This is a genomic window from Nocardia jiangxiensis NBRC 101359 (assembly GCF_000308615.1).
Lineage (GTDB): Bacteria > Actinomycetota > Actinomycetes > Mycobacteriales > Mycobacteriaceae > Nocardia > Nocardia jiangxiensis.
On the sequence record NZ_BAGB01000043.1, the window covers coordinates 1 to 57,671 of the forward strand.

Genomic DNA, 57,671 nt, shown 5'->3' on the forward strand with positions numbered 1-57,671 from the left:
TATCCCCTGTGTGCCTTGTTCGCACGAACTCACCGCGCGATTCCGCACGGACACGTACTATGCCGCCCGGCCGCGCGCGCGGAGTTCGCCTGCGGTTCGACCGGGCGTTCCATGCCCGGACCGGCCCGGCCGGTACTCTGGCTCGGTGCTGAGCAGACTCCGCAATCCGCGCGTCATCGCGCTGCTGGTGCTCTGCGGCGTGCTGGTCGCGGTGGCCCTGCTGGCTCCGCATCCCGCGCCGCAGCAGATCCGCGAGTGGGCGCATTCGGTCGGGCCGCTGTTCCCGATCGTGTTCTTCCTGGTGCATGCGATCGTGACGACCGCGCCGTTCCCCCGCACGGTGTTCACGCTCAGCGCGGGGCTGCTGTTCGGTCCGGTGCTCGGTGTCGGCATCGCGGCCGGGGCGACGACCATCAGTGCCATCCTGGCCCTGCTGCTGGTGCGCGCGCTCGATCGCGACCAGGTGGCCAAGCGGCTGCACCATCCCGCGGTGCGCGCGGTCGATCGCCGGCTGGCCCGACGCGGCTGGCTGGCCGTCGGCTCGCTGCGGTTGATCGCGCCGGTGCCGTTCTCGGTGATCAACTATTGCGCCGGATTGTCATCGGTGCGCATGCTGCCATATCTGCTGGCCACGGTGATCGGCATCATGCCGGGCACGGTGGGCGTGGTGGTCCTGGGCGATGCGCTGACCGGTCGCACCGATCCGGCGATGCTGGTGCTGTCCGGGGTCTGCATCGCCATCGGCGTCATCGGACTCGTCGTCGATGCCCGCTGGGGCGCAAGCCAATTCACCGATCAGGCCGCATCCGCCGAGGCATCGGTCGCGGAGCCCGCGGACGCCTGAACCCGCCCATCGCACCGGCACCGAACCCGACAATTCGCCGAACCTCGCCCGTCCGGCCGCGGACCGGGCATACTCTTGCGTCGCAAACAGGAGACCGGAGAGGGACAGCATGCCGGACGGCGACGCCGATGGCCGCCTACCGACCACGATCGACACCACCGTCGCACACGAAGCGCGCGTCTACGACTACTGGCTCGGCGGTGTGGACAACTACCCCGCCGACCGCACGCTGGGCAACGCGATCGCCGCGCACATTCCCGGCATCCGCAGTATGGCGCGGGCCAATCGGGTCTTCCTCGGCCGCAGTGTGCGCTACGCGATCACCGAGTTGGGCATCACCCAATTCCTCGACATCGGCACCGGACTGCCGACCGCACGCAACACCCACCAGGTGGCCCAGGAGGTGGATCGCACCGCGCGAATCGTCTACGTGGACAAGGATCCGCTGGTCCTGGCACACGCGCGAGCTCTGATGAAGGGCTCGCCAGTGGGCCGGACCGCCTTCATCCACGCCGATCTGCTCGATTCGGAAGCGATACTGCGCGATCCGCGACTCACCGACACCCTGGACCTGGAACGCCCGATCGCGATCATGCTGATCTCGGTGCTGATGTACTTCCACGACGCGGACGGCATACACGATGTCGTCTCCCGGCTGCTCAATGGCGTAGCACCCGGAAGCTCCCTGGCCATCAGTCATTTCACCGGCGACTTCAACGCCTCCGGCGCCGCGCAGGCCGCGGACGCCGCCGCACGGGGCGGGCTCACCCTGGTCGCGCGAAATCAGTCCGAGGTCGAAAACCTGTTCGCCGGAACCGATCTCGTGCCGCCATGGGTCAGCACGCTGGAGGACTGGCACCCCGAACTCGGCGAGGACCTCCCGTACGACGCCGAACCACACGTAGGCCCTGCCTGGGCATGGGCCGGAATGGGGCGCAAACCCTGAGCGACCATCACCGCGAAATCGGGCACCGTCGGTTCTAAGCTGTGGCCGTGTTGTTCAGCGCAGGAGACAGGTTCGCGGAGTTCGTCATTCGAACGCCGTTGGGGCTCGGCGGCAGCAGTGAGGTGTATCTGGCCGACGACGGGCAGGGACCGCTCGCGCTGAAGATCATGAATACCGCCGCGAGCCGTTCGAGCGCGGCGCGGGCGCGATTCGTGCACGAATTCGAGGTCGCGGTGAAACTGCACCATCCCAATATCGTGCAGATGTTCGCGCACGGTGAATTCGATGGACGCCTGTGGTCCTCGCACGAATACATCGATGGGGCCGCCGCTCGCGGACCCGCACCGCGCGCCGATCCGGACCCCGCACTGGTGGTCGCGATCCTCACCGCCATCGCCCACGCGCTGGACTACGCGCACGTCCAGGGAGTGCTGCATCTGGACGTCAAACCGGCGAACATGTTGCTGAGCCGAATCGAACCGGCGACCGCGGCCGACGCCAGAGCATTGAGCGAAGGCGGTGCGTTCGCACCCGATCCGGACATGATGGCGCGGGTGAAACTATCCGATTTCGGCACCGCCCGCCGGATCGATGGATCCGGTCCGCAGCTCACGCCCGAGGGTTTCGTGGTGGGCTCACTGCCTTATGCCGCACCGGAATTGCTGTGCGGCGGAGCGATGACACCGGCGACCGACCAGTACGCGCTGGCCTGTTCGGCCGCCGAGTTGCTCACCGGCCAGGTGCCATTCCCGCTGATGAACCGTTTCCGGTTGGCCGATGCGCAGATATCTGCCGAACCGCCCGATATCTCCCGCCGCCGCCCGTGGATTCCGACCGCGGTCGGCTCGATTCTCCGCAAATGCCTGGCGAAGGATCCCGCCCGGCGGTACGGCACCTGCGCCGAGCCGATTCGGATGATCGCCCGCGCGCTGCGCGATATCGATCCGGCCGACTGCTGAGCGGCGAGACGGTAAGAGACTGGAAGCCTATGTGTCTCATAGCCTAACGTGCTAGACATGTCGCCAACGGCAAGGAGACCTCTGGTGGCGCGTCGGCATCGACTGATCATCTGGGCCCCGGCGATATGGGCGGGCGAGCATTGCGCACGGCGCTCGAGTCGCCTCGGTTCGACGTCGTCGGGGTCAAGGTGTTCAGCCCGCACAAACACGGCCGAGATATCGGCGAGCTGGCCGGACTGGGGCCGGTGGGCGTCACCGCGACCACCTCGAAAGCGGAAATCCTTGCGCTGGAGGCGGATTGCGTAGTGCATACGCCCACCACGCCCGCGCTGGTGCAGGGCGCGGACGCCGATGTGCTGGATCTGCTGGAGTCGGGCAAGAACGTGGTGTCGGCGGCGTCGTACCACAGCCCGGCCATGCCGACGTGGCTGTCCGAAACGCGTGCACCGCTGGAGGTTTTGCGCACGGTGGCGCAGATGCGAGTGACCGGCCTCGGCTTCGGCATGCCGCTGAGCGCGGTCGATTCCAACCACGCCATCGCGCTGATGCAGCACTTCTATTTCGACGCGGTGCTCGCCAACGTCGGGCACGCGCTGTTCGGTGTGGGTGCGGATCAGGTTCGGGTGGAGCGACACGTCTACCCCGTGCCCGCGCGAGTGCGGATGGAGGCGGGCGGCAGCGTTATCGAGCCCGGTTCGGTCGGCGCGATCCACATGAGCTACCGCGGCTATATCGGGGACCGGTTGTTCATGACCAATGCGGAGTGCTGGCACGTCGGGATGGGCAATGCCCATCTCGGACCGGACCATCCGCGCAGTCTGGCCGGTGGACATGTGATCACGCTGGACGGCAGCCGGGCGCGGATCGAGATGCGCAACGAGTTGGACGACGAGACCAACAGCGGTGACTGGTCAGCGGTCACCGACATCTCGGTCAAGGCCATGCTCGATGTCATCCCGGAACTGTGCCTGGCGCCGCCCGGTGTCGCGACGCCCGATCTGAGCCCTCGATTCCGTCTGGAGACAGCATGAGTTCCCCGCTTCCGGTCGCGGTACTGGGCGGTGGCCCGCTCGCCGAGCGGATCGCCGAACGCCCGGATGTCGTCGTCGTGGAACAGTCTTCGGCCGTGGTAGTGGTGCACTTGTCCGCGGACTTCGACGAAATTCCCGACCATCTGCGCGCGGGCCGCGACGTCGTCACCGCTCTACCTCTCGAGGCATTGCCGCTGAACGAGGTTCGCGATGCGTGCCGCGCCGGGTCGTCCACCCTGCACGCCGCCGGCGGCTTCCAGTCGGCGGTCGCGGCCCGGCTGACGCGTTCGCTCGCCGCCGCGACCCGGGAGATAACCCGGATCGAATTGATCGAGGAGATCGACCTGCCCGAGGACGGCGTGTATCCGTGGAACACGGTGCCGGACAACGCACTTCCCGGCTACTACTTCGCCGGTCTGCGGGTACTCGAGACCGCCGCCTTTCCCGACGTGAGTTCCGAAACCCCGGTCGTCCACGCCGAGGGTTCCGTTGCGGTGCACACCCTCGGTGACCGGATCCGCTATCGCTCGATCCGCACCCGCGGCGTCGGCGGCGTCCCGTTGCGCTACCGCCTGGCCACCACCACTGCGGCCGGAACTGCCACGGCCACAGTCGATTTCCATCCCACCGACGGAATCCATCCGGCAGATCACCTGACCCTGGTGGAACTACTGAAGGCGGTCCGGCCGATCCATTCGAGCGAGCCCGGTATCGTGCAGCGAGATCTCTCCATCACCCATCTGACACCGGACGAGCGGCTACCCCGGTAGCACACTGTGGGCGCGCCGTCGTGGTCGACGAAACCTGCTGCCGCTCAGTCTTTTTGCACGGACGAACAGCGAATATCCGATAACGAGTAGAAGGGCGAGGTATCAATGCCGAAGATCGTCTTGTTCGGGGCGACCGGGTACACCGGGCGCCTGACCGCCGAAGTCCTCACCGCACGCGGCACATCCCCCGTGCTGGCCGGTCGCAACGCGGCCGCCCTGGAGAAACTGGCCACCGACCTGGGCGGCGCACCGACCGCAGTTGCCGACGTCACCGACCCCGCGTCGGTGCGCGCTCTGCTCCGTCGCAGCGATGTCCTGGTGACCACCGTCGGGCCGTTTCTGCGCCACGGCCGTCCGGCATTGGATGCGGCGATCTCCGCCGGTGCCCACTACATCGATTCCACCGGCGAAGGGCCGTTCATCCGCAGCGTGTTCGAGCACGACGACCAGGCCCGTACCGCCGGGTCTGCGCTGCTGACCGCGTTCGGGTTCGACTACGTGCCGGGCAACCTGGCCGCCGCGTTGGCGTTGCGTGCGGCGCCCGCCGCTACCCGTGCCGACATCGGCTATTTCATGGATCACCCCGGCACCAGCGGCGGCACCCGTGCCTCCATGGCCGGGATGCTGTTCGAACCCGGCTTCGCGCTGCGCGGCGGCCGGGTCGTCCCGCAGGTTTCCGGCGCACATCTGCGCTCGTTCGACGTCGCCGGAGCCGACCGCACGGGTGTGTCGATCCCCGGGTCGGAACATTTCGCGCTGACTCGCTCCTACCCGCAACTGCGTCGGATCGACGTCTTCCTGGGCCTGCCGCTGCTCGCGGCGCATGGGCTGCGGGCCGGATCACAGCTGGCCGCGATCGCTGCGAAGTCGGGTGCGTTGAAGCAGGTGCTCGACGGCGCGCTGGGCCGAATCGTCAAGGGCTCCACCGGTGGCCCTGGAGCCGGATCCCTCGGCCGCACCCGGTCCCGGGTAGTCGCGGAAGCTCGCGATGACGCCGGGAAGATCCTGTCGAGCGTCACGCTCGAGGGCGGCGATCCCTACACGTTCACCGCGGCGATGCTGGCCTGGGCAGCCGATACAGCACTGGGCGGCGGCCTGCTCGACACCGGCGCTCTGGGCCCGGTCGACGCCTTCGGCCTCGACGCACTGCAGACCGCCGCCCTCGACGCCGGCTGGACTCGCCACACAGCTACCCCTCCGACGAGCTCGTAGCACGTTCCCGGCGCACTCGGCCGCTGTGTGCCGCGGTCTCCGAATCGCGTTGTGCCGGAACGGGGTCGGCGAGAGTGTCGATGGCGCGGGTGAGTTCGGTGAGCGCGGGCATGGCCGCGGCCAGCAGATGCTGCCAGCCGGGGTGCAGGTCGTCCAGCGCGGTGCGCAGGATGTCGGTATTGGTCGACTGCCAGGCGCGCACCGCGGCACGGCCCTCGTCGGTGAGCGTCAGGGTGACCGCGCGCCGGTCCTCCCCCGGAGCGCGGGTGATCATGTTGTGCGTCTGCAATCCGTTGACCAGTGTGGTCACCGAATTGGGCGCCAAGCGCAACAGGCGCGCCAGCTGACCGGGCCGGACGCCCGGATGCTCGGACACACTCGACAGCAGCTCGAGCTGGGCGACCGAGAGAGTATTGCCCGGATCCGCCGCCCGCGCCGCGCGGCGCATCGCGCGGCGCAGGCAGGCGATGATCTCGGCGATGGCGTTCTCGTCGGGCCGCACGGTGGTGACCGGCGAGCCCTCGACGGCGGATGTGGTCATCGGCGACTCCTCACGCTGAGATGATCTTCCGGATTCTGCCCGACGTGCGGTCAACGTCGTGGCGACGGCCAGGATCGCGAACAGCAGCAGCCCGCCCAGCGCCGTCCGTGATCCCGAGCCCGCGCCATCGGAACTGCCGTCCAGATGCAGCGCGAGAGTCACCACCGCGACGCCACCGGCGGTGCCCAGACCGCGCGCCATATTGACCAGTCCCCCGCTGGTGCCGGATCGGCCTGCCGGGACCGCGCTCATGATGGCGGTGTTGTTGCCGGGAATGAACACGCCCAGACCGAGCCCGAGCAGACCCAGCCAGCCGAACGCCCACCACGCCGAGGCAGGGTCGGCCAGCAGTGCGGCCAGCGCGATAGTGGCCATCGCCGCACCGAGACGTTCGCGGCGCCGCCCGTCCCAGTGCGACGGAAGCACCTGGCCGCCGGTCACGGCCGCCAGCGCGAATCCGGCGGGCAGCGCGGTCAGGATCAGCCCGGTTCCGGCGACGCTCGCACCGTGCAGCTGCGGGAACAGCGCCAGCGGTCCGAACAGCACCAGATACGCCGCGAACGCTCCGACCAGTCCCACGCTCACCACCGTGGGGCGCAGCATCGTCAGATCGATGAGCGGATCCGCAGCGCGCCGCGACCACCACCAGAGCCCCGCCCCGGCCGCGGCCGACAGCACCCCCAGCGCGACCGGTGCCCACGCCGGGACCGCCAGCCCCGACACCGAGGACACCGCCAGCAGCAGCGAACTGGTGCACAGGATCAGCAACAGCAGCCCACGCCAATCGAATTCGTGCAGGACCGAGCGCTGCCGGGTGCGGGGCAGCAGATACCGTCCCGCGATCAGCGCGATGACGCCGACCAGCACGTTGACCCCGTAGACCCACCGCCAGCCGACCGAATCGACGAGCATCCCGCCGATCGCCGGTCCCAGCGCCAGCCCGAGCGCCTGGGCCCCGGCCTGCACACCGAGCGCGGCGCGCATCCGTTTCGCCGGCACACTGGTGACCACCAGCGCGACGCTGTTGGCCTGCAACATGGCCGCACCGACGGCCTGCAGCACCCGAAAGCCGATCAGCCAGCCGAGTCCGGGTGCCAGGGCGCAGGCCGCCGAAGCGGCGGTGAACACGACGAATCCTTGGAGATATACAGCCTTGCGCCCGATCGAATCGGCGATCCGCCCCGCGGCGACGACCAGCCCGACGACGGTCAGCAGATAGGCCAGCGACACCCACTCCACCCCGGCCAGCGAGGCCCGGAACTCGTGCTGCACGGCCGGAAACGTCAAGGTGACGATGCTGGCGTCGAGCTGACCCATGAACGCCCCGAGGCACACCGCACCCACCGCGAGCCATCCGGCGCGGGAATGCTGACGCACGAACCGGGGACGAGCCGACTCGACGAACAGCATCACAGACCTTCCGCAGATACAACATGATTATTCTAGAACAGAACATCATTGAGGTATCGGGAGCGTGACTCGAACTCGACCGGAGTACACAATCCCCGCAACAGCTCGGCGAACTACGTCGAATTCGGCTGATGCTGCTGCCGAGCAGGCAGGTAGTCTTCGCGTCCTCTCGACCAGATAGCTCTGTTAAAGAAGTAGTTGCGCTCACCTGCGTGAAAGGCGCGAACCCGCGGGAGGCGTCGAGACGTACCGAACAACGACCACGGCCCTGCCATCCGGACGTACCGGATGACAGGGCCGTGATGAATCTGTTCCCTCGCGGGTAGGCTGCTTACAGGTAGCGGCCACACACCGGCCAGGCGCCGGGGCCCTGGCCCGCGAGCACGTTCTCGCCGACGCGAATCTGCTCGGCGCGGCTGGCGTTGGCCGCGTTGCCACTGCCGCCGTAGGAGTTCCAGGTGCTCTGGGTGAACTGCAGGCCGCCGTAGAAACCGTTACCGGTGTTGGCAGCCCAGTTGCCGCTCGCCTCACACTGCGCGACGGCATCCCAGTTGTGCCCGCCCGCCGCGGAAGCGTTCGCGGTCAGGCCGAACGGGACGGCGATGAGGGCGCCTGCGACGGCGGTGAGTCCGAGCGTGCTGATCTTGCGGTTGCGAAGCATAGGTTTTTCCTGCCTGCGCCCAGCCGTCCGGAAGTTCGTTCGTTACCGGATCTCGTCCCCAGGGATGTCGGGTGCGAACTCGAATCACGGGACGAGGCTTCCGGTGTTCGGCGATTCGAGTCTCAGCTCTGTTTCGAGCTGTCGACGACGGTAACGGAGAATTCGCCGCAGATCACGTTGAGGTAACAAGTCGATACCGTCAACATATACATGAGGTTAGAGACGCTTTTTGACGGATGACATCGAAAAGATAACGGATTACACAAATGTCATTAACGGTTCGTTACGTGTTCGAGATCACAACAAAAATGTGATCCAGGTCTCGGAAACTTTCTTCCCGAAGACCCTTACGAGGGCGATCCGGCGTCTTCGGAAACCGGGAGCGGCCAGCGATCGACGCCTTCGAGCAGCAGTTCGTCGGGCGGGAGCAGCTCGGGGTCGAACAAACCCGGCTCCTGCGCCAGTCGTTCGCGCACCTTCTCGAGTGCCCGGTTGGCCGGCAATTCCGCAGGTCGGCGTCCGATGTCCGCATCGGGGCCGATGGCCTCGCGCATGCGCACGGCCTGGGCCAGCCAGCCACCGGCCTGCCGCAACACCTCACCCCGCCACGGTTCCCCGCCCACCAGCAGTCCGCCGTATTCGGGGAACTCCGCGATCGCCGATCCCAGGTGTTGCAGGCAGCGCGCGGTCCCGAGGTCGTGATTCAGATCCCGGAAGCGGCTCAACGCCCGCTGCCAGTCGTGCAGGGCCCGCCGCGGTTCGCCGCGAATCCACCGCAGCACGCCCAGGATTTCGTAGACGTGCGCCAACCCGGCCGGGTCACGATCGTCACCGGCCAGCGACTGCGCCACCGCGAGGCAGTTCCGCGCGGCCTCGAGCCTGCCCTCGTGCAACCGCACGATCGCCAGGTCGACCAGCAGGCAGACCGATCCGGCGCCGTCCCGGGCGGGCAGTCGCCGCCACGCCCGCTCGAGCAGTGCGCCCGCCTGCTTCACCTCGTCCGGGCCGCACTGTCCGGTCAGGAGTTTCCACGCCTCGCGCTCATCACGCCGCGCCAGCAGCGGAGCCTTGTACCGATGCAGCCAGGACACGGATGATTCGATCGTCGGATCGTCGGTGTCGGTTCTCCGGTCGGCGTCGGCTCGCCGGAGCTGCGTCAGCTCGTATTCCACCGGCTGCGCGTCGGGTGTGAGGAGTTGGGAGACCTGTTCCGCCAGGCCGTTTTTCGCCGCGCTCCAGCCGTTGCGGGCATACCAGCGATCCAGGGCGTCCGCGATGCGCAGGAGATCCGGGACGGCCGCATCGCGCACGGCTTGCTCGCGCATCCCGCGGCACACCCTGATCAACCCGAGCAGATGCTCGGCCTCCTGACCGAACCAGCGCTGCGCACCCTCGCCCAATCGGCGGGTATTCAATGCGGCCGCCCATCGGGTCGCCAGATCCGCGTGGTGACGTACCAGCGCGGGCAGTCCGGCGTCCCATTCGGGCTCCTCGTCGATCCTGGAACATATTCCGTCGGGCAGTATCCGCCACATGACCACCGAACGCACCGGGCCCAATTGCCGCACGTCCTGCTGAATCAGCATCCGCTGCACCAGCACCCACAGCATCAGCACCGGGGGCACGACCCCACGCCGCACCACGATCCGGTCGCCGGCGGCGCTGGTCAGCACGCCGGCCCGGGTCATTCGGTCGATCTCCGCCGTCGCGGAAATCGGTTGCGGCGCCTCGTCCAGCGGAAGCCGTCGCCGGGCGGTCAGGACGGCCGAGACCAGGTCGTACAGTGCGGCAGCCTCGTATTCTTCGAAGGGCAGCGCGTCGAGCACCCGCACGACTTGGGCCTTCCACAACTGCTGACAATCCGACAGAGTCGGATTTTCCCGGCGCGCAGGCAGTCTCGTCTCGCGGTCCGGTGGCGGCACCGACGATTTCACCACCGGGCCCGGCGAGATCAGATCGGCGGTCAGCCGCATTTCCCGCCGCACACGCAGCCGGTCCTGCATCGTGGTCAATCGGCGCAGAATCAGGTATCCCGCCGCGATCAGGACCACCAGAATGGCGATCCGGCTGAGCCACGACGACGCCGACGCAAGCGTCGGACTCTGCCCGACGCGATTCTCCAGAAGTTTGCTGATCAATTCCAATAGCAACGAGGTACTCAGTACCGACGCGGACCGCAGGAATCCCTGCCACAGCGAGGATTTCGCGACGATCTGTACCGGTGAGTCGACCGCGAATTCGTCCGGGCCGAAATCGACGGAATCCTCTGCCGATGTCATCGCAGCGCTCCCCCGGTCAATCCCGGCACCAGGAATCGTCGCCAGGTCGCCAACAGCAGCACGACCGGCGGCACCGCGGACAGCAGCGCCCCCGCGGCCAGATGCGCTGTGCTCTCGTGGAATTGGCGCGCGTCACTCCACAGCAGCAGCGACCAGGGGCTCGCGTCCGCGCCGCGCACCTGCAACCCGATGAAGAAGTCGTTCCACACCTGGACCAGTTGCAGAACCGCGACCGCGACGAGGGCCGGTCCGGCGCTGTGCAATACGCTGCGCACCATGATCGAGGTGCTCGCCGGTTCCCGGCGGGTGTCCGACAGCGGACCGTCGGCCGGGGCCAGAAGTGCACCGCGCAGGATCATGATCGCGATCGGCAGCCCGATCGCCGCATGCATCAGAATCAGCGGAATCGATGTCCCGGCCAGGTCGTATCGGTTGATGATCGCCCGGATCGGCCCGAGGTAGACCTGGGCCGGCAGCACCGCGAAGACGACCAGGAACGTCATCAGCACACGGGAGGGCACTTTGTCCGGTCGCAGCGTCGCCGCATAGTAGGCCGGTGGCAGCGCCGCGCTCACGGTCAGGAACGTGGCCACCACCGCGACCACGCCGGTGTCCATCAGGCCGCGCCAGAGTTCGGTATCGCTCCAGATCGAGGTCGTCCCGACCAGCGCCGGGCCGTCGAATCCCGCCCACGTCATCACGAACAACACCACCAGCGGGGCCAGCGCCGTCAACGGCACCACCCCGATGCGCACACACAGGCGGCCCGCTCGCACCACGGCTATCAGCAGTCGCTCGGCCGGGCCCGCAACGACCGGCAGATCCTGCCGATTCCCAGGTTCTTTCGCGGCCGACCGGGAACCGCCCGTCACCGCCCGTACACACTCGAGGATCCACCTCTCGTGTGCGGCCAGGCGTGACCCGGACCCGGTCGCGCCCGAGACCGGAATGCGCAGTCGAACCGGCACCGCGACCGCGCCCGCCGCGGGCCACCGGGCGTGGTGCCGCCGGATGCCAACCTGCAGGAACCAGGCGACCACCCCCACCACGAGTGCCAGCGGCATCGAGAATGCCGCTGCGGCAACATGATCGGCCGCGGTGTCGGACGGCAGATGCCACCAGTGCACGGTCACGCTGTCCAGCGTGTACTGCAAGGGTCCGGGTACACCGACGAGAATGATGTCGAAAACACGCGCCGCGGCCACGGTCACGACCAGGCCGACGATCATGATAACCGGGTTCAGCATCACCACGAGCCGCCAGTAGCGACGGAACCCGGTCCTGCGCTCCAGATACGCGCGGCGAACCGGATCGGATTCGATGCTGGCCGCCGCGGCCCGCAACAGGATGAACAACGCGCCGAACCAGATCCAGGCGAAGGCCGCGCCCAGCATCAACGCGTACAGGAACGCCTGGTACCGCACATCGGTGACCGGGTCCACGATCGGCTCGAAGATCAACCGCCAGGCCAGACCCGCCACGAATGCCGAGACCCCGAACGGCACGATCAGCGGCCACCACGGCCACCAGGTGCGGCGCAGCAACCAGGCCATCCACACCGTGAACACGAGCAGCCCGAAGGTCGCGGCAACCCACACCAGCGTCATCCAGTACGCCTCGCTCCCCGCGGTGGCCACGATCGCGGCGATGATGCCCGCGACCGCCACCACGGCGGGCAGTAACGCCCCCCAATACCAGCGCCCCGGCCACCGGCGCCCGAGCCACCACCAGACACCGATCAGGACCGCACCCGCACCGGCGACCTGGGACCAGCCCCAATTTCCTCGCGACCCGAAATAGACAGCCGCACATACGGCGCCGACGAGCCAGGCCAGCCACACACACAGCTCGGGCCAGCGCGGGACCCATCGGGCCTTCGGTGTCTTGCGCTTCGGCGAACTTGCCTGCGGCGACTTGGGCTTGCGCCACCAGCGCTTGGGCGAACTGGACGGACTCTCCAGCCGCCGCCAGGTCCACACCGCGCAGATCACCGCGGCGGAGCATAGGGTGACGAACCGAAACCGGGGCGAGAACACCACGACCGCCACCGACCATCCAGTCGGCACCAGTACCAACGCCCCCAGCGCCAGAGCCGGGAGCTGCACCACGAGTGCGACAACGCCGCGCAGATACCATCCGCCGATCAACCGCCCCGACAAGCGGCGCGGCGCGAGCTCCATCGTGAGGCCGTTGGCTTGGATCCGGTCGACGGTCATTCCCACGTCCGTTCGAGATCTCCGATGGCCCGTTCGGTCGCCGGTCCCACCGCTTGCTCACCGCGATCGCCGACGTCGATGAGAAAGCGAGTCAAGATGCGCCACAACCCGTCTCGCCGCCCGCGCGGCCCGACCAGATCGGCGAAGTCGAACACATCCCATCTGCTCATCCGATCGGCGACGCCGTTGAACAGACCGGAGTACGACGCGGGCGTCGCGGTGTTCAGATTCGGCGGTACGAAACCCCCGTAGTGCGCGATCCACGGTTGGGAGGCATTCGCCGCCGCGAGCGCGGCGACCAGATCCTCGGCCCGGGGCGAGGCATCCGCGGTGATGACCATGACGTCGCCGCCACCGATATTCGGCGGATGGTCGTTCCACGCCTGGTACCCCGGAAAGCCCATCACGCCGACACTGCAGTCGGGACGCCCGGTGCGCCGCAAGCAGTCCCGCACGATCGGTTCCGCATAATCGGGGGCGACCACCATGGCCGCCCGACGATGCTGGAATACGTCGCGGATCGCATCGGGGAACTGCCGCCGCAGCGGCTGGGCGACACCGCCCGCGAATCCCCCTGGGACACACCAGATCTTGCCGAGCATCGTAAGCGCGGCCCGCACATGATGATGATTCCAGCTCGGCGACGGCAGCCCGGATCGCTTGGGCGGCCAGCACTCTCCCGCCGACACGTCCGGCCCGGACAGCGCCTCGTAGGCCCTCGGGGCGACCGCCCGCAGCACATTCGCGAAGTGGTAGGCCAGTACCCAACCGTCCGCCGCACCGAGCGCGAACAGATGCCGGCCGCTGCGCGCGAACTTTTCGATATAGGCGCCCCAGTCCGTCAGCGACCACCGCTCGGGCCCATCGGTTCCGGTCGAGGTGCAGGATCGGGAGTCGTATCCCGGAAAGGCGGAGCGATCGAACCAGATCAGCGACATGTTCGCCGCCTTGAACGGAACGCCGTAGAGTTGTGGGCTGCGACCGCAATCCGCGTGCCACAACAGGTTGTACCAGGACTCGGAATAGACCTGACGGCCGTCGGGCTGCCAGATCGACTCGGCGCGCAACTCGGGCAGCGCCCGCAATACCGTGCGGGCCGAGGTCTGGATCGCGCCCGGATCGGGCAGCATGACGATATCCGGCGCATCACGGCCGCCCGCACTCAGCGCGGTATTGATGTCATCGCCGAGCGGTACCACCTCCACCCGGCCGGTGAACGCGCCCGTCGAGGCCAGCCCCGCCAACACCGCACGAAAGGCGGTGAGCTCGTTTCCGCTCCAGGACACCGCGATCCGCACCGCGCCGGAGTCGCCGCCCAGGACTTCCGGCGTGCACGCGGCCGCCAGCGGCAGGACGAGCCCGCCCTGCAGAATCGCTCGTCGTGCGATCATCCCCCTGATACCGCTCTCCTGGCAGTACGCGAACCGCCTTGTCCCGGCCCGTCATTCGAGTATCGACGGACCGGGACGACGCGTTACCGCGCGGGTGGCTCCGGCGGGCGCCAGCCCTGGGACTCACCCTGCCCCGAGCGCGGCTGCTGGGGCTGCTGATACTGGGCCGGCGGCGGCTGGTACTGCGCCGACGGCGGTTGCGGTTGGAACTGTGCGGGATTCGGCTGTTGACCGATCGCGCTCTGCGAGGGCGTGCCGCGCTGGCCGATCGAGGGCGCCTCCACCGGTGCGGCCGCGGCCGCCTCGGCGGCACGCACCGCGCGTTCGGCGGCCGGGTCGGTCTTCACGTCGAACCAGTCGGCGACCTCATCCGAATCGTCCTCGCCGCCAGCGGTTTCCGCGCCCTCGGCACTCGGCTCGTAGCGGAACACGCCGTCCTCGCCCTGGGTGCCGAAGTTGCGGGCGAACCCCTCCAGCGCCTTGCCGAAGTCGCTGGGCACCATCCACACCTTGTTGGCGTCGCCCTTGGCCACCTCCGGCAACGTCTGCATGTACTGGTACGCAAGCAGTTCCGGGGTCGGCTTACCGGATTTGATTGCGGCGAAGACCTTTTCGATAGCCTTGGCCTGGCCTTGGGCCTGCAGGTAGGCCGCAGCGCGTTCACCCTGGGCGCGCAGGATCCGGCTCTGGCGTTCACCCTCCGCCGACAGGATCGCCGACTGCTTGGAACCCTCGGCGGAGAGGATCTGTGCCTGCTTGGCGCCCTCGGCCGTGCGGATCTGTGCTTCGCGATTACCCTCCGCGGTGAGGATCATCGCGCGCTTCTCCCGGTCGGCCTTCATCTGCTTCTCCATCGACTCCTGGATCGACGGCGGCGGATCGATGGCCTTGAGCTCGACGCGCGCCACGCGCAGTCCCCAGCGGCCGGTGGCCTCGTCCAGGACACCGCGCAGCTGCGAGTTGATCTGGTCGCGGGAGGTCAGCGTCTCCTCCAGGGTCATCCCGCCGACCACGTTGCGCAGGGTGGTGATGGTCAACTGCTCGACCGCGGCGATGTAGTTGCTGATCTCGTACACCGCGGCCTGCGGGCTGGTGACCTGGAAGTACACCACCGAGTCGATCTGCACGGTCAGGTTGTCCTGGGTGATCACCGGCTGCGGCGGGAACGACACCACCCGCTCGCGCAGATCCACCTTCGCGCGCACCCGGTCGGCGAACGGGACCAGGAAGGTCAGCTGACCCGACACGGTGCGCGAATACCGGCCCAGCCGCTCGATCACCGCGGCCTCGGCCTGCGGCACCAGCGCGATCGACTTGAACACCACCACCGCGACCAATAGGACCAGGACTACGGCGACGATCAGTGCAACCATTTACGGCCCCTTCCACACGACGGCATGCGCACCGTCGATCTTCATCACGTACACGGTTTCCCCTTCGGCATATTCCTCGGACGGGTCAAGAGGTCTGGCGCTCCACACCTCTCCATCGATCTTGACCCGGCCCGTTTCGTCGTTGACGGTCTCGAGCACCTTGGCCGTCTTGCCCGGCAGGGCGTGCACATTCGTCGGCGTCGGCGGCGGAACGGAGAAGCGCCGCAACATGATCGGACGCACCAGGAACAACAGCGCCAGTGCGCTGACCCCGAAGACGATGGCGTCGGTGACCACCGCGGTATCCGCGATTCCGGCCACACCGGCAGTCACGAGTGCGGCGCCGCCCAGCATGAGCAGCGTGAAGTCACCGGTGAGCATTTCGGCGGCGGCGAGCGCGATGCCCGCGACCAGCCACACGATAGCGGCCACGCTCTCAACAGTAACCGTCCCGGACGTCCGCAACCGGGCAAGGACGCGCAAAACGTTGCCGAGACTGTATTTTCGAGCGGGTGAACGAGTACGGCGATATCTACTCCGGCCATTCCCGCACCCGCAAGCGCGCGGTGCCCGAGGTCAGCGCCGAACGCGATCTGGTCGCCGAGGACGCCGCCACCGGATTCTGCGGCGCCGTCGTGGGTTTCGAGCGCACCTACGACGGCGAGTTCGTCAAACTCGAGGACCGGCACGGGCTGGTGCGCCTGTTCGCGATGCGCGAAGCGGCGTTCCTCATCGATGGACAGCCGGTGACCCTGGTGCGCCCGAAGGCCGCCGCACCGCAACGCCCCACTCGCTCGGCATCCGGGTCAACCCGGGTGGAGGGATTGCGCGCCCGGGTCGCGCGCGGCAGCCGCATCTGGGTCGAGGGTGTGCACGACGCCGCGCTGGTGGAGCGGGTCTGGGGCCACGATCTGCGGGTCGAGGGCGTGGTCGTCGAACATCTCGAGGGCCTGGACAATCTGGCCGCGTGGCTGACCGAATTCGAACCCGGACCGCAGCATCGCGTGGGCGTCCTGGTCGACCACCTGGTCGCCGGATCGAAGGAGACCACGCTCACCACGGGCCTGGGCCCGCACGTCCTGGTGACCGGACATCCCTACATCGACGTCTGGCAGGCGGTGCGACCGCAGGCGCTGGGGATCGCGGAGTGGCCGCGGGTGCCGCGCGGGGAGGACTGGAAGACCGGCGTATGCCGCCGACTGGGCTGGGGCACACCGCAGGAGGGCTGGCGGCGGGTCTACGACGCGGTGGACTCCTTTCGCGATCTGGAGGCGCCGCTGCTCGGCGCGGTGGAGCGGCTCATCGATTTCGTGACCGAAACCGATTGAGCCGCATCCTCACTCGTCGGTCGACACATTCAGCCAGCGGCCGATGCAGGCCAGCAGATCCTCCGCGTGGACCGGTTTGGTGATGTAGTCGCTGGCCCCCGAGGCCAGACTCTTGTCGCGATCACCCGACATGGCCTTGGCGGTGACCATGATGATCGGCAGCCGGTCGAATCGCGGCATCTTGCGGATCGCGGCGGTGGTGGCGTAGCCGTCCATCTCCGGCATCATCACATCCATCAGGATCACGTCGACGTCCGGATTCGCCTGCAACGCCTCGATTCCCTTGCGGCCGTTGGGCGCGTGGTTCACGCTCATGCCGTTCAGCTCCAGCATGCCCGCGATGGCCAGGACGTTGCGCGTATCGTCGTCCACGAGCAGCACCTTGCGACCACGCAGCCCCGAATACTGCCGGGGACTGCCCTGCTGTTCGAGTTCGGTCGGATGCGGATGGGTGAGCATCAGAATGAACCGCTCGCGGAATTCGTCGGCCGTGCCGACCAGTTCCACCTCATAGGTCCGCGCGGCCGCCTCCACGATCAGCTGACGCTCCCGATTCAGCTCACCGACCGGATAGGCAAGCACCGCCGCACCTTTCGCCGACAGCTGGGAACACAGACCGTCCAGGAACTCCGCGGTGCCCGCGCCCGGCAGGTTCACATCCACCAGGACGCACTGGCAGGCCGCAACGGCGGTGAGCGCCTGCTCGCAACTGCCGACCGATTCGAGTTGGACCGGGCCGTCGTTGTCGGCGAGTTCGGCGACCACACCGGAGATCAGGCGGGTCAGGGTGCGATCGACCGGATCCTCCACGACGAGTACTGTGCGAACGGATGATTCGGGCCGGGTTCCGGACTCGGCGACGATCTCCGGCGGCGGATTCAGCGGCAGCGTCAGCGTGAACGTACTGCCCACCCCGATCCGGCTCTCCGCGCTGATCTGCCCGCCCAGCAGATTCGCCACCTGCCGGCTGATCGACAGACCCAGGCCGGTGCCGCCGTAGCGGCGGCTGGTGGTGCCGTCCGCCTGCTGGAACGCCGCGAAAATGGTCTCCAGATTCTGCTCGGCGATACCGATTCCGGTGTCACTCACCGAGAATGCGAGGTGCTGGCCGGTCCGGCACACCCGGAGCGAGACCGTCCCCGTCTCGGTGAACTTGACCGCGTTGGACAGCAGGTTGCGCAGCACCTGACGCAACCGCTGCTCGTCGGTCTCCAGCTGCGGCGGCACATCGGGCGCGACCTCGACCTCGAAGTCCAGCCCCTTCTGGCTGGTCAGCGGACGGAATGTGGTCTGCACGTAATCCAGCAGCTCCGGCAGCGAGACCGGCTCGGTGCGGATGTCCATCTTCCCGGCCTCGACCTTGGACAGATCGAGGATGTCGTCGATCAGCTGCTGCAGATCCTTGCCCGCGGACTGGATCACCTTGGCGAATTCCACCTGCTTGTCCGTCAGGTTCCGCGAGGCGTTCTGCGCGAGCACCCCGGCCAGAATCAACAGGCTGGTCAGGGGTGTGCGCAGCTCGTGCGACATATTCGCCAGGAATTCCGACTTGTACTTCGAGGCGAGGGCGATCTGCTGGGCGCGCTCCTCGATCTCCTGCCGGGCCTGTTCGATCTCGAAGTTCTTCATCTCGATATCGCGGTTCTGGCGGACCAGCAGTTCGGCCTTCTCCTCGAGATCGGCGTTGGACTGCTGCAACTGCCCGGCCAGCCGCTGGGACTCCACGAGCAGGGAGTCGGTGCGGGAATTGGCCATGATCGTATTCAGGTTCACCCCGATGCTCTCCATGAGCTGTTCGAGGAAATCGCGCTGGACCACGGTGAACCGGGTGAACGCGGCCAGTTCGATGACGCCGAGCACCTGATCCTCGAAAACGATCGGCAGCACGATCAGGCTCGCGGGGCGTCCGGCGCCCAGCCCGGAGGATATCTGCAGATAATCCGGCGGCGTGTGGTCGATCATGATCGTCTGCTTGGACAGGGCGACCTGCCCGACCAGCGATTGTCCGAGGTCGAAGACCGTACCGTCCTCGATGCGCCCGTATCCGGCGATCAGCCGCAGCACCGCGCGCTCGCGCTCGGATGCCATGGAGAAGAACGTGCCGTATTGAGCGCCGACCAGCGGAGTCACCTGATTCATGATCAGCTGGGCGACCGCCGACAGGTCGCGATGGCCCTGCAGGCGACCGGAGATCCGGGCCAGATTCGTATTGAGCCAGGCCTGCTCCTCGTTGGCGCGGGTGGTCTCGCGCAGGGACTGCACCATCGCGTTGATGTTGTTCTTGAGTTCGGCGACCTCGCCCTTCGCCTCGACCGCGATCGACCGGGTCAGATCCCCGGTGGCCACCGCACTGGTGACCTCGGCGATCGCGCGCACCTGACGGGTCAGGTTTCCGGCGAGTTCGTTGACGTTCTCGGTCAACCGCTTCCAGGTTCCCGAGACACCCTCGACCTCGGCCTGGCCACCCAGCTGCCCCTCCTTGCCGACCTCCCGGGCCACGCGGGTGACCTCGGCGGCGAAGGCGGACAGGGTATCGACCATGGTGTTGATCGTCGTCTTGAGTTCGAGGATCTCCCCGCGCGCGTCGACGTCGATCTTCTGCGACAGCTCGCCGCGGGCCACCGCCGTGGTGACCTGCGCGATCGAGCGGACCTGGCTGGTCAGATTGCCCGCCATCGAATTCACGTTGTCGGTCAGGCTCTTCCAGGTGCCCGCCACGTTCGGCACTCGCGCCTGACCGCCGAGAATGCCCTCGGTGCCGACCTCTCGCGCGACACGGGTGACCTCGTCGGCGAAGGCGGACAGCGTGTCGACCATGGTGTTGATGGTCTGTGCCAGGGCCGCGACCTCGCCCTTCGCCTCGACGGTGACCTTCTGGGACAGATCGCCCTTGGCGACGGCGGTGGCGACCTGCGCGATGGAGCGCACCTGGTCGGTGAGGTTGTCGGCCATGACGTTCACCGACTCGGTCAGGCCCTTCCAGGTACCCGACACCCCCTTCACATCCGCCTGCCCGCCGAGGCGGCCCTGGGTGCCGACGTCGCGGGCCACGCGGGTGACCTCGTCGGCGAACGAGGACAACGTATCGACCATCGTATTGATGGTGTCCTTCAGTTCGAGGATCTCACCGCGCGCATCCACCCGAATCTTCTGCGACAGATCACCGCGGGCGACCGCGGTGGTCACCTCGGCGATCGAGCGCACCTGCGCAGTGAGATTGTCGGCCATCACGTTCACCGACTCGGTCAGGCCCTTCCAGGTACCCGACACCCCCTTCACATCCGCCTGCCCACCCAGACGGCCCTCGGTGCCGACCTCTCGCGCCACGCGGGTGACCTCGTCGGCGAACGAGGACAACGTATCGACCATCGTATTGATGGTGTCCTTCAGTTCGAGGATCTCACCGCGCGCATCCACCCGAATCTTCTGCGACAGATCACCTTTCGCCACCGCGGTGGCCACCTCGGCGATCGAACGCACCTGATCGGTCAGATTGTCGGCCATGAAATTCACCGATTCGGTCAGGCTCTTCCAGGTGCCCGACACACCGAACACCTGCGCCTGCCCGCCGAGGCGGCCCTCGGTACCGACCTCCCGCGCCACGCGCGTCACCTCGTCGGCGAACGAGGACAACGTATCGACCATGGTGTTGATGGTGTTCTTGAGTTCGAGGATCTCACCGCGCGCGTCGACCGTGATCTTCTGGGACAGATCGCCCTTCGCCACCGCGGTGGTGACCTCGGCGATCGAACGCACCTGGGCGGTGAGGTTCCCGGCCATGATGTTCACCGATTCGGTGAGGTCACGCCAGGTGCCCGAGACCTCCGGCACCTTGGCCTGCCCGCCGAGCCGCCCCTCACTGCCGACCTCGCGCGCCATACGCGTCACCTCATCGGCGAAGGAGGAGAGCTGATCGACCATCGTGTTGATGGTGTTCTTCAACTCCAACAGCTCACCCTTGACGTCCACGGTGATCTTCTGGGACAGGTCGCCCTTGGCCACGGCGGTCGCGACACCCGCGATATCGCGGACCTGGGAGGTCAGGTTGTCGGCCATCGCGTTGACCGAGTCGGTCAGGTCCTTCCAACTGCCCGACACACCCGGAACAGCGGCCTGACCACCGAGTTTGCCCTCCGTGCCGACCTCGCGCGACACTCGGGTGACCTCGGTGGTGAACAGGGCCAGCTGATCGACCATCCCGTTGAACACGAGCGATATCTCATCCAATACCGGATCACCGACCTCGGGTAGGTACCGCCGGAAATTCCCGTCGCGTACCGCCTTGAGGCCGTCCAGCAATGGCTGGAGGCGCTCGTCGTTGCTGTTGACACGATCCGCCGCGGCGGTGTCGGTGGTCATCGCTGTCCCCGCTTCCCCTGGGGCCGTCGGAATCTACAGATCCACGTCGAAACACTTCTCACCTGCGGCGACCCGACGCACGGTCTCGAGCAGGTCGTCGAACAGGCCGGTCTTGAGCACCAGCCCCGCGCCGCCGGCCGCGATCACCCGGTCGCGCATGGCTCGGTCCGCGTCCCCGGTGAAGACCAGCACCCTGGCCGCCGGGGACACCTCGTGCAATCGCTCGATGGCGTCGATGCCGTTACCGTCGGGCAGCCGCCGGTCGAGCAGAATGACATCGGGGCGCATCCGGGCGGCCGCGGACAGGGTGGCCGCGACGGAGCCGGTCGTCTCGACCAGGTCGATGTCCTGGACGAGTTCGAACGCCGACTCGAGCGCCATCACCACCATCGGATGGTCCTCCGCCAGCAGCAGCCTCTTGGGACCGCCCGAGATGTCAGCCGACATGAGCGTTAGTCTATGCCGCTCCGTTACCATCTCGGACCCGGTACGGCCAGGTGAGAGGCTCCCCTGCCGCGGGTGGTCCGGCTCGCACCGCTGCGGCGCGGGTATGAATACGACGAATCCTTTACCATCGGCGGCCGGCGGATGTGCGGATACCAGCCCACCGCCGGGCGGTCTGTGCGGGTTGCAGGACCTCGCCGACCACTCGCATCGCGCGCGTGGATTCGTACGCGATATCGGCCACCTGAACCCACCGGGCGGCGTGTCCGACATCCCCGGCGCCCCTACACCGCACATCGGCAGCAGCACCCCCACCACGCACACGCTCACCGCATCGAATCGGTCGATCCGGGACATCGCGAGCACGCGCTCTCGGCGCACCACATGCCGCACGACACGCCGCCTGCACAACCGCCGGTGGTACGGCGATCGGTTCGATCACCCGCACCCGGGCCGCGAGATCGCGTGCGGCACCGGCCGATTCGTCCGTCATGTCCGCCATGTTCTTTCCCGGCGCACCGGAGGTCTCGAACGGCATACCGCACAAGCGTCGCGGTGTCGCCCCGATCACGATCACCTCGGCCAGCGAGAAGTTGAACGGCGGCAACGGCATTCGCCGATCCGGCGTACAGCCGCCGGTGCGCCCGACAGGAGCCGGGATCCGCGCCTCGGTCTGCGGCAGGGCCGGGACATCACGTTCCATGGTACGAACCCCCGCACAACGCGCAGCCGGCTCGCGCGTGGTCCGGCGACGCCACGCCGCCCCGCGCAGGTCCTCGACGAGTGTGTACAACCGATCGGTGCGATCCATGGTTTCCCCCTGACAATCGGATGTCACGCACAATAGCGGGACGGACCGACAGGCACGGGCGGCTCACAAGCAACGGCGCAGTTATGCTCGAAACATGTGTTCTCCCAGTGCCACGTTGACGGCGTGGGCCGGCGCGTGGCTGGCCGGTCGCAGCGCGCCCGACGACGTGCTGGACTCCTTGCACGCCTGGGCGCCCCGCCAGCTGGTCGCCGCCGGAGATCCGGTCACCGGCGGCCACACCGGGCTGCCGTGGCCCGGCGGCGAGTCCCTGGAGGGCGGCGGCGCCGGAATAATGTTGCTGCTCAAGCTGATTCGTGAGGAGTCCGGAGATCCGCGGGCTCGGCTGCGGCTGATGCTGCCGGTCCCCGGGGATGTCCGAGGACTGCCGACCGGCAGTGAATTCGCCCCGGCGGCTCTCGAGGCGGAGGAAGGGATCCTGGTCGGCGTGCCCGGCGACGACGGGATGGGACTGGTGCCGGAGTGGGTGGACGAGGACACCCTGCAGTGGACCGTCTACCGCACGCCGGTTCCGCAGATCGTGGAGCAGGACATGCCCCTCGGTGAGGCCGAATACGCGATCCGCCAAGCCGTCCGCGACGCCGCGGACGCGCTGGCGCGTCTGCAGACCACCGAGGTGAACTCCGGCGGCCCCGATCCACGCGAACTCATCGAGGACGAACTCGCCGAATACTCCCGCCACGAATATCCGGATTCGATCCCGCTACGCGCCCGCCGCATCCTCGACACCGCCGACCACGTGGCGGCCATCCTGACCGTGGCGCAGCACGAACCGGCCTCGGCGCCCAGTTCGGCCAGTGCGATGGCCGCCCAGGAGACCCTGCTGCGCCCGCTGTGGAACGCCATCCGCGCCGCGCGCCTGGCCGCTATCCACGCGACCGCGTGAGGTCGGCGCCGGGTCTCAGTGTTTGACCACGGCCCGCTCGGGCTCGCCGGGTTTCCAGATCACCACCTCCATATGTCCGTCGCCGACCAGTACGGCCGAGGCGCCGGTGATGTCGGCGGCGAAGAACGGTTCGAGCTTCTCACCGCGTAGATCGAATCCCGTGTCCTCGTACAGCGATTCGGCCCAGCGGCGCTGTAGCTCGGCATCGGGCACCTCGCGTACGGTGCCGAAGAGTTTCGCGTCGCCGTCGCCGACCTGCGGGTCGACGGTGGCCGTGTGCAGACAGAACCGCGGGTCGCGCCGCAGGTCCTGGAATTTCGTGGTGCCCGGCATGCCCACCAGCCACAACTCCCCCTCGAAGATCCGCGGTTCCAAGGGGCTGATCCGCGGATATCCGTCCGAGCGGGTGGTCGCCAAGAGGCACAGATTCCCGGCCGCGGCGTGGCGGCGCCGGAACACCTCCGAGATGCGCGGAGATGCCTCGGTGAACTCGGTCCAGATGCTCATGGCGCCAACGGTAGCTCCGCCCACCGACACATCCGCCGCATCCGGACCCGCCCGGCACTCGGAGCATTCTGATTGAATGGGCCAGGTTCCTTTTTCGGCAGATATCGAGGTCGCGTCCATGCATTTCCTCCGCAACGCCGCCATGGCCCTGGCGATCGCGGCAGCCGGTACCGCCGTCTGCGCGACGCCACCGGCCTCCGCCGTGGTCGGCGGCACGGAGGTGTCCGCCACCGCCTACCCCTGGCTCGGTGCGATCGGATCCCCCGCCTTTCCCCTGCGCCCCGGCGGCCAGTTCTGCGCCGGTGCGCTCATCGCCCCGGACAAGGTCCTCACCGCGGCGCACTGCGTGATCTTCGCCGAGCCGGTCCCGCACGCGCTGACCGTCACCTTCGGACGCGCCGACCTGACCCGCCGGGACGGAACCTCCGTGGGCGTCACGGCGATCGGCGTCGATCCCGGGTTCCGCATCTCGACCTTCGACGGCGACCTGAGTTACCACCACGACGTCGCCGTCCTGACCTTGCAGACCAAACTCACGCTCCCGACGGTCCGGGTCGCGACGCCGCGCGGAAGCACCGGCACGGTCGTGGGCTGGGGTGCGACCTCCGGCGCCGACGATTCGAACGTGCGTCTGCGCACGGTCACCGTGCCGTTGGCCCCCGCCGCCTCCTGCACGGCCGCCTACGGTGCCGAATTCGACTCGGCCCACGACTTCTGCGCCGGATCGACCACCGCCGATACCGCCGAATTCGACTCCGGCGGACCACTTCTCGTCGACGGCGCGGTCGCGGGGGTCACTTCCTGGGGTAAGGGTGTCACACAAGCCGGTTTCCCGGGCATCTACGCGGGGATACCGTCGATCGGCAGGTGAATCCCGCTGCTAGAGCGCGAATTTCACGGCCATGGCGATACCGCAGGTCGCCGCGATCACTCGTAGGGCGTTACTGGGCAGTCGTCGCGCGAAGGCCGGGCCGACCCAGCCGCCGATCAGGAAGCCCAGCCCCAGCGGTACCACCGCGGCCCAGTGCACCGGACCGAAAATCGCGAATCCCACTGCCGCGGTACCGTTCGCGCACATACTGACGGTGTTCTTCACCGCGTTGACCTGCTGTGGCGTCCATCCCGGGAACATGGCGGTGAGAATCGCCAGGATCAGGATTCCCCCGGCCGCGCCGAAGTACCCGGCGTAGATCGCCGCGCCGAACAACAGGACCCGCAGTCCACACTCGCGCCACCGCCGATCCGCGCCGTCGTAGGCCGCCCGCAGGCGCGCCAGCCGCGGTTGGGCGAGCAGGAACACCGACGCACCGCCGATCAGGAACGGCACCACGACCTGAAACGAGGACGCCGGCGCGAGCAGCAGCGTGATCGCGCCCACGGTTCCGCCCGCCGCGGCCAGCAGACCCAGTCGCAACACCACTGCGCCCCGGCCCGCGAGCTCCGAGCGCGAACCCGCGGTCGAGCCGAGGCCGGTGAACACCAGCGCGACGGTGTTGGTGACGTTCGCCGCGACCGGCGGCAGCCCCAATGCCAGCAGCGCCGGGAACGACACGAGCGAGGCCAGACTCACCAGGACGCTGACCAGGCCCGCGGCGAAACCGACACCCAGCAGCTCGAGCGCCTGCCATGGACCCACCGGCGCCCACCATCCTCTTCCACTCCGGACCACCGTTCACCGATCACCGGCGCGGCCCGAATCGCCAGGATGACGCACCCATTCAAACATCCCATGAATACCGGCGCACAGGGAATATCGACGGACGGACGGACGGACCCGCCCGCGCCTGCGAGTACCACGAGGAGCGATCGAGCCCGTGGCGCAACGGTATTCGAGTAGTGACCTACTCGGGTCCGCGGCCCCGGACCCGACATACGCTTTCAGCAACATCAGAGTTCGACAGCAGCACAACAGAGTTCACCAAGGTTCGACTGCACTGTCGAGAAAGTCCATACCGACGATGTCGGCATGGACAAGGTCAACGTGAACAACAAGGTCAAGGTAAGCAACGTCAAGTTCGCGATTCGACGCGGAAGCGCCGGCGAAGTAACGACGTCACCGAATCGACCTCGGACGGGATGATCCGGTACGCGGCGGGCACAACGCCCGCGCAGCGTCCCGGTGGGTGAGAACCGAATCCCATCCGCGGCGGCGGTGCGGCTCGACTTCCGGCCGGGTGACCTGTCGAGTACGCGCACGGCCGGGCCGAGCGCCCGACCCGCGCGCTATCGCGTACGGCGCGGCGGCTCGCAGCAGCCGACGGCGCACGGCGCACCGTTCACGGTGCAGCCGTAACCCGGAACCGTGCCCAGACGACGTGGGGCCACGTCGGTGAGGTGTTCCTCGACGAGTTCGGCGATCAGCCGGGCGAAGCGTGGATCCGTTCCCGGAGTAGCCGCGCGCGCGAAGGCCATGTCGAGTTCACCGGCCTTCTGGTGCGCCTCGTTGTCCAGGTCCCAGACCACCTCCAGGTGGTCCGAGACGAACCCGGCCGGACACAGGACGACCGCGTCGACGCCGGTGGCCGAGAGTTCGCCCAAGTGGTCGACGATGTCGGGTTCGAGCCACGGTACCTGCGGCGGGCCCGAGCGGGACTGCCACACCACGTCGTACTCGGCGAATCCTGTTGCCGCCGCGCACAACCGGGCCGCCTCGGCGACCTGGCGACTGTAGAGTTTCCCGCCCTCGTCCGGCGGTCCGGCCGAGACGTCCGCGGACACGGGAATCGAATGTGCGGTGAACACCAGCCGGGCGCGATCGCGCCGGTCCGCCGGAATGTCCTGCAGCGCAGCACGAATCGCATCCGCGAAGGATTCGATCAGTAGCGGGTGATCGAAGTACTGGCGCAACTTCACCAGTTCCGGCGCGTCCGCGACCGCTTCGCGGGCGCGCAGAATGTCCTCGTCGTACTGGCGGCATCCCGAGTAGCCACCCCACGCCGACGTCGGGAAGACCAGTGCACTGCGCACACCGTCCGCCCGCATCCGCTCCACCGTGTCCTGCGCCATCGGATGCCAGTTCCGATTGCCGAAGTACACCGGCAGATCGATACCGCGCGTGGCGAATTCGGCCTCGAGCGCCACGATGATGTCACGGTTGAGCGCGTTGATCGGCGAGACGCCGCCGAAATGCAGATAGTGCTGCGCGACCTCCTCGAGCCGTTCGCGCGGCACGCCCCGGCCCCGAGTGACGTTCTCCAGGAACGGCATCACGTCCTCGGGACGTTCGGGGCCGCCGAAGGACAGCAGCAGGACCGCATCGAATCCCATAGCGGCGACGGGACTCAGTTCCCCGAGAAGTTCTCGGGGAACCAGGTGTTGTGGCTCGCGCCGCCGTCGACATAGATGATCGAGCCGGTGGTGCCGGGCAGCCAGTCAGACAGCAGGGTCACGATCGAGCGGGCCACCACGGTCGGGTCGTCCACGTTCCAGCCGATCGGTGACGCACCGTCCCAGTAGGTGTTCAGCATGTTGAGCTGTTTGGCGTCGTCGGTCGCGGTACCGGCGATGGCCTTGGCCGCGAGGGTTTTGATCGGACCCGCGGCGATCAGGTTCGAGCGGACCCGCTTGGCCTCGCCCACCTCACGCGCGACGTACCGGTTCACCGACTCGAGGGCGGCCTTGGCCACGCCCATCCAGTTGTAGAACGGCATGGCGGTGCGCGGATCGAAGTCCATGCCCACGATCGAGCCGCCCTCGTTCATCGCGGGCAGCACCGCGCGCGCCAGCGAGGCATAGCTCCACGCCGAGATCTCGAACGCCTTGGCCGCATCCGAGCCGGGACCGTCCAGGAACGGCAGCGCCTCCGGGCCCATCAGGGTGCGCGGGGCGAAGGCGATCGAGTGCAGCACGCCGTCCACGCCTTCGGGCGCGTGCTCACGGATCCGGTCGGCCAGACCCGCGAGATCCTCCTCGCTGGTCACATCCAGCCCGATGGCCGGGGGGACCTCCTGCGGCAGCCGCTTGGCGATCCGGTCGATCAGCCGCAGCCGCTCCGGAATGCCCGTGATGATCACTTTCGCGCCCTGCTCCTGCGCGACCGCGGCCGCGTGGAACGCGATCGACGAATCGGTGATGATCCCGGTGATCAGTACGGTCTTGCCGTCGAGCAATCCGCCCATGAGTTGTCGGTTCTCCTCGTTGAAAGTCTGCGTGGGTATGACGGTGTAGCGGGTTCGGGCGAGTTCAGTGGCCCATGCCCAGGCCGCCGTCGACCGGGATGATCGCGCCGGAGATGTAGGAGGCGTCGTCGGAGGCCAGGAAGCTTATCGTCGCGGCGACCTCCTTGGGGTCACCGATGCGTCCGGCCGGGATCGCCTTGAGGGCGATTTCCTTCATGTCGTCGGTCATGTCCTCGCGGGTCATATCGGTGTCGATGAAACCGGGCGCGACGACGTTGGCGGTGATGTTGCGCGAGCCGATCTCGCGGGTGATCGCGCGGGCCATGCCGACCAGGCCGGACTTCGCGGCGGCGTAGTTCACCTGTCCGGCCATGCCCATCTGGCCCACCACCGAGCCGAGGAACACGATCCGGCCCCAGCGCGCCCGCAGCATCGCGCGGTTGGCCCGCTTGGCCACCCGCCACGCACCGGTCAGGTTCGCGTCGATGACGCGGGAGAACTGCTCCTCGCTCATCCGCATCAGCAGCGTGTTGTCCACGATGCCCGCGTTGGCGACCAGCACCTCCACCGCACCCTGATGCGCCTCGACCTCGCCGAATGCGCGATCGATCGATTCCGCGTCCGTCACATCGCATTTCACGCCGAACAGCCCGTCCGGCACTCCCGAACCACGATGGGTGACCGCGACCTTGTGTCCGTCCGCAGCGAGCCGCTGCGCGACCGCGAGTCCGATGCCGCGATTGCCACCGGTGACGAGTACCGACCTGGAAGTTGTAGGCATAGAGCCAAACTTAACGCGTCGGTACCGAAACGCCCACCGCGGGGGCGCGGTAGGCCCCGGCCGATGGACCGCCGACCGGACGACGAACGCCGCCCACATCGCTCGATGCGATGGGACGGCGTCCGGCACAACGCTTTTCGTCGAGGTCAGGGCAGGCGCTGACGGTACAGCAGACCCGTCACGACACCGGCCGCGCTGATCAGCAGACCCAGCAGCAGCCACGGCCGGCTGGCATCGCCGACGACCGTTTCGTATCCGATCTGACTCTGCAGCTTGTCGTACGCATTGTTGAGTTCCTGCAGCGAGGTCGCGGTGAAGAACTGTCCGGCGGACAGGTCGGCGACCTTGTGCAGCGCGTCGTCGTCGACGGGCACCGGCTGGCCCTTCGAACCGCCCGAGCCGTCCGGAATGTCGACCACGCCCCACTGGGTGCCGAACGAGATCGTCGAGATCGGCACACCCTTCTGCTTGGCCAGTCGCGCGGCCACGAACTCGTGCCGCGGATTGTCGATATCGTCCGCATCCGGCACCGTCTGCTTACCGTCGGACATCAGCACGATGCGCGCGGGCGGCGGTGAGGACGCGCCGCCGAGCACCGTGGCCAGGGTGTCGATCGCGCTGAGGCTGGTGAAGATGCCCTCGCCGGTCGCGGTCCGCTCGGCGAGCTGCAGATTGTTCACCGCCGCCTTGACCGTGTCGTGGTTGGTGGTGGGATTGACCAGCAGCGAGGCGGTACCGGCGAAACTGACCAGCCCGAGATTGATGCCGCGCGGCATCGAATCGATGAACCGGCCCGCGGCCTCCTTCGCCGCCTGGATGCGGCTGGGCTTGACGTCGGTGGCCTCCATCGACAGCGAGACGTCGATGGCCAGCACCACGGTGGCGCGGTTGCGCGGCACCTTCTTGGCCATGGTCGGACCGGCCGCCGCGACCGTCAGCAGGACGAGCCCGGCGAGCATGAGCGCCACCGGGGCGTGCCGCCAGGCGCTGGGCCCCTTCGGGCTCACGCCCTCCAGCAGCTCCATGTTCGCGAACCGGAGCATATGCCGCTTGCGGCGGCGCTGGACGGCCACGTACAGCAGCGCGATCAGCGCGATGACGATCAGGAACAGCAGCCAGATCGACGCGGTGAAGTGCGAAATACTCACTGAAGAGGTACCTGCCCGGTCGGGGCGCCGAAGGTGTGGCGCCGGGTGGACACGAACCGGACGACGTCCGAGATCCAGTCACGGTCGGTGCGTAAGTGCATCACCGGCGCGCCGCATCCGCGTAACTCGGACTCCACCTGCTGGCGGTGCAGCTGCGCGGCTCGCGTGAAATCGGCTCGCAGCGTGGGGGTTACGGTGAACTCGCGGGTGTGGCCGGTCTCCGGATCGTGCAGCACGACATCGCCGACGTCGGGCAGATCCAGATCCAGCGGATCGAGCACCTCCACCGCCAGTAGATCGTGCCGGCCCGAGACCGCGCGCAGCGACCGCTGCCAGTCCAGGTCCCCGAGGAAGTCCGAGATCACCACGGCCAGACCGCGTTTGCGCTGCGGGCGGCGCAGCGATTCGATCGCGCCACGCAGATCTCCGCGCACGCCGTCCGCGGCGCGCGGAGTGGTGGCGATCTTGCGCAACATCGCCTGCGCGTGCATCCGTCCGCTGCGGGCGGGCAGCCGCACGAGGCGATCGCCGGTGGCCACGACCGCACCGATCCGATTACCGCCACCGCTGGTCAGATGGGTGATCGCGGCGGCGGCCGCGATCACCAGATCACGCTTCTGGCAGCCCGCGGTGCCGAAATCGAGACTGGCGGACAGGTCGATCACCAGCCAGGTCTCGAGTTCGCGGTCCGCGATCATCTGCCGCACGTGCGGGTGGGTGGTGCGAGCGGTCACCGACCAATCCATCTGACGCACATCGTCACCCGGCTGATACAGCCGGGCATCGCCGGGCTCCGAGCCGGGACCCGGAATCAGGCCGAGGTGGTCACCGTGCAGCACGCCGTCCAGGCGACGCCGCACGGTCAGTTCGAGCGTTTTCAATGCCGCGGCCAACCGCGGATCACGCAGGTCCCCGCCCCGGAACGAGGGCGGGGCGTGCGAGGGAGTGTTCGACGAAATAGTCACCGGCGCAACCGAATCCTGCACCCCGCGCCTCACTGACGGTGCGACTGGCCGTTCGGCACCGACGGAGCGGGCGGCTGCGGAACCGCCTGCTGCGGTCCGGGAGCACCTCCGTGCGGAGCCGACGGCGGCATCGGCGCGGCCGGAGCTGCGGCCGGGGCCGGGGCGGGCGCGTTGGCCTGGGCCGCGACCTGCGGCAGGCCGACGGTCTGCAGCACCCGGCGGATCACGTCGTCGGGGCTGACCTCATCGGCGAGCGCGTCGTAGGACAGCACCAGGCGGTGCCGCAGTACGTCCGGGATCACCTCGACGACGTCCTGCGGCACGACGTAGTCGCGGCCGCGGATCAGCGCGACCGCGCGCGCCGCGGCGATGATGCCCAGGCTGGCGCGCGGCGAGGCGCCGTAGGCGACCCAGCCCGCGACGTCGTCGAGCCCGAACTCGGCCGGGTTGCGGGTCGCGGCGATCACCCGCACGACGTAGTCGACCAGCGCGTGGTGCACGAAGGTGGTGGCGGCCAGCTTCTGCAGCCGGATCAGCTCCTCCGGCTGCAGGACGTTCTTCGGCTCGGGCGGGGTGACGCCCATCCGGTAGATGATCTCGCGCTCCTCCTCCACCGAGGGGTAGTCGACGATCACCTTGAACAGGAACCGGTCTCGCTGGGCCTCGGGCAGCGGGTACACGCCCTCGCTCTCGATCGGGTTCTGCGTGGCCATGACCAGGAACGGGTCGGGCATCGGGTAGGTCTTGCCGCCGATGGACACGTGTCGCTCGGCCATCACCTCGAGCAGTGCGGACTGCACCTTGGCGGGGGCGCGGTTGATCTCGTCCGCGAGCACGAAATTCGCGACGACGGGGCCCAGTTCGGTATCGAACTCCTCCCGGCCCTGCCGGTAGATGCGGGTTCCGACCAGGTCGGTGGGCACCAGGTCGGGGGTGAACTGCACGCGCGAGAAGCTACCGCCGACGACCTTGGCGAAGGTCTCCACCGCCAGCGTCTTCGCGATACCGGGAACGCCTTCCAGCAGCACGTGACCACGAGCCAGCACGCCGACGAGCAGCCGCTCCACCAGCCGGTCCTGGCCGACGATGACCCGCTTCACCTCGTAGATCGCCTTCTCCAGGGTCTGGACATCGCGCTCGAGGGTGTTCGGCGCCGGCTCGGGCGTATCCTTCACCGAATCCATTGCGCCTGCACCATCAGTCGAAGTCACCAAACTCCCCGCTTTCGCATTGGTCTTTGTGCGTGCTGCCACAACTATTCCAGGTTCCGGCCCATGGTGCCGCAACCGGGCTGCGTGTTGTCACCGGGCCTACCTGCGGGCGCTCGCCGCCCACCGGACGGTTTTCCGGGCCGCGCCCCGCATGGTTTCACCCGCGGCCACACTCTGCCCGACACCGTACGCGCCGACCGGTCCGGCCATTGCTTCAACCGCACACCTGGGAGAGCCATCGCAATGCGGTCACGGCTCGAACGCCGGCCACAGCAGCTGGTCCCGATGCTCAGGAGATGAGGCGTATCGCGTTCGGCATGATCCCGCTCGTGCGTACGGCCGTAACCCGTACCACCTCACCTGATTCGGGCGCCTCGATCATCTTGCCGTTGCCCAGGTACAGCGCCACGTGCTCACTGCCGTTACGTCCCCAGAACAGCATGTCGCCGCGTTCGCGCTGTACCACAGGCACTTTGGCGCCCATCTGATACTGGTAGCCGCTGTAGTGCGGCAGGGAGATGCCGACGCCCGCGAACGCGTAGACCATCAGGCCCGAGCAGTCGAAACCGGTCTTCTTGTAGTCGCCGTACCTGTCCGCGACACCGCCGTCGCGGATGCCCTTGGTGGGTCCGTCCTCGTTGCCGCCGCCCCAGGCGTAGATGACCCCGAGCTGGGACATCGCGCGGTCGACCACCATCTCGATCAGCTCCGCGGGCGTCCCGTCCGGACGAGACGGCGCACTGGGCATGGATTTGTGCGGCGGCGGATCGTCGTCGAGCTGGGTGTGCGGGCGTTTGCCGTCGCCGAGTTGTTCCGCGCGCTCACGCGCCGCCGCATCCGATGCCGCACGCACCGCGGCGCTGGCGACCGCGGCGGCCGCGGCGAGTTCCTCGATCCGGCGCTGCCGGTCCCACTCCTCATAGGCTGCGCGCTCGCCCTGCAGGCCCGCCACCTGCTGTCGCGCCGCGTCCAGGCGCTGCTGGGCCACGTCGCGCTGTTTCAGCAGCGCGTCGCGTTGTGCGGTCTGCTCGTTCACCGCCGACTCGGCGGCGCTCACCGCACTTTGCGCCTGGGCCTTCTTCGCTTCCGCGGTGGCCGCGGTGGCGTCGGCGGTCTGTTTGGCCCGGCGCGCGGCCGAATCGGCGTTGGCGCGCTCGATCTGCGCGCGCCGCATACCGTTCAGGGCGGCGTCCTGCGATGTCGAGGCCACGCTCAACAGTTGTGCTCGCTCCAGGGACCGAGCCGGACTGCCGCCGGACAGGTAGTTGACCATCGAATCCGAACCGGGGTTCATATATGCCTGTTCGGCGAACTTGTCGAAACTGATGCGGGCCTGATCGACCGCCGTCCCCGAGGCCACGAGCGCGCGCTGCGTTCCGGCAACCGCCGACGCGGCCGCATCGGCCTGTTCCCGAGCCGACTGCAGATCCACCAGCGCCTTGTTCACCGCCTCGCGCTTCTGCGCGACGACCGAGTCCAACTGCTGGATCTGCTGCCCGACCGCGGCCACATCGTTGATCAGCGCGCCGACCTGGTTGACCCCGTTGGTCACCTGGGCCCCGGCCGCGGCGATGTCGTTATCGCTCGGGTTGGGCGGAGGCGGTGGCACCGCTCCTGCGACCGGCGTCACCACGATCACCGTGGCGACGCACACCAGCAATCCCAGAGCGATCCTGAACGACCCCCCTCGTGTTGTCCCGGCCACGCGCACCCACCTCCCTGGATCCACACCGCGTTCCCGGGTAGCGAAGCGTCACCGGGACCTTCACGTGGGGTGATAGGCATAGATCATCACCCCACGAGTATCAGCGACACCCCTGCTCAACAATGGTCGCTGTATACCCGTGTGACACTTCTTCCCCAAGAGTGTCATTCGAAACCGTACGACACATACGTCTCGGAGAGAACACACACGACGTAATCACATTCGCGTAATTTGGCGATTGCCTACCGATAACTGGAGGGCGGACAGCAATCCCCTGCACAAAACCGACCGTTCGCCCGATTTCTCCCGAAAACGGCGAGTTCAGGTACGTGCAGTCACAGCATCGGGCGCGTCTTCCAGCGAAATACCGTACCGGCTCGGCAGCCCGGAGCCGGTACGTCCACGCCCGAACCGGGCGGAACAACCAATGCCGTCAGTGCGGCGAGTGACCGGAACGGAGAATCCGCCGCGGCCGACGACGCCGACCCGGATTACCTCGACCGGCTCAGTGGACCGGATCGGCCGCGGCGTGCTCCGGCACGACCCGCGACCGACGCCGCTTGACCAGATACAACCCGCCGGTCACCACGAGAACGCCCAGCAGCAGCACGTAGGTGAACACCGGCCACGAGATCAGGCCGTTCGTCTCGAGACTCTGCACGAAGGCGCGCGTCGCCTCGACGCTGTGCCCGCCGTGCCGGTTCTTGGCGATGTCCTCGGCCTTCTCCAGGCGGTAGCGGCTGTAGGTGTCGCTGTAGGTTCCCGCCCAGTCGTCACTGAGCACCAGGACCGTGCCGTGCTCGGACTTGCCGACCACGGTGGCCAGGTCGCGCAGGCTCGAATCCGGCGACGGATTTCCCGGGACCACCACCACGCTCAGCGGAATTCCCTGATCCCGGGTATCGGCGACCACGGACTCCAGATCCGAGGGATCGTCCCCCTCGGGGACGGAAACGTGATCCGCGGCCAGCTGCGCGAGGATGGTGTGCACATCGACCTCGGGCGGAATCTCCGCGGCCCTGGGGGTACCAACCGAGGCAAAGGTGACGGTCATCTTCCATCCGGTCTCGTCGAGTCGCCAACCGGGGCGACTGGCTTCCAACACATGTCACATGATTCGCGCCGCGGGGGCACGAGAAGCGAGGCTGCGCCGAAACGCATGGATGCACAGTACGCGACCGGGGCATGATGTTTGCAGGCACGCCGCGCGGTGCGCCCCCGCATGTTTCACAGGACAAGCGTACTGTTAGCCTAGGCAGCATGAGGGCGCACAGCTATCGGCCCTCGACCGGAGCCGCCGGCACAGCCCCGCCGACGGCCACCTCACCGACGAGTGGAGCTGAACGTATGACGACCATCGATACATTCGGCGCCAAGGGCACCCTCGAGGTCGGAGATCGGTCGTATGAGATCTTCCGCCTCTCCGCCGTGCCCGGCACCGAAAAACTCCCCTACGCACTGAAAGTCCTCGCCGAGAACCTGCTCCGCACCGAGGACGGCGCCAACATCACCGCGGATCACATTCGGGCCATTGCCGATTGGGATCCCTCCGCGCAGCCGAACACCGAAATCCAGTTCACCCCCGCGCGAGTCATCATGCAGGACTTCACCGGCGTGCCCTGTGTGGTCGACCTGGCCACCATGCGCGAGGCCGTGACCACGCTCGGCGGCGACCCGAACAAGGTGAACCCGCTCTCGCCCGCCGAGATGGTCATCGACCACTCGGTCATCCTCGACGTGTTCGGCACCGCCGACGCCTTCGAGCGCAACGTCGACCTGGAGTACCAGCGCAACGGTGAGCGCTACCAGTTCCTGCGTTGGGGCCAGGGCGCTTTCGACGACTTCAAGGTCGTCCCGCCGGGCACCGGCATCGTGCACCAGGTCAACATCGAGTACCTCGCGCGCGTCGTGATGGTCCGCAACGGGCAGGCCTACCCCGACACCTGCGTCGGCACCGACTCGCACACCACGATGGTCAACGGCCTGGGCGTGCTGGGCTGGGGCGTGGGCGGTATCGAGGCCGAGGCCGCGATGCTGGGACAGCCTGTCTCCATGCTGATTCCGCGCGTGGTCGGCTTCAAGCTGACCGGTGAGATCCAGCCGGGCGTGACCGCGACCGACGTCGTGCTCACCGTCACCGACATGCTGCGCAAGCACGGCGTGGTCGGCAAGTTCGTCGAGTTCTACGGCAAGGGCGTGGCCGAGGTGCCGCTGGCCAACCGCGCCACCCTGGGCAACATGAGCCCCGAATTCGGTTCCACCGCAGCGATCTTCCCGATCGACGAGGAGACCATCAACTACCTGCGCCTGACCGGCCGCACCGACGAGGAGCTCGCGCTCGTCGAGGCGTACGCCAAGGAGCAGGGCATGTGGCACGACGCCGATCACGAGCCCGCCTACTCGGAGTACCTGGAGCTGGACCTGGGCACCGTGGTGCCGTCCATCGCCGGCCCGAAGCGCCCGCAGGACCGAATCCTGTTGTCGGAGTCCAAGGTTGCCTTCCGCAAGGACATCCACAACTACACCAGCGATCCGGAGGGGACCGACGCGGCGGCCACCCCGCATTCCAAGCTGGACGAGGCCATCGAGGAGTCCTTCCCGGCCAGCGATCCGGCCGAGCTGTCCTTCGCCGATGACGACGCGGTCATCGCGACCGCCGCCAACGGCAGCACCGGACGCCCCTCCAAGCCGATCCGGGTGCGCAGCGCCGAGCGCGGTGACTTCATCCTGGACCACGGCGCGGTCGCGGTCGCGGGTATCACCTCCTGCACCAACACCTCCAACCCGTCGGTCATGATCGGCGCGGCCCTGCTGGCCCGCAACGCCGTGGAGAAGGGCCTGACCAGCAAGCCGTGGGTGAAGACCAACATGGCGCCCGGCTCGCAGGTGGTCTCGGACTACTACGAGAAGGCCGGCCTGTGGCCCTACCTGGAGAAGCTCGGCTTCTACCTGGGCGGCTACGGCTGCACCACGTGTATCGGCAACACCGGCCCGCTGCCGGAGGAGATCTCCCAGGCGGTCAACGACAACGATCTGACCGTCACCGCGGTGCTCTCGGGTAACCGCAACTTCGAGGGCCGCATCTCCCCCGACGTGAAGATGAACTACCTGGCCTCCCCGCCGCTGGTCATCGCCTACGCGCTCGCGGGCACGATGGACTTCGACTTCGAACACGACTCGCTGGGCACGGACAAGGACGGCAAGGACGTCTTCCTGAAGGACATCTGGCCCTCCTCGCAGGAAATCGACGACACCATCAAGTCGGCGATCAGCCAGGACATGTTCCGCAAGTCCTACGCCGACGTGTTCAAGGGCGACGAGCGCTGGCGGAACCTGCCGACCCCGGCCGGTGACACCTTCGCGTGGGCACAGGACTCGACCTACGTGCGCAAGGCGCCGTACTTCGACGGCATGGAGCTCGAGCCCGCGCCGGTCGAGGACATCAAGGGTGCGCGCGTGCTGGCGCTACTGGGCGACTCGGTGACCACCGACCACATCTCCCCGGCCGGTCCGATCAAGTCGGGCACCCCGGCCGCGCAGTACCTGGACGCGCACGGCGTGGAGCGCAAGGACTACAACTCGCTGGGGTCGCGGCGCGGCAACCACGAGGTGATGATCCGCGGCACCTTCGCGAACATCCGCCTGCGCAACCAGTTGCTGGACGACGTCTCGGGCGGTTACACCCGCGACTTCACCCAGGACGGTGGCCCGCAGGCCTTCATCTACGACGCCTCGCAGAACTACCAGGCCGCGGGCATCCCGCTGGTCGTGCTGGGCGGCAAGGAGTACGGTTCGGGCTCCTCGCGTGACTGGGCCGCCAAGGGCACCCGCCTGCTGGGTGTGCGTGCGGTCATCACCGAGTCGTTCGAGCGCATCCACCGCTCGAACCTGATCGGCATGGGCGTCATCCCGCTGCAGTTCCCGGCCGGCGAGTCGGCCGCGTCGCTGAAGCTGGACGGCACCGAGACCTTCGACATCGAGGGGATCACCCAGCTGAACGAGGGCAAGACGCCGAAGACCCTGAAGGTGACCGCCACCAAGGACAACGGCGACAAGGTCACCTTCGACGCGGTCGTGCGCATCGACACCCCCGGTGAGGCGGACTACTACCGCAACGGCGGCATCCTGCAGTTCGTCCTGCGCAACATGATCAACGGGTAGGACCTCCCGACGCTCGTCGTTCGACGGTCGAGACCCGTGTTTCGACCGTCGGACGACGGGCCGGTCGCCACCCGCTGGTACGACTCGCTTCCCAACGGGGTTGGGCGGGTGCACATCTCATCGGCAGATGCACCCGCACCGACCTTGTACCGTTGAACTCTGTCCCGGTCGATCCCGGCGCAGGGCGCTGTATTTCGCTGGAGGAGCCATGCCCAAGGTCAGTGAGGACCATCTCGCCGCCCGGCGCAGCCAGATCCTGGACGGGGCGCGGCGCTGCTTCGCCGAATTCGGTTACGAGGGCGCCACCGTACGTCGCCTGGAGGAGGCCATCGGCCTGTCGCGCGGCGCGATCTTCCACCATTTCCGCGACAAGGACGCGTTGTTCCTGGCCCTGGCCCAGGAGGACACCGAACGAATGGCCGATATCGCCGCCACGCAGGGTCTGGTGCAGGTCATGCGCGAGATGCTGGCCGATCCGGCGCAGTACAACTGGCTCGGCACCCGGCTGGAGATCGCCCGGCGGCTGCGGACCGATCCGGAGTTCGCCGCGGGCTGGACCCAGCGTTCGGCCGAGCTGACCGCCGCCACGCTGGCTCGTCTGGAGCGCCGCAAGGCCGCGGGCGCGCTGCGCGACGACGTGCCGACCGACGTGCTGCTCGGCTATCTGGATCTGGTGCTCGACGGGCTCATCGCCCGCATCGCCTCCGGACATACCAACGACAACCTCACGGCCGTGCTCGACCTGGTCGAGGCCTCGGTGCGCCGCAAGGGCTGAGCGGCGAAACAGCCCTGCGATGGCACTCGATGCAAAAATGCACGCATTGCGTCATTGCGGCGAATGCCGATGTGCACAGACTGCGGTCGCCGTGCGGGCCCGATGAAATGAATTCCGACCGGTCTCGGCGAATCGTGTCCGACACCACTTCCGGGCCGGAAATAGCGGGCATACACCACACGTTCGCCAAGGTATGACCTTCGCTGTCCCAGTCACCGTGCGCGGCTACGAACTCGATGTCAACGGCCATATGAATCAAGCCGTGTACCACCAGTATGCCGAGCACGCCCGCTGGGAGGCGATGCGCGCGGCCGGTCTGGTTCCGGACAAGATGTTGCATGCCGGACTGGGCCCGGTGGTTCTGGAATCCACCGTCCGGCATCTGCGCGAATTACATCTGGGCGACGAAGTCACGGTTACCTGTGAATTCGAATGGGGCGAGGGCAAGGCGTTCCGGATCAATCAACAGATCCGGAAACTCGACGGGACGGTATCCGCGGAGTTCCGCGTCGTCACCGGTCTGATGGATCTCACCGCACGCAAACTCGTGCCGAATCCGAGGGAGCGGTTCCGCGAACTGTCCGAGTCCGCGGATGTCCTCGGTCTGTAACGCGTTGAGCGGTCAACCGAAAATCTTTCGGCGATAGCACATTCCGCGTCGCTGCCAACGGAAGAGCGGGCACCCGAAATCTTTCGTTGCCGACCGGTCAGCAGGCCGGTCGCGATATGATCCAGGGCACGCTCGGCTTCCGTGGCAAACCGCGAGCAGATCGGAGACCAGCCCCATGCCCGACGCTGTCCATCCCCCTGTGTCCACCTCCCCCGGACCGCACCAAGATAGCCAGGAGGTTGCGCCGCTACTGTCCGGCTATTTGATAGCCGAATCGACGCGGGCGGTGAGTGTGCGCGTGAGCGAGGGCACGTGGACCTTCGATCGGGCGGATGTTCTCGGCATCGATCTGGTGGGAGCCCGGATGCCGCACGGCGACGGTGATCCGGCCGCTCGGCCGGTGCAGGTGCGCATCCGACCGGGTGCGACCGCGGACTTCACCCGGCGGCTGCGTATCGAACTCACCGACCGCCCGATGACGCTGCCGCAGCAGCACTCTCCCGCCCGCGGCGATGATCTGCTGGCCCGCCTGACCGAACGCTGGGCCCGCGATCTGCAACTGCCGACCGATCCCGCCGTCGGCGGCGTCACCATGACTCGCAGCCAGACTCGCTCGTTCGCGCTCAGCGACGACGCGATGACCTGCGACAGCCTCGACTGAGAGGTTCCGCCTCCGATGGCCCGCGCGACGGGGTCGGTGCTGATCGTCACCGAAGCAGATGACCTGCACGCCGACGCGATGGCTGCGACCCTCCGAAAGCACCACGGCGTCAACCCGATTCGTCTCGACATGCGCGACTTCCCGCGCGAGACCGGCAGTTTCCGGCTCGACCGCGCGGGTACCGCACGCTCGCTGTCCAACCTGCGCGGTCTGGATGAGGTCGCCTCGGTGTGGTGGCGGCGGCCGCATCAGGCCGTGGTGCCCAGCGGGGTGCGCCGCGCCGACGACGACTACCGGCAGGCCGAGTGCGACGGTTTCCTGCAGGGACTGCTGTGGTCGATTCCGGCGGTCTGGGTCAACGATCCCGGCACCGACCGCACCGCGACCCGCAAGATCGTGCAACTCGAGACCGCACGCCGCGCGGGATTCGTCATCCCGGAAACCCTGGTCACCAACGATCCGGACGAAGCACGCAGCTTCGTCGGCTCACGGCCGGGTCCGGTGGTCTACAAGCGCACCGGAACCGGGCGCGCGGAATTCTCCGAGACCCGGGTGGTCACGCCCGCGGACCTGACCCGCCTGGAAACGATCCGCTCCGCGCCCACGACCTTCCAGGACTATGTCGAGGCCGACTGCGATCTGCGCGTGGTCTGGATCGACGGGGTCGAGTGGACCGTGCGCATCGACTCGCAATCGGGTGTGGGACGGGTGGATTCGCGCCTGGACACCTCGGTCGACTTCACCCCCGAACGACTGCCCGCCACGGTGAGTAAATCCATCGCCACCGTGATGGGCGCGCTCGGACTGACCTTCGGCGTACTGGACATCCGCCTCGGGACCGACGGCGAGTACTACTTCCTGGAGGTCAACCCCCAGGGGCAGTTCGCGTATCTCGAGATCAAGACCGGCCTGCCGATATTCCGCAGTCTCGCAGGGTATCTCGTGCTCGGTGACGCGAGCGTGCCGCGAGCATGAGCGCCGCGCCGAGCGAATTACTTGCTCGCCCCGGCCTTCCGGCGATTCGCGCCGCCACGGCTGCGGAGTTGCACATGCGACTCCACCAGCACGTTGTGGATGAACCCGTACGAGCGGCCCGTCTCGCGTGCCAGCGAGCGGATACTGGCCCCCGCCTCGTATTGCTTCTTGAGCTGGGTTTGCAAGCGGTCGCGAGACTTTCCGGTCACGCGCGTCCCTTTACCCAGCGTGGACTTCCCCTGTGTGGGCCTGTCACTCATGGCTTCCTCCGGTCGCCCTGCAGCCTGATTCAAGGCTAGAACTACAAGCATGCAGTGATCAACGCTTCCATGTGATCAACCTCACGATAATTGTCCGGAATCGGCATCGGCGACAATTTTCGGCGTCGTACGCCGTCTGCACAACCGACACCACACCGAACGAACTTCAGGAGCCCCCCATGCGCAGGATCACCGCAGGACTGTTCATCGCGCTCGACGGCGTCGTCGCCGACCCGCAGAACTGGCACTTCCCCTACTTCAACGACGAGATGGGCGCCGCGGTCAGCGATCAGATGGGCACCGCCGACACGATGCTGTTCGGCCGCACGACCTACGAGGGGTTCGCCGCCGCCTGGCCCGAGCGCGAGCACGCGGGCGGCCCGGACGCCGAGATGGCCCGGCATTTCGGCGACATCCGCAAGATCGTGGCCACCCGCCGCGACATCGACCTGCAGTGGCGCAATTCCGAGGTGCTGCAGGGCGATCTGATCGAGTCGGTGACCGCGCTGAAGCAGGAGCCGGGCGGCGATATCGGCCTGAGCGGTTCGGTATCGATCGTGCGACAGTTGCTGTCCGCGAATCTGATCGACGAACTGCACCTGCTCGTGCACCCGATCGCGATGCGCTCGGGCATGCGCCTGTTCGAGGAGGCCGATACGCCGCTGCCGCTGACACTGCTGCGCTCGGCAACCTTCAAGACCGGCGTGGTGCACACCGTCTACGGGCCCGGCGAAATTCTCGAAGGCGGCTACGAACAGGCCCGCGAGAGCCTGTCCTAGCTGTACTGCTCAGGCCAGCTGGATCAGCTCCAGATAGTCCTGCGACCAATGGTCCTCGGTGCCGTCGGGCAGCATGATGACCCGTTCCGGGTTCAGTGCCTCGGCCGCGCCGGGATCGTGCGTCACCAGGACCACCGCGCCGGCGTAACTGCGCAGCGCGTCCAGCACCTGTTCGCGCGAGACCGGGTCGAGGTTGTTGGTGGGCTCGTCCAGCAGCAGCACATTCGCCGCGGAGGAGACCAGTCCGGCCAGGGCCAGGCGGGTCTTCTCACCGCCGGACAGCGTCCCCGCGGGCTGTTCGAGCTGCGGACCGGAGAACATGAACGCGCCCAGCAGGCTGCGCAGTTCCTGCTCGCCCGCATCCGGCGAGGCGTGCCGGATGTTCTCCCAGACCGTGGCGTTGTCGTCGAGGGTGTCGTGCTCCTGGGCGAAATAGCCGACCTTGAGGCCGCGGCCGGGCTCCACCCCGCCCGCGGTCGGAGTCTCCACTCCCGCCAGCAGTTTCAGCATGGTCGTCTTACCCGCGCCGTTGAGCCCGAGCACCACGACACGGCTGCCCCGGTCGACGGCGAAGCTGACGCCGGTGAAGATCTCCAGCGAGCCGTACAGCTTCGTCAGGTCCGTCACCATCAGCGGGGTACGACCGCAGGGGGCGGGCTCCGGGAATTTGATCCGGGCCACCTTGTCGGCCACGCGTACCTCGTCCAGATCCGCGAGCAGCCGGTCCGCGCGCTTGGCCATCTGGTGTGCCGCAGCGGCTTTCGTGGCCTTGGCGCCGAGTTTGGCGGCCTGGGCGCGCAGTGCGCCGGCCTTCTTCTCCGCATTGGCGCGTTCCCTCACCCGCCGCTGCTCGTCGGTGGCGCGGGCGTCGAGGTACTTCTTCCAACCCATGTTGTAGAGATCGGCCTCGCCGCGCACCGCGTCCAGGAACCAGACCTTGTTCACCACGTCGGCGAGCAGATCCACGTCGTGGGAGATCACGATCAGGCCGCCGTCGTGGTTCTGCAGGAATCCGCGCAGCCAGGTGATCGAATCGGCGTCGAGGTGGTTGGTGGGCTCGTCCAGCAGCAGCGTGCGGTCGCTGCGGCCACCCGAACCGTCCGAGGCGGAGAACAGGATGCGGGCCAGTTCGATGCGCCGACGCTGACCACCGGACAGGGTGCGCAGCTGCTGGTTCAGCACGCGATCGGGCAGGCCCAGGCTGTTGCAGATCCGGGCGGCCTCACTCTCGGCGACATAGCCGCCCAGGGCCGAGAACCGGTCCTCGAGCTGGCCGTACTTGCGCACCGCCTTCTCGCGTTCGGCGTCGTCGGCCACCTCGGCCATGCGCGCCTGCTGCTTCTCCATATCGCGGATCAGCGCGTCCAGGCCGCGGGCGGACAGCACCCGGTCGCGGGCCAGCACGTCCAGATTGCCCTCGCGCGGATCCTGTGGCAGATAACCGATTTCGCCGGACCTGGTCACCGTGCCCGCATAGGGTTCCCCCTCACCGGCCAGGATGCGCAGCGTGGTCGTCTTACCGGCGCCATTGCGCCCGACCAGCCCGATCCGGTCGCCCGACTGCACCCGCAGCGCCGAACCGGGCGCGGTCAGCAGTGTGCGGATTCCGGCCCGGACCTCCAGGTCGGTCGCGGTGATCACAACAGTCTCCTCGGCAAAATAGTCGTGCGGTCACGGGGTGATAGCTCGGATGTGCGTCGACAGAACGCACGAGAATCTCCGATTTTACGCACCCTGCCGATCGGCCGCCGTAACGCGCACCACTACGGCCGTCCGGCGGGCCCGCCGGGACCTCACTCCGATCGGTGTGCCGGGCGCCCTCGAGCGCGATTCGCCGATGGGGCCGGACCTATCGGGCGCACGCGGTCATCGGCTAGCGTGCGAAGTTATGAGCGATGACCTGAAGGGTAAGAGTGCGCTGGTCACCGGTGCGAGCCGCGGCATCGGCAAAGCGGTCGCGGCCGAATTGCTGGCCCAGGGCGCGAACGTGTTGATCACCGCCCGCAAAGCCGAACCGCTGGAGGAAACCGCCACCGAACTGCGCGCGCTCGGCCATACCGGGAAGGTCGTTGCGCTGGCGGGCAATTCGGGCGACGCAACCGCGCGCGCGGATGCGGTGGCCACCGCGATCGCCGAATTCGGCGCGCTGGACATCCTGATCAACAACACCGGCATCAACCCCGTCTACGGCTCGCTCATGGAGGCCGATCTGGACGCGGTCCGCAAGATCTTCGACGTCAACGTCGTCGCCGCGCTCGGTTACGTCCAGGAGGCGTTCCGGGCGTGGATGGGGGCCAACGGCGGTGTGGTGGTCAACGTCGCCAGCGTGGCCGGAATCCGCTCCAGCGGGGTGATCGCCGCGTACGGCGCGTCGAAAGCCGCGCTGATCCGGCTCACCGAGGAACTGGCCTGGCAGCTCGGTCCCGGTATCCGGGTCAACGCCGTGGCACCCGCGGTGGTCAAGACCAAATTCGCCGACGCGCTCTACTCCGCGGACGAGGACGCCGCGGCCGCGCCGTATCCGATGAAGCGCCTGGGCAATCCGGAAGACGTCGCCGCACTGATCGCGTTCCTCGTCTCGGATCGAGCGGCCTGGATCACCGGTGAGGTCGTGCGGGTCGACGGCGGTCTGCTGGCCACCGGCGGGCTCTGAGGGGTACCGACGGGTCAGCGGAACAACAGCGCGCTGGCCATGTCGGCCTCCATGTAGTGCATGTACTTGCTCGCGGTGTCCTCGGTGACCGCGCTGGTCGCGGTCACCACCGTGAGGACCACGAAATTGCCCTGGGACTTGGTCTGCCACTTGCCGACGGCGAAATGGGCGATGTAGCTGCCGGGGCGCATCCTCAGGTCGTCGTCGGCGTATTGGGTCGCGAGTTTGCGCGAGTCCTCGGTGCCGGTGGTGCCCAGCACGTACTGGGTGAGCATGACGCCGCCGTTCTCGGCCTTGTACACCATCTCCGCCGCGTACTGGCAGCCCAGACCGGTCAGCTTGCCATTGTTCTCGATATCGGAGCAGCTGGAATGGTCCCGGCCCTCCACCCAGTCGGCATGCAGATGGACCGCGCCCAGGGTGAAATTCCAGTCGTGCGAGTACTCGGTGTAGCTGAACCGGCCGCCGGACGGGCCCGCCGACGAGGTCGTGGTGGTCGTCGTGGACGAGCTGCTGGTGGCCGAGACCAGCGACGGGCTGGACGGACTCGCGGACGTGTCGTCGCCGGAATGGCGATTGAGCACGACGACCAGGGCGACGGCGATCACCGCCAGCACCACCACTCCGGCGACGCCACCGGCGATCAGAGCCGTGTTGTTGCGGCGCGGCGGCGGGAATCCCCCGGGATATCCGGGCTGAGCCGACCAGCCGGGCTGCTGCTGCGACTGCCAACCCTGTTGCGGGTCGCCGGGCGGCGGATAGGCCGATTGCTGATAGCCGGGCTGCGGCTGCTGATAGACGGGGTGCGCGTTGGCGGTCTGTCCCCATCCGGCGTCGGGTGTCTGCTGATAGCCGCCGGACTGCCCCCATCCGGGCGAGTCGGGCGATTGCGGCGTGGGATTCCCGTAGGGGTCCGAGCCGGGGGGATACGTCATCGCTGCCTCCTTCCGCACCCGGGGTCGCCGTAGCGCCCTGTCGCGGTCGTCCCCCCAGGCTTGCGCGGAAACCCTACCGCAGCACTGTGACACGTTGCCACGCAGATTCTCTGATCCAATATTCGGTGTGACCTCCGATCTCCTCATCTGCGGCCTCGGCCCGGCCGGGCGTGCGCTGGCGCATCGCGCGATCGTTCGCGGGCTCACCGTCACCGTCGTGGATCCCCGGCCCACGCGGCGCTGGACCGAGACCTACGCGGCATGGGCGGACGAGTTGCCGGACTGGATCTGCACTGCCGCGATCGCGGCCACGGTGCCCCGGCCGGTCGCGTGGGGTACGCGACGATTCGAGATCGATCGGGCCTATACGGTCTTCGACACTGCCGCACTCCAGGATTCGCTCGATATCGGCGCGGCGACCGTGGTGAGTGATCGGGTCGAGCAGATCATCCGATCGCCACGTTCACGAATCCCGCAGTCGGCGCGGTTGTCCGGCGGTGAGGTCCTGCACGCCCGGCGGGTGATCGACGCGCGCGGTGTTTCCCGCTCCCCCGACCGGGCCGAGCAGACCGCCTACGGCGTTGTCCTGCCGCGGAATCGGTGGGGCGAGCCGTTGTTCATGGATTGGCGCACCGACAACGGCACCACCCCCGACGAGCCGCGTTCGTTCCTCTACGCGGTCCCCCTCGGTGAGACCGCGATCCTGCTGGAAGAGACCTGCCTGGCCGGACGCCCCGCATTGGATCCGGCTCGGCTACGCGACCGTTTGTATGCCCGGATGCGCTGCCGCGGAATAGAATTCGACGGCAGCGAACCGGTCGAGCGGGTTCGTTTTCCACTCCAGGGTGGCCGACCCGGCGCGGGACGTTTCGGCGCGGCGGGCGGATTGCTGCACCCCGCAACGGGTTACAGCGTCGCGGCGTCGCTGACCGCCGCCGACGCGGTCGTCGCGGGTGCGTCCACCGGATCAGCCTCGGCGCGTGCGGTGCACCTGGCCCGGGAGGCCGGACTGCGCGCACTGCTCGCCCTCCCGCCGGCCGATCTTCCGGTCTTCTTCGACACCTTCTTCGCGCTGCCGACCGCGACGCAGCGCGCCTATCTGTCCGGCCGGGACGATCTGCCGGGCACCGCTGCCGCGATGACGTCGCTGTTCCGCGCCCTGCCGTGGCGGCTGCGCCGCACGCTCGCCACGGCCGTTCTCACGCGCTGACTTCGGCTCGGTCGCCGAAGCTCAGCCGTCGGATGGGCCCCATCCCGACGAGTGCGACGACCGCCAGCACACCGTGCGCCGCGACGAACCAGAGCGCGACGTTGAACGATCCGGTGGTCTGCACGATGTACCCGATGACGATCGGGGTGACGATGCCCGCGATGTTGCCGAGTCCGTTGGTCAGCGAGCTGAAGATACTGGCGGCCTCGGTCGGTGCGACATCGGTGGTGATGGCCCAGCCCAGCGAGCCCATCCCCTTGCCGAAGAACGCGGTGGTCATGATCAGCACGATGATGGTCGTGCTGTCGGTGAAGTCCGCGACCGCGATGACGGTACCCAGCAGGAGTCCGGCCGCGGCGGGCACCTTGCGCGCCAGGGTCAGCGAAACCCCGTGCCGCAGTAGGAAATCGGAGAGGAATCCGCCGAACAGCCCGCCGATGAACGCGGCCAGGGCGGGCAGTGCGGCGATGAATCCCGCGTGCACCAGCGAGATGTGCCGGGCCTGGGTGAGGTAGATCGGGAACCAGGTGATGAAGAAATAGCTCAGCGAGTTCACCGCGTACTGGAACACCGAGATCCCCCACAGCGGACGCATCGACAGGACGCGGCCGAGCATGCGCCGGTCGATGCGGGTCCGCGCGGCCGTCGAGGGAGTCGAATCCATGTCCACCAGCGCGCCGCCGCTGCTCATCGTGTCGAGTTCGCTCGGCGAGACCCGGCCGTGTTCGCGCGGCGGGTACATCCAGCCCCACCACAGGATCGCGATGGCCAGCCCGAGCGCGCCGAGCAGGACGAACACCCAGCGCCAGCCGAATTCGTGGGTGATCCAAGCCATGACGGGCGCGAACAGCACGGTGGCGAAATACTGTCCGGAGTTGAACACCGCGGTGGCCTGACCGCGTTCGGCGGTCGGGAACCAGATCGTCGCGACGCGGGCGTTCGCCGGGAAGGCCGGGGATTCGAAGACGCCCAGCAGCAGTCGCAGCGCGAACATCACGACCAGCGCCACCACCACGCGCGTGTTGATCAGCCCGACCAGACTGGTGGCCGCGGTCGCCAGCGTCCACAGCGCCAGGCTGCACGCGTACACCCGACGCGCGCCGAACCGGTCCAGCAGCATCCCGCCGGGCAGCTGCGCGACCACGTACGCCCAGCTGAACGCCGAGAAGATGTAGCCGAGCTGGACCGCGGAGAAGCCCAGGCTCTCGCGCACGCTGGTACCGGTGATCGACAGCGAACTGCGGTCGGCGTAGTTGACGACCGTGATGACGAACAACAGTCCCAGTACGACGAACCGGGTGGGGATCCGCCGCGACCGTTGCGCGCCCGCGGGTGTGACCGGGCCCGCCGCGGCGAGGTCTCCGGATTCCGGTTTCAGCATTCTCGTCCTCCTGCATCCCCGGCCACGGTTGTGGTCCGGGTCACCCGTCGGTGGGTGTCACAGGAGGTTATGCCGCGCGGACGATACCCGTCGAACACCGATTCGGCATCGAGTGATACCCGAAACGCCAGGTCCGCAGCCTGATCGTCCCGCCGGATGCCCGAGCCGCTCCCCCGGCCGCGCACCCGCCGTTCGGACCGCTCGTCAGCTGCGGGGTCTCATGATGAAACCGGTATCCTCGCAGGATGAAGCGCACGTCGTTCGCACGTTGGCCGTGCTCGATCGCCCGGACGATGGATCTGCTCGGCGACCGGTGGACACCACTGGTGTTGCGTGAGGCGTTCTACGGAATCCGGCGCTTCGACGACTTCCAGCAACAGCTGGGCATCGCCCGCAACACCCTCAGCGACCGGCTGCGCCGTCTGGTGGACGAGGGCCTGCTCGACAAGCGCCCGTACCACACCGAGCCCGTCTGGTACGAATACGTACTCACCGAGAAGGGCGCGGACTTCTGGAGCGTGCTGCTGACGATCAACCGCTGGGGCGATCGCTGGCTGGCCGGTGCGGAAGGGGCGCCGATCACCGTGCACCACACCGCATGCGGTCACGACACCCAGGTCAAGGTCGTCTGCGAGCACTGCGGCGAACCGATGACGATCGATGATTCCCGCCTGCGGATGGGCCCCGGGTATCCCGCGCATCTGCGCGAACGTCCCGATATTCGGGAGCGCTTCGCCCGGCAGGACAGCGAGTAGGTTCCCCACCGCGCCTCGGACCGGCGTCAGGCCACGGTCGAGCGTCGTGCGACCAGTTCCGGTACGAACACGACGTGCTGATGCCGGTGCGTGCCGTCCCCCGCGGCCTCCTCGAGCAGCAGGCGCGCGGCGGCGCGGCCCAGTTCTTCGCGGGGCTGACGGATCGAGGAGAGCGGGACCGCGGCCGCGGCGGCGAAATCGATGTCGTCGTAGCCGATGACCGCCATGTCGTCGGGAACCGCCAGACCGCGCATGGTCAACGTCTGCAGGACGCCCAGGGCGAGCAGGTCGTTGGCGCAGAACACCGCGGTCGGGCGGTCGGTACTGTCCAGCAGGGCGGCGGCAGCATCCCGTCCCACCTCGAAAGTCATTGCGGCGGTGGCGATATCGTAGAGCCGGGCATCCGCCGCGGCGATCGCCTCGGCCGCGCCCCGACGACGTTCGCTCACCTGGGTCACCGCCTGCGGGCCACCGACGAATCCGATCCGGGTGTGCCCCGCGCCGAGCAGATGTTCGGCGGCCAGCCGCCCGCCCAGGACGTCGTCGACCGAGACCGAGCAGCGGTCCGGCCGGTCGCTGTGCCGGTCGACCAGCACAGCGGGAACGCCCTGGGCCGCGAGCGTGCGCAGGGCCTGCTCGCCGTCACCGTCCGCCGGGGTGATCAGCACCCCGCGCATCCGCTGCTGGGCGATCTGTTCCAGATGACGTTCCTCGCGCCGCGGATCGTCGCCGCTGTTGCAGATGACGAGCATCGCGCCGTGCCCCGCGGCCTCCTCCTCCGCACCGTGCGCGACGTCGGTGAAGAACGGGTTGGCCATGTCCAGCACCACCATGGCCAATGTGCGGCTACTCCCCTCACGAAGTTGCCGCGCGGAATCGTTCCGCACATAACCGGTTTCGGCGATGGCCCGGCGCACCCGCTCGCGGGTGGCCTCGGAGACCTGGTCGGGCCGGTTGAGCACATTGCTGACCGTGCCCAGCGACACTCCGGCGCGCCGGGCCACCTCCTTGATGCTCACCGCCATGGTGTGTCCTTCCCGTGACGATGCGAGCATAATCGCCGCGGCCGGGCATTCCGCCCGGCCGCGGCCCGGCGCGTCAGCCGTGCACCGGCACCGGGTCGCCCGAATCGGTGGTCCGCCCGTACCGTTCGAGTTCGATCTCGCGCAACGTCTTGTTCCGGGTGCGCGGAGCCCAGACGGTGCCGATCAGCAGAGCCAGGGCCAGCAACCCGATCAGCAGCAGTCCGACCGAGGTCAGGCCGGTGGCGGCCAGCATGGTCGGGAAGAAGTAGCTGAGCAGGCCGGTCGCCGCACGCACCACGAAGAACATGAAGCCCTGCGCGCTGGCGCGATACGACGTGGCGAACAGTTCGCTGGTCCACAGGCTGTAGAACGCCTGTGCGCCGATCCCGCTGGAGATGCCCCAGAGCACGGCGAACGTCAACAGGGTCGGCATGCCCGCGGAGGTGAAGAACACCAGCACGCACCACGCCAGCACACCCAGTGCCGCGCCCACCGGATACAGCACCCGCTGCGAGATGCGGTCGGCGAACGCCATGAAGCCGAAATACGTTGCCAGCACGGTACATCCCCACACCTGCACCTGCAGCAGATCCTGCTGCACCGCGCTGCGCACCCCGGCACTGTCGTACACCCGGGGCATGAAGATGCCCGCCTGCCCGGCCACGGTGTTCCAGATTCCGTAGACGCCCATCAGCATCAGCAGCGCGGTGATGTCGACCCGCCGCGAGAACAGCCCGCGCAGTCCGCGATCGCCTACCGAGGACGGTTGATCGCCGCGTCGGGCGTCCTCGGTCCAGATCTGCGATTCGGCCAGGCCCTGCCGGATCCACCACACCACCGCGGCCACCACGAACAGGTGCAGGAAGATCAGCCGCGAACCGGCCAGTCCGAGCGGAGCCAGGCCCGCGGCCAGCGCGAAGCCGATCAGCGGGCCGAGCGACCAGGCCAGCTGCGCGGTGCCGACGTGCCTCGCCCGCGCGGCGGTCGGGGCGTGTTCGGCGATGTAGGTCCACGAGGCCGGCACGCCCGCGCCCACCGCGATCCCGGTGATCAGGAAACCCGCCAGCAGCATCCCGAAATCGACCGCGCAGGCCGCGATCAGCACGCCGACCATGTAGACGAGCAGGTCGTAGGTGTAGATCGCCTTGCGCCCGAAGCGATCACACAGCGGACCACCCAGGCCCGCGCCGATCGCCGCGCCGAACGCGTTCGCGCTGAATGCCGCCAGCAGACCCACGGCCAGATTGCTCAGCCCGTAGGCGTGCTGCCAGAAGGTGAGACTCGTCGCGATCGCGATGATTGATCCGGCCTCGAGGTAATTGGACATGGCGACGGAGATGGTGGCCCGCCAGCCCGTCGTGGAGCGTGCGCCAAACTTCATGATTCCTCTGTTGCTGATGGTGCCGGAAGGTCGCCGAGCGGCGACACCCGGGCCGGTGAACGGGGTCGGGTAGCGGATCAGTCCAGGTGGAAGTACTCACTGAGCTGCCGCATCGAGGCGTCGACCGGCACACCGTCGGGTGCTCGGAAGCATTCGGCCATCGTTTGCTGCCAGCGGGTGTTGACCTCGCTCGTGGCCATCGCGGCGCTCGCGCGGGCGAAGTCGGCGGTCTCCAGATAACCGATCACCAGACCGTCCTGCGGTCGCAGGAACAGCGAGTAGTTGGACCAGCCGGCCTCGCGTAGCGCGTCGAGCATCTCCGGCCAGACCGTCGTGTGTGCGGCGAGGTAGTCCTCGACCCGATCCGGCCGCAGCTCCAGCACTGGTCTCCCTGCACATTCCGTGGGACACCGTGGACGATTACGGCAAGCTCGCCGAACACGCTGCCGCGCTGGGTGTTTCGATCGGCGTGATCAACTCGAACACCTTCCAGGACGACGACTACCGGCTCGGCAGCGTCTGCCACCCGGACCCGGCCGTGCGGCGCAAGGCGATCGACCATCTGAAGGACTGCCTGCGGATCATGGACGCGACGGGGTCGCGGGAGCTCAAGCTGTGGTTCGCGGACGGGATCAACTATCCGGGCCGGGACGATCTCACCGATCGGCAGCGCCGTCTCGCCGACGCGCTGGACGAGGTCTACGCCGCATTGACCGGTGAGCAGCGAATCCTGCTGGAGTACAAGCTGTTCGAACCGGCCTTCTACGCCACCGACGTGCCCGACTGGGGCACCGCGTACGCGCACACCCTCCGGCTGGGTCCGAAGGCGAAGGTGGTGGTCGACACGGGACACCATGCGCCGCACACGAATATCGAATTCATCGTCGCGTTCCTGATCGCCCAGGGCAAACTGCGCGCGTTCGACTTCAACTCCCGCTTCTACGCCGACGATGATCTGATGGTCGGCGCGACCGATCCGTTCCAGCTGTTCCGGATCATGCACGAGATCGTTCGGATGGATATCCGCCCGGTCGCTCATCGCGATGCCGTCCCGGGGCTGACCACCGGACTCACCCTGCCGCCCGCGGGTGATCGGCCGCGTGTGCTGGTGACGACCGGTACCAGCGTCGGCGACCGTGAACTGTTCGACGCCTTGGCGCAATCCCTGGTCGAGGCTGGTGCGGAGGTGCTGGTCACCACCACCCCCGACGCCGTGGTCGAGCGGCCGCACGTGCACGCGATCGGCTTCGCGCCGCTGGCCGAGGTTCTCCCGGAGATCGATCTCGTCGTGGGCGCGGCGGGCAGTGGCACGCTGCTGGCCACGCTGGCGAACGGCACGCCGAGCATCCTGCTGCCGCAGATCGCCGATCAGCCCGCCAACGCCGCTCGGGCCGTCGCGCACGAGTCCGCCGTCCTGATCGAGACACCGGAGCAGGCGGGCCCGGCCCTGTCGACTCTGCTCGGTGACGACCGCTACCGCGCCGGGGCCCGGCGCCTCGCCGAGGCGATCGCCGAGATGCCGCACCCGGAGGATGTCGCGAGCCGGATCTTCGATGCGCGTCCGACGGGGCGAGTGTGACGATTCCGGCGGCATGAGGCTTTCAGCAATGCTGTGGCAATCACCGGGGGAATCGGACATACCGCCCGCCGCGTCACCGTCGCGGCGGCGACCGCGGTCGCAGTGTGCGCCGGTTCATTACCGCCGGTGTCCTCGGGCCGAAGCCATTCGGGTTCGCCTTGGTGATGGCGGTCCGGTTCGATGTCCTCGCAGTCAGCATGATGTTCAGGCCCGAGACGGTGAGGCTTTTCGGCAAACGCACTCGGCGGCCCCGAACCGCCGACGAGATCGAGCCGCCGTCCCTGAGCACAGACTGAGAAACAGTGGGCGAAATCGCGGGTAACGGAAGCGTCACACTAGCATCGGCGGCCGTGGTCGACACGATGACAAGGGCGGACAGGACGCATGCCGCGGGTGCGGAAACCCGTATCGCGGGTGGCTTGCACGGCAAGTGGGCCAAATCGGTCGCCCTCATCGCCGGACTGCTCGGCGCGTTGTGCGCCGTCGCGGTGCCGCTGCTGCCGGTACAGGTGGATCACACGACGCTGTCGTGGCCGCAACAGGATTCGGCCCGCAGTATCAACGCACCGCTGGTCACCTATGCGCCGCTGACCTTCGACGCGACCATCCCGGGCCGCTCGATGGCGCAGCTGAGTGAGCACGGTGGCGTACTGGCCTCGACCCTGCCCGACGGCGCGCCGCAGTTGGAGAAGTACGGGTTCGTCGCGCGCGTGCGGCCCGCACAGGACGGCAAACCCGCACAGCTCGAGGTGGTGTTGCGCAACCAGTCGCTGCTGAACGTGCCGGTCGATGCGATCGGCCGCGGCACCCTGACCGTGCATGCCGACATGTCCTCGACCAGGATCACCGTCCACGGATCGGATGTCGACGCGACCACGCTGCCGCCCGGAGACTGGCGTCCGCAGGTGGTCGGCATCTTCAGCGATCTGCCCACACCCGACGGAGCCGCGGTCGTCGCGCAGGTGGACAGCCGGTTCTCGGTGACGCCCACCTTCCTCAAGCGGGCGGCCGAGGTGCTGGCCGTGGTGTTCACGTTGATCGCGCTGGTGGCGCTGTACCGGATCGATCGAAGGGACGGCCGGGGTTTGCGGCGGCTGCTGCCACAGCGATGGTGGCGGGTCACCGGCGTCGACGTCGTCGTGCTGGGGACGCTGCTGGTGTGGCACTTCATCGGCGCCACCACCTCCGACGACGGCTACCAGTTCGGGATGGCGCGCACATCACTGGTGTCCGGTTATATGGCCAACTACTTCCGGTTCTTCGGCGTGCCGGAGAACCCGGTCGGGACACCGCCGTACGACATCATCGCGCACATGTCGGAGATCAGCGTCGCGAGTCCGTGGATGCGACTGCCGACACTGCTGGCGGCCGTGGTCACCTGGCTGGCGCTGAGCCGGGAGGTGATTCCGCGCCTGGGAGCGGCCGTACGCCACGACAAGGTGGCGGTGTGGACCGGCGCGCTGGGCTTCCTGGCCGTGTGGCTGCCCTACAACAACGGACTGCGGCCCGAACCGGTGGTCGCGGTCTGCGTCCTGCTCACCTGGTGCCTGGTCGAGCGCGCCATCGCGACGCACCGGTTGCTGCCGTACGCGGCGGCGATTCTGGTCGGCGCGTTCAGTTTCACCGCCGCGCCCTCGGGGGTGATCTGTCTGGCGCCGCTGCTGGCCGGACTGCGTTCGGCGGTGGCGTTCGGCATACCGAGAGCTCGTGAACTGGCCGGCGCCCGCGCCGGGGCCCGGGTGTCGTGGACTGCCTGGATCCGGGCGTACGGCGCGCTGCTGGCTCCGCTGCTCGCGTCCGGAATGCTGGTGCTGGCCTTCGCTTTCGCCGTCGAACCGCTCGCAGCGATGAGCGAGATGCAGCGTGTGCACAATATCGTCGGCCCGTCGGACCCCTGGTACAACGAATACCTCAACTACCAGTGGCTGTTCATGCCCTCGGCCGACGGCTCGATCGCGCGCCGGTTCGGCATGGTCGCCATGTGGCTGGGTCTGCTGGTCTGCGTCCTGGTCCTGCTGCGCAAGGGCGGCCGCATCCCGTTCACCGCGGCCGGACCGGCGCGGCGTCTGCTCGGCGTGACGCTCGGGGCGATGGTGCTGATGGCGGTCTGCCCGACGAAATTCACCCACCACAACGGGGTGTACGCCGGGTTGGCCGGATCGGTGGCGGTACTCGCGGCGGTCGCGGTGGGACCGCGGGTGATGCGCTCGCCGCGCAACCGGGCGTTGTTCGCCGCGGTGGTGTCACTGGCGCTGGCGCAGATCTTCACCAGTGTCAACGAGTGGTGGTGGGTGTCGAGCTTCGGCATCCCGTGGTGGGACCGGTCACCGTCCGTGCACGGCACCGATTTCAGCACGATATTCCTGGCGATCGCCGCGCTGTGCCTGCTGCTGGCGATCTGGTGGCATGTGCGGGCACCCAAACCCGGTACACCGCACCGAGTCTCACCGCGCGCCTGGCGGCTGGCGAAGTTCCCGCCGTTGACCGCGGCCGCGGCGATCCTGGTGGTGTTCCAGGTCGCCTCGTTCGCCGCGGGCGCGGTGGCGCAGCACCCGGGCTTCTCGCTGGCCTCCTCGAATTTCCACGCCGCACTGGGCAATCCGTGCGCACTGGCCAACAAGGTGCTGGTCGAGCCCGATCCCAACGCATCGATGATGCAGCCGCTGATCGGCGACCAGTTCGCCGCATTCACCACGGGCGCACGAGGATTCATACCGAACGGGGTCGGCGACATCACCTCCCCGGACGAGAAGGGCGAGTCGACCAGCATCGCCAAAGCCTTCGACAAGAAGTCCGGCACGGACAGCAGGAACGGCGACACCGGCACCCAGACCGGTGGCGCCCCACTGCCTTACGGCCTCGATCCGGCGACCACGCCCGAACTCGGCACCTACGATCAGACGGAACCGGCCGACCTCGTCACCGGCTGGTACCGGCTGCCCGCTCAGCACGACCACAGCGACATCATCTCGATCGCGGCGGCCGGGCGGATCCAGGCGGTCGGCCCCGACGGCCGGAACGTCGGCGGTGAGCCGGTGCAGATCGAATACGGCACCACCGATTCCGCGACGAACGCCCGCCCGCTGGGCAAACTCACCCCGATCGACATCGGCCCGGCTCCGTCCTGGCGCAATCTGCGGGTGCCGCTGGACCGGATTCCCGCGCAGGCGAACGTGATCCGCATCGTGGCCAAGGATCACAACCTCGATCCGCAACGGTGGGTGGCACTGACGCCGCCGCGCATCCCGCGCACGCAGACCCTGCAGACCGTGGTCGGGTCCACCCGGCCGGTGCTGCTGGATTGGGCTGTGGGCCTGCAGTTCCCGTGTCAGCGTCCGTTCGACCACAAGGACGGCATCGCGCAGGTGCCGGGCTGGCGCATCCTGCCCAACCGATTGGGCGCCAACGACACCACCATGTGGGAGAGCCATGTCGGCGGCGGCCCGCTGGGCTGGAGCCAGCAATTGCTGCGTTCCAGAACTCTGGCCACCTACCTCGAGGACAACTGGGATCAGGATTGGGGCGAGCTACAACGCCTGAACCCGATCGACCCGTCCGCGGTCCCCGCGGTTCCGGCGGTCACCCGTGAGACGCACAGCGGCATGTGGTCCCCCGGCCACATCAACACCTGGTAGGTCATGCGCCGCAGCCGCTTTCGGCGGTCACCCGAGCCGGTCGGGTGATCCCGTGCGGAAAGACATCCGCGATCTTGCCCACTGTTTCGCCGAGGGATACATTGTATCCATTCGAGAACGGCGCGGCCGAGGGGATGTCACATGTCGGATCTGGCCGAGGACTACCGCCGCCACGGCTTCGCCGCCCGCCTGGGCGCCGGTGAGCATCCTGCCGTACTGGTCGTGGACATCTGCGCCGCCTACCTCACCGTCTGGCCACCGCGCTCGACGCCGCCGCCCAACGCGCCGGAATCACCCCGCCCGCACTCCCGCAGCAGTTCGTCTTCATCGGTCATTCGGCCGGGGGCGAGGCGGTCGAATACGTCGCTCACCGCCTGCACACCAGCTATCCGAGCACGTGGGCGAATCTGCGTGGCCTGATTCTGCTGGACCCGGTGAAATCCCTGCTCGGCGCGAACACCGACACCGCCCTTGCCGATCTGGCTTCCACCGAACTCCCGATTCTCAGCGTCTCCGGTCCGCCGGGACCCTCCAACAACTTCGGCAGCGGCACCACCGCCCTGCAAATCTACCTGCATCGCCCTGTGCTCGGCGTCCGCCTCACCACCGGCGAGCACACCGACGCCGAAGGCGGCACCACTGATCCTCTGGCCGAATTGTTCTGCGGCACACCACAACCAGGTAATACGTCGCCCCTGCGAGAATTGACCGTCAGGTGGGCCGGTCAGTACTTCTCGGGCGCCACCGATTACCTCACCGGCACTACGGCACCCACACCAGCGGGTTTCCAGATTCTCGCCGGAACGTAGACACGAGTTCCGACGATCCGGCGTCATTGTCGGCTGCCCGGTATCCGCGGCGTCGCACGAATTGGCCGGTCGGTCCGGGATCATGGAATCCGTTGTTGTCGAGCACGACTCGACCGCGCGCGATGACGATCTGCGGCCATCCGCGCAACTCCTGCCCGTCGAACGGTGAGAAG

The 57,671-nt window shown here is 67.9% G+C and carries 50 protein-coding genes and 1 pseudogene (1 of these 51 running past the window's edge); 23 read left to right on the top strand and 28 right to left on the bottom strand.

Going from position 1 to position 57,671, the window contains the following annotated elements; translation table 11 throughout:
- Positions 1-145 precede the first annotated feature (145 nt).
- The 6 genes from ON40_RS18415 to ON40_RS18440 all read left to right on the top strand — a co-directional run bounded on the left by ON40_RS18415 (position 146) and on the right by ON40_RS18440 (position 5,762).
- Positions 146-844, top strand: coding sequence for a TVP38/TMEM64 family protein (locus ON40_RS18415; RefSeq protein ID WP_083895753.1), 699 nt, complete (start codon positions 146-148; stop codon positions 842-844).
- Between the two features lie 109 nt (positions 845-953).
- Positions 954-1,790 carry an SAM-dependent methyltransferase gene (locus tag ON40_RS18420; RefSeq protein ID WP_040824655.1) on the top strand — a complete coding sequence of 279 codons (837 nt, stop codon included), beginning with the start codon at positions 954-956 and terminating at the stop codon, positions 1,788-1,790.
- Between the two features lie 47 nt (positions 1,791-1,837).
- A complete protein-coding gene (locus ON40_RS18425) occupies positions 1,838-2,749 on the top strand; it encodes a serine/threonine-protein kinase (protein WP_157186335.1) in 912 nt (303 codons plus the stop codon).
- A 125-nt stretch (positions 2,750-2,874) separates the two neighbouring features.
- Positions 2,875-3,780: a hypothetical protein gene (locus ON40_RS18430; protein ID WP_040824657.1), complete on the top strand. Its 906-nt coding sequence runs from the start codon at positions 2,875-2,877 to the stop codon at positions 3,778-3,780.
- A complete protein-coding gene (locus ON40_RS18435; protein ID WP_040824659.1) occupies positions 3,777-4,550 on the top strand; it encodes a hypothetical protein in 774 nt (257 codons plus the stop codon). The genes ON40_RS18430 and ON40_RS18435 overlap by 4 nt, the downstream gene beginning before the upstream one ends.
- A 105-nt stretch (positions 4,551-4,655) precedes the next feature.
- Positions 4,656-5,762, top strand: a complete 1,107-nt coding sequence (locus tag ON40_RS18440) for a saccharopine dehydrogenase family protein (RefSeq protein WP_040824662.1) — start codon at positions 4,656-4,658, stop codon at positions 5,760-5,762.
- On the opposite strand, the gene ON40_RS18445 is transcribed toward ON40_RS18440, so the two are convergent.
- From ON40_RS18445 to ON40_RS18475, 7 genes are all read right to left on the bottom strand, one after another.
- A complete protein-coding gene (locus ON40_RS18445; RefSeq protein WP_063713042.1) occupies positions 5,740-7,713 on the bottom strand; it encodes an MFS transporter in 1,974 nt (657 codons plus the stop codon). The genes ON40_RS18440 and ON40_RS18445 overlap by 23 nt on opposite strands.
- A 331-nt stretch (positions 7,714-8,044) precedes the next feature.
- Positions 8,045-8,374 (bottom strand): transglycosylase family protein, encoded by a 330-nt coding sequence (locus ON40_RS18450; RefSeq protein ID WP_040824664.1) that lies wholly within the window; start codon positions 8,372-8,374, stop codon positions 8,045-8,047.
- Between the two features lie 347 nt (positions 8,375-8,721).
- Positions 8,722-10,653: a tetratricopeptide repeat protein gene (locus ON40_RS18455; RefSeq protein WP_040824667.1), complete on the bottom strand. Its 1,932-nt coding sequence runs from the start codon at positions 10,651-10,653 to the stop codon at positions 8,722-8,724.
- A complete protein-coding gene (locus ON40_RS18460; protein WP_040824669.1) occupies positions 10,650-12,869 on the bottom strand; it encodes a hypothetical protein in 2,220 nt (739 codons plus the stop codon). Before ON40_RS18460 ends, ON40_RS18455 begins: the two co-directional genes overlap by 4 nt.
- Positions 12,866-14,260 (bottom strand): ABC transporter substrate-binding protein, encoded by a 1,395-nt coding sequence (locus tag ON40_RS18465; RefSeq protein ID WP_040824673.1) that lies wholly within the window; start codon positions 14,258-14,260, stop codon positions 12,866-12,868. The genes ON40_RS18460 and ON40_RS18465 overlap by 4 nt, the downstream gene beginning before the upstream one ends.
- An 83-nt stretch (positions 14,261-14,343) precedes the next feature.
- Positions 14,344-15,633, bottom strand: coding sequence for an SPFH domain-containing protein (locus tag ON40_RS18470; protein ID WP_040824677.1), 1,290 nt, complete (start codon positions 15,631-15,633; stop codon positions 14,344-14,346).
- On the bottom strand, positions 15,634-16,065 hold the full coding sequence (locus ON40_RS18475; protein ID WP_040824680.1) for an NfeD family protein: 432 nt from the start codon (positions 16,063-16,065) through the stop codon (positions 15,634-15,636). It abuts the gene before it with no gap.
- 80 nt (positions 16,066-16,145) lie between these two features.
- Between ON40_RS18475 and ON40_RS18480 the strand changes: the two genes are divergently transcribed.
- A complete protein-coding gene (locus ON40_RS18480; RefSeq protein ID WP_040824683.1) occupies positions 16,146-16,961 on the top strand; it encodes a DUF3097 domain-containing protein in 816 nt (271 codons plus the stop codon).
- Positions 16,962-16,970: 9 nt separating this feature from the next.
- On the opposite strand, the gene ON40_RS18485 is transcribed toward ON40_RS18480, so the two are convergent.
- The 3 genes from ON40_RS18485 to ON40_RS51910 all read right to left on the bottom strand — a co-directional run bounded on the left by ON40_RS18485 (position 16,971) and on the right by ON40_RS51910 (position 22,575).
- Positions 16,971-21,320, bottom strand: coding sequence for a HAMP domain-containing protein (locus ON40_RS18485; RefSeq protein ID WP_040824686.1), 4,350 nt, complete (start codon positions 21,318-21,320; stop codon positions 16,971-16,973).
- A 33-nt stretch (positions 21,321-21,353) separates the two neighbouring features.
- Entirely contained in the window at positions 21,354-21,767 is a 414-nt protein-coding gene (locus tag ON40_RS51905) for a response regulator (protein WP_040824849.1), read from the bottom strand.
- A gap of 121 nt (positions 21,768-21,888) precedes the next feature.
- Complete coding sequence (locus ON40_RS51910) at positions 21,889-22,575, bottom strand: hypothetical protein (protein ID WP_051193275.1); 687 nt, start codon at positions 22,573-22,575, stop codon at positions 21,889-21,891.
- A 94-nt stretch (positions 22,576-22,669) separates the two neighbouring features.
- Between ON40_RS51910 and ON40_RS18500 the strand changes: the two genes are divergently transcribed.
- Positions 22,670-23,479 carry an Rv1486c family protein gene (locus ON40_RS18500; RefSeq protein WP_040824688.1) on the top strand — a complete coding sequence of 270 codons (810 nt, stop codon included), beginning with the start codon at positions 22,670-22,672 and terminating at the stop codon, positions 23,477-23,479.
- Positions 23,480-23,494: 15 nt separating this feature from the next.
- Here ON40_RS18500 and ON40_RS18505 read toward each other — a convergent pair whose 3' ends face one another.
- Complete coding sequence (locus tag ON40_RS18505; protein WP_040824692.1) at positions 23,495-23,986, bottom strand: pyridoxamine 5'-phosphate oxidase family protein; 492 nt, start codon at positions 23,984-23,986, stop codon at positions 23,495-23,497.
- Between the two features lie 76 nt (positions 23,987-24,062).
- Here ON40_RS18505 and ON40_RS18510 point away from each other — a divergent pair, with 76 nt between their 5' ends.
- Positions 24,063-24,857, top strand: coding sequence for a S1 family peptidase (locus tag ON40_RS18510; RefSeq protein WP_245567872.1), 795 nt, complete (start codon positions 24,063-24,065; stop codon positions 24,855-24,857).
- A gap of 9 nt (positions 24,858-24,866) precedes the next feature.
- Here ON40_RS18510 and ON40_RS18515 read toward each other — a convergent pair whose 3' ends face one another.
- The 9 genes from ON40_RS18515 to ON40_RS18555 all read right to left on the bottom strand — a co-directional run bounded on the left by ON40_RS18515 (position 24,867) and on the right by ON40_RS18555 (position 35,019).
- On the bottom strand, positions 24,867-25,622 hold the full coding sequence (locus ON40_RS18515; protein WP_040824694.1) for a sulfite exporter TauE/SafE family protein: 756 nt from the start codon (positions 25,620-25,622) through the stop codon (positions 24,867-24,869).
- Positions 25,623-26,209: 587 nt separating this feature from the next.
- Complete coding sequence (locus ON40_RS18520; protein WP_040824696.1) at positions 26,210-27,253, bottom strand: ferrochelatase; 1,044 nt, start codon at positions 27,251-27,253, stop codon at positions 26,210-26,212.
- Between the two features lie 14 nt (positions 27,254-27,267).
- A complete protein-coding gene (gene inhA, locus ON40_RS18525; RefSeq protein ID WP_040824697.1) occupies positions 27,268-28,104 on the bottom strand; it encodes an NADH-dependent enoyl-ACP reductase InhA in 837 nt (278 codons plus the stop codon).
- A gap of 64 nt (positions 28,105-28,168) precedes the next feature.
- On the bottom strand, positions 28,169-28,885 hold the full coding sequence (gene fabG1 / locus ON40_RS18530) for a 3-oxoacyl-ACP reductase FabG1 (RefSeq protein ID WP_040824698.1): 717 nt from the start codon (positions 28,883-28,885) through the stop codon (positions 28,169-28,171).
- Positions 28,886-29,031: 146 nt separating this feature from the next.
- A complete protein-coding gene (locus ON40_RS18535; protein WP_040824701.1) occupies positions 29,032-30,033 on the bottom strand; it encodes a VWA domain-containing protein in 1,002 nt (333 codons plus the stop codon).
- Positions 30,030-30,998, bottom strand: a complete 969-nt coding sequence (locus tag ON40_RS18540; RefSeq protein WP_040824855.1) for a DUF58 domain-containing protein — start codon at positions 30,996-30,998, stop codon at positions 30,030-30,032. The genes ON40_RS18535 and ON40_RS18540 overlap by 4 nt, the downstream gene beginning before the upstream one ends.
- A 29-nt stretch (positions 30,999-31,027) precedes the next feature.
- Complete coding sequence (locus ON40_RS18545; RefSeq protein ID WP_051193276.1) at positions 31,028-32,182, bottom strand: AAA family ATPase; 1,155 nt, start codon at positions 32,180-32,182, stop codon at positions 31,028-31,030.
- A 316-nt stretch (positions 32,183-32,498) separates the two neighbouring features.
- On the bottom strand, positions 32,499-33,914 hold the full coding sequence (locus ON40_RS18550; RefSeq protein ID WP_040824856.1) for an NlpC/P60 family protein: 1,416 nt from the start codon (positions 33,912-33,914) through the stop codon (positions 32,499-32,501).
- 505 nt (positions 33,915-34,419) lie between these two features.
- The gene (locus tag ON40_RS18555) at positions 34,420-35,019 is read right to left on the bottom strand and encodes an Rv1476 family membrane protein (RefSeq protein ID WP_245567873.1); all 600 of its coding nucleotides are present in this window, start codon (positions 35,017-35,019) and stop codon (positions 34,420-34,422) included.
- A 242-nt stretch (positions 35,020-35,261) separates the two neighbouring features.
- Between ON40_RS18555 and acnA the strand changes: the two genes are divergently transcribed.
- From acnA to ON40_RS18580, 5 genes are all read left to right on the top strand, one after another.
- A complete protein-coding gene (acnA, locus tag ON40_RS18560; protein ID WP_040824705.1) occupies positions 35,262-38,075 on the top strand; it encodes an aconitate hydratase AcnA in 2,814 nt (937 codons plus the stop codon).
- A gap of 208 nt (positions 38,076-38,283) precedes the next feature.
- Positions 38,284-38,850 carry a TetR/AcrR family transcriptional regulator gene (locus tag ON40_RS18565; RefSeq protein ID WP_040824708.1) on the top strand — a complete coding sequence of 189 codons (567 nt, stop codon included), beginning with the start codon at positions 38,284-38,286 and terminating at the stop codon, positions 38,848-38,850.
- Positions 38,851-39,043: 193 nt separating this feature from the next.
- Positions 39,044-39,460, top strand: coding sequence for an acyl-CoA thioesterase (locus tag ON40_RS18570; RefSeq protein WP_040824710.1), 417 nt, complete (start codon positions 39,044-39,046; stop codon positions 39,458-39,460).
- 298 nt (positions 39,461-39,758) lie between these two features.
- Positions 39,759-40,121 carry a hypothetical protein gene (locus tag ON40_RS18575; RefSeq protein WP_245567874.1) on the top strand — a complete coding sequence of 121 codons (363 nt, stop codon included), beginning with the start codon at positions 39,759-39,761 and terminating at the stop codon, positions 40,119-40,121.
- 15 nt (positions 40,122-40,136) lie between these two features.
- Positions 40,137-41,096: an MvdC/MvdD family ATP grasp protein gene (locus tag ON40_RS18580; RefSeq protein ID WP_040824712.1), complete on the top strand. Its 960-nt coding sequence runs from the start codon at positions 40,137-40,139 to the stop codon at positions 41,094-41,096.
- Positions 41,097-41,113: 17 nt separating this feature from the next.
- Here the strand turns inward: ON40_RS18580 and ON40_RS18585 are convergent, their stop codons facing one another.
- Positions 41,114-41,356, bottom strand: coding sequence for a helix-turn-helix domain-containing protein (locus tag ON40_RS18585; protein WP_040824715.1), 243 nt, complete (start codon positions 41,354-41,356; stop codon positions 41,114-41,116).
- A gap of 179 nt (positions 41,357-41,535) precedes the next feature.
- On the opposite strand from ON40_RS18585, the gene ON40_RS18590 reads away from it, so the two are divergent.
- A complete protein-coding gene (locus tag ON40_RS18590; protein ID WP_040824717.1) occupies positions 41,536-42,135 on the top strand; it encodes a dihydrofolate reductase family protein in 600 nt (199 codons plus the stop codon).
- A 9-nt stretch (positions 42,136-42,144) separates the two neighbouring features.
- On the opposite strand, the gene ON40_RS18595 is transcribed toward ON40_RS18590, so the two are convergent.
- Positions 42,145-43,776: an ABC-F family ATP-binding cassette domain-containing protein gene (locus ON40_RS18595; RefSeq protein ID WP_040824719.1), complete on the bottom strand. Its 1,632-nt coding sequence runs from the start codon at positions 43,774-43,776 to the stop codon at positions 42,145-42,147.
- Positions 43,777-44,023: 247 nt separating this feature from the next.
- Here ON40_RS18595 and ON40_RS18600 point away from each other — a divergent pair, with 247 nt between their 5' ends.
- A complete protein-coding gene (locus tag ON40_RS18600) occupies positions 44,024-44,788 on the top strand; it encodes an SDR family oxidoreductase (protein WP_040824722.1) in 765 nt (254 codons plus the stop codon).
- A 14-nt stretch (positions 44,789-44,802) separates the two neighbouring features.
- Here the strand turns inward: ON40_RS18600 and ON40_RS48220 are convergent, their stop codons facing one another.
- Complete coding sequence (locus ON40_RS48220; protein ID WP_157186338.1) at positions 44,803-45,723, bottom strand: hypothetical protein; 921 nt, start codon at positions 45,721-45,723, stop codon at positions 44,803-44,805.
- Between the two features lie 127 nt (positions 45,724-45,850).
- Here ON40_RS48220 and ON40_RS18610 point away from each other — a divergent pair, with 127 nt between their 5' ends.
- Positions 45,851-46,933, top strand: a complete 1,083-nt coding sequence (locus ON40_RS18610; protein ID WP_245567875.1) for a lycopene cyclase family protein — start codon at positions 45,851-45,853, stop codon at positions 46,931-46,933.
- Here ON40_RS18610 and ON40_RS18615 read toward each other — a convergent pair.
- Positions 46,923-48,314 carry an MFS transporter gene (locus ON40_RS18615; protein WP_040824725.1) on the bottom strand — a complete coding sequence of 464 codons (1,392 nt, stop codon included), beginning with the start codon at positions 48,312-48,314 and terminating at the stop codon, positions 46,923-46,925. The two genes, ON40_RS18610 and ON40_RS18615, sit on opposite strands and share 11 nt — an antisense overlap.
- 245 nt (positions 48,315-48,559) lie before the next feature.
- Here ON40_RS18615 and ON40_RS18620 point away from each other — a divergent pair, with 245 nt between their 5' ends.
- Positions 48,560-49,069, top strand: coding sequence for a winged helix-turn-helix transcriptional regulator (locus ON40_RS18620; RefSeq protein ID WP_040824728.1), 510 nt, complete (start codon positions 48,560-48,562; stop codon positions 49,067-49,069).
- Between the two features lie 26 nt (positions 49,070-49,095).
- On the opposite strand, the gene ON40_RS18625 is transcribed toward ON40_RS18620, so the two are convergent.
- The 3 genes from ON40_RS18625 to ON40_RS18635 form a co-directional block, all read right to left on the bottom strand.
- Positions 49,096-50,094, bottom strand: a complete 999-nt coding sequence (locus tag ON40_RS18625) for a LacI family DNA-binding transcriptional regulator (RefSeq protein ID WP_040824731.1) — start codon at positions 50,092-50,094, stop codon at positions 49,096-49,098.
- A 73-nt stretch (positions 50,095-50,167) separates the two neighbouring features.
- Entirely contained in the window at positions 50,168-51,475 is a 1,308-nt protein-coding gene (locus ON40_RS18630) for an MFS transporter (RefSeq protein ID WP_040824734.1), read from the bottom strand.
- A gap of 77 nt (positions 51,476-51,552) precedes the next feature.
- Complete coding sequence (locus tag ON40_RS18635) at positions 51,553-51,858, bottom strand: L-rhamnose mutarotase (protein ID WP_040824736.1); 306 nt, start codon at positions 51,856-51,858, stop codon at positions 51,553-51,555.
- A gap of 2 nt (positions 51,859-51,860) precedes the next feature.
- Here ON40_RS18635 and ON40_RS54685 point away from each other — a divergent pair.
- From ON40_RS54685 to ON40_RS18655, 5 genes and pseudogenes are all read left to right on the top strand, one after another.
- A pseudogene (locus tag ON40_RS54685) lies at positions 51,861-52,490 on the top strand (L-rhamnose isomerase); the annotation flags it as partial.
- Positions 52,491-53,054, top strand: a complete 564-nt coding sequence (locus tag ON40_RS54690; RefSeq protein WP_245567882.1) for a glycosyltransferase — start codon at positions 52,491-52,493, stop codon at positions 53,052-53,054.
- A 350-nt stretch (positions 53,055-53,404) separates the two neighbouring features.
- Positions 53,405-56,689: an arabinosyltransferase domain-containing protein gene (locus tag ON40_RS18650; RefSeq protein WP_040824865.1), complete on the top strand. Its 3,285-nt coding sequence runs from the start codon at positions 53,405-53,407 to the stop codon at positions 56,687-56,689.
- A 141-nt stretch (positions 56,690-56,830) separates the two neighbouring features.
- Positions 56,831-57,109 carry a hypothetical protein gene (locus ON40_RS51920; protein ID WP_157186340.1) on the top strand — a complete coding sequence of 93 codons (279 nt, stop codon included), beginning with the start codon at positions 56,831-56,833 and terminating at the stop codon, positions 57,107-57,109.
- 14 nt (positions 57,110-57,123) lie between these two features.
- Entirely contained in the window at positions 57,124-57,498 is a 375-nt protein-coding gene (locus ON40_RS18655) for a hypothetical protein (RefSeq protein WP_040824741.1), read from the top strand.
- Here the strand turns inward: ON40_RS18655 and ON40_RS18660 are convergent.
- Positions 57,452-57,671, bottom strand: the 3' end of a protein-coding gene (locus ON40_RS18660) for a dihydroorotase (protein WP_245567876.1). The gene runs 1,265 nt beyond the window's last position; only the last 220 of its 1,485 coding nucleotides appear in the window; its start codon lies beyond the right edge, outside the window; it ends in the stop codon at positions 57,452-57,454. The two genes, ON40_RS18655 and ON40_RS18660, sit on opposite strands and share 47 nt — an antisense overlap.

Excerpts from the sequence above, each read along its gene's own strand:
- ON40_RS18420 (WP_040824655.1), top strand. The coding sequence starts at position 954 with ATGCCGGACGGCGACGCCGATGGCCGCCTACCGACCACGATCGACACC.
- ON40_RS18430 (WP_040824657.1), top strand. The coding sequence starts at position 2,875 with ATGGGCGGGCGAGCATTGCGCACGGCGCTCGAGTCGCCTCGGTTCGAC.
- ON40_RS18435 (WP_040824659.1), top strand. The coding sequence starts at position 3,777 with ATGAGTTCCCCGCTTCCGGTCGCGGTACTGGGCGGTGGCCCGCTCGCC.
- ON40_RS18440 (WP_040824662.1), top strand. The coding sequence starts at position 4,656 with ATGCCGAAGATCGTCTTGTTCGGGGCGACCGGGTACACCGGGCGCCTG.
- ON40_RS18445 (WP_063713042.1), bottom strand. The coding sequence starts at position 7,713 with ATGCTGTTCGTCGAGTCGGCTCGTCCCCGGTTCGTGCGTCAGCATTCC.
- ON40_RS18450 (WP_040824664.1), bottom strand. The coding sequence starts at position 8,374 with ATGCTTCGCAACCGCAAGATCAGCACGCTCGGACTCACCGCCGTCGCA.
- ON40_RS18455 (WP_040824667.1), bottom strand. The coding sequence starts at position 10,653 with ATGACATCGGCAGAGGATTCCGTCGATTTCGGCCCGGACGAATTCGCG.
- ON40_RS18460 (WP_040824669.1), bottom strand. The coding sequence starts at position 12,869 with ATGACCGTCGACCGGATCCAAGCCAACGGCCTCACGATGGAGCTCGCG.
- ON40_RS18465 (WP_040824673.1), bottom strand. The coding sequence starts at position 14,260 with ATGATCGCACGACGAGCGATTCTGCAGGGCGGGCTCGTCCTGCCGCTG.
- ON40_RS18470 (WP_040824677.1), bottom strand. The coding sequence starts at position 15,633 with ATGGTTGCACTGATCGTCGCCGTAGTCCTGGTCCTATTGGTCGCGGTG.
- ON40_RS18485 (WP_040824686.1), bottom strand. The coding sequence starts at position 21,320 with ATGACCACCGACACCGCCGCGGCGGATCGTGTCAACAGCAACGACGAG.
- ON40_RS51905 (WP_040824849.1), bottom strand. The coding sequence starts at position 21,767 with ATGTCGGCTGACATCTCGGGCGGTCCCAAGAGGCTGCTGCTGGCGGAG.
- ON40_RS51910 (WP_051193275.1), bottom strand. The coding sequence starts at position 22,575 with ATGGATCGCACCGATCGGTTGTACACACTCGTCGAGGACCTGCGCGGG.
- ON40_RS18500 (WP_040824688.1), top strand. The coding sequence starts at position 22,670 with ATGTGTTCTCCCAGTGCCACGTTGACGGCGTGGGCCGGCGCGTGGCTG.
- ON40_RS18505 (WP_040824692.1), bottom strand. The coding sequence starts at position 23,986 with ATGAGCATCTGGACCGAGTTCACCGAGGCATCTCCGCGCATCTCGGAG.
- ON40_RS18510 (WP_245567872.1), top strand. The coding sequence starts at position 24,063 with ATGGGCCAGGTTCCTTTTTCGGCAGATATCGAGGTCGCGTCCATGCAT.
- ON40_RS18520 (WP_040824696.1), bottom strand. The coding sequence starts at position 27,253 with ATGGGATTCGATGCGGTCCTGCTGCTGTCCTTCGGCGGCCCCGAACGT.
- inhA (WP_040824697.1), bottom strand. The coding sequence starts at position 28,104 with ATGGGCGGATTGCTCGACGGCAAGACCGTACTGATCACCGGGATCATC.
- fabG1 (WP_040824698.1), bottom strand. The coding sequence starts at position 28,885 with ATGCCTACAACTTCCAGGTCGGTACTCGTCACCGGTGGCAATCGCGGC.
- ON40_RS18545 (WP_051193276.1), bottom strand. The coding sequence starts at position 32,182 with ATGGATTCGGTGAAGGATACGCCCGAGCCGGCGCCGAACACCCTCGAG.
- acnA (WP_040824705.1), top strand. The coding sequence starts at position 35,262 with ATGACGACCATCGATACATTCGGCGCCAAGGGCACCCTCGAGGTCGGA.
- ON40_RS18565 (WP_040824708.1), top strand. The coding sequence starts at position 38,284 with ATGCCCAAGGTCAGTGAGGACCATCTCGCCGCCCGGCGCAGCCAGATC.
- ON40_RS18570 (WP_040824710.1), top strand. The coding sequence starts at position 39,044 with ATGACCTTCGCTGTCCCAGTCACCGTGCGCGGCTACGAACTCGATGTC.
- ON40_RS18580 (WP_040824712.1), top strand. The coding sequence starts at position 40,137 with ATGGCCCGCGCGACGGGGTCGGTGCTGATCGTCACCGAAGCAGATGAC.
- ON40_RS18585 (WP_040824715.1), bottom strand. The coding sequence starts at position 41,356 with ATGAGTGACAGGCCCACACAGGGGAAGTCCACGCTGGGTAAAGGGACG.
- ON40_RS18590 (WP_040824717.1), top strand. The coding sequence starts at position 41,536 with ATGCGCAGGATCACCGCAGGACTGTTCATCGCGCTCGACGGCGTCGTC.
- ON40_RS18600 (WP_040824722.1), top strand. The coding sequence starts at position 44,024 with ATGAGCGATGACCTGAAGGGTAAGAGTGCGCTGGTCACCGGTGCGAGC.
- ON40_RS48220 (WP_157186338.1), bottom strand. The coding sequence starts at position 45,723 with ATGACGTATCCCCCCGGCTCGGACCCCTACGGGAATCCCACGCCGCAA.
- ON40_RS18615 (WP_040824725.1), bottom strand. The coding sequence starts at position 48,314 with ATGCTGAAACCGGAATCCGGAGACCTCGCCGCGGCGGGCCCGGTCACA.
- ON40_RS18620 (WP_040824728.1), top strand. The coding sequence starts at position 48,560 with ATGAAGCGCACGTCGTTCGCACGTTGGCCGTGCTCGATCGCCCGGACG.
- ON40_RS18625 (WP_040824731.1), bottom strand. The coding sequence starts at position 50,094 with ATGGCGGTGAGCATCAAGGAGGTGGCCCGGCGCGCCGGAGTGTCGCTG.
- ON40_RS18630 (WP_040824734.1), bottom strand. The coding sequence starts at position 51,475 with ATGAAGTTTGGCGCACGCTCCACGACGGGCTGGCGGGCCACCATCTCC.
- ON40_RS54690 (WP_245567882.1), top strand. The coding sequence starts at position 52,491 with ATGGATATCCGCCCGGTCGCTCATCGCGATGCCGTCCCGGGGCTGACC.
- ON40_RS51920 (WP_157186340.1), top strand. The coding sequence starts at position 56,831 with ATGTCGGATCTGGCCGAGGACTACCGCCGCCACGGCTTCGCCGCCCGC.